Raw genomic sequence first — 55,954 nt, 5'->3', positions numbered from 1 at the left:
TGGGCGTTCAGCGCGTCGGCGTGTGCTGGGTGCAGAAGGTCAGCAATCTGATTCTCAACATCAACTTGCGCATCGAAGACACGGCGAGCGGACAGGTCCTGTTTCAACGCTCGGTCGACATGCGCGGCAATACCGATCAGTCCTGGCGGCGCGGCGCGGATGCCCTCGTCGGTCTGCTCGCCGCCGATCCGGACGCGGCGCATTGAACATCGCACGCACATCGATTTCGGGAAAAACTCCCGGGCGCTCGCGCTGTCATCCGGCCGCGCGATGCGCTAATTTGAGCGTGGGTGAATTCGCCCTTGCGGCAAAACGCAGATGGTCTGGATGATCCGGCCGGGCCAGTCGAACAACCAACCGCAGGAGACATCGATGCATTGCACAAGACGTACACGCATGGCGGCATCCGTCGCGCTCGCCGTATTGTTCGGCGTGAGTGCCGGTCATGCGTTCGCGGCTACCGCGTATGTGACGAGCGAGACCAACGGCGTCGGCGTGATCGACCTCGATCAGATGACGCTGACCAAAACGATCGGCCTGGGCAGCGACGGTCCGCGCGGGCTGAGCCTCACGGCGGATGGCCGCCGGCTGCTGGTGGCAAACAAGACGGGTGACCTGTCGGTGATCGATACGTCGACGGACAAGATCGTCGCGCGAGTGAAGATCGGCAAGAACCCTGAGTTCGTGCGCGTGCGTCGCGGGTACGCCTACGTGACGTACGAGCCAGGAGATAGTGGAGCGCCGCCGCAGGCGCAGGGCGCCGGCAAGCCAGAGGGCAAACCCGAAGGTAAGCCTGAGGGCAAACCTGAAGGCCAGGCGGGCAAAGGCCACGACGACGATGACGACGCGAACAGCCCGCCCGCCGAAGTCGCGATCGTCGATCTGAAGATGATGAAGGTGATCCGCTCGGTGAAGAGCGGGCACGAAACGGAAGGTGTCGAGTTCTCGCCGGACGGGCGCGAACTGCTCGTCACCAACGAGGGCGACGATACGGTGTCGGTGTACCGGACGGGCAGCGGCGCGCCCGTGCGCACCGCGAAGCTGGACAAGGGCTCGCGGCCGCGCGGCATCAAGTCGACGCCGGATGGCAAGCACTACGTCGTCACGCTGGAGAACACCAGCAAGTTCGTCGTGCTCGATGCAGCGACTCTGAAGACCGTGAAAACAGTCGATACGAAGCTCGGACCCTACGGCGTCGCATTCGATCCTTCCGGCAAGCATCTGCTGATCGCCGCCGCGCGCGACAAGACCTTGCAGGTGTTCGATGCGAAGACCTACGAGCACGTGACGGACGCGCCCGTTGGCCAGCGCTGCTGGCACTTCACGTTCACGCCGGATGGCTCCAAGGTGCTGATGGCGTGCGGGCGCTCGAATGCCGTTTATGTGCTCGATGCGAAGAACAATTATCAGACGCTCAGCCAGATCGGCGATTTGCCGCTGGCGTGGGGTATTGTGACCTCGCCGCCGAGTCAGGGGTCGATTGAGTCGAGGTGACGTGACGGATGTATCGGTGAATTGAGTACCGCCGCAGTTTGATTTAGCCCGCCTTCAGAACTGCAGGCGGGCTTTTTCGACTCCTGTCCACAAACCCGCTGCCTTCCCCACCGCACGCATAACAATCGGCGCGCAGGCATCAAGTGGGCAATCCATCGCAGACATCACCGCGGCTGCTAAAGTCCTGCGCATTGCAGCCGTTAACGCAGTCACGCGTTCCCAGCATCTGCGACTCCACCCATGCCTCGCCCCGAAGAACAGCCGGCTCGCCAGGCCGCTCGCATCGACCCACGGACCATCGCCGCCATCGTGATCGGCAACGGCTTCGTCGCCTACGACTTCACGGTCTACAGCTTCTCGGCCGCGTTGATCGGCAGTCTGTTCTTTCCATCGGCGAACCCCGCGTCATCCTTTCTGTTGTCGCTCGCGACGTTCGGCGCGGGCTTCGTCATGCGTCCGCTCGGCGCGCTGATGATCGGCCATATCGCCGATAACCGCGGCCGCCGCGCCGGCATGATCGTGTCGCTGACGTTGATGACCGTCGGCACGTGGATGATCGCCTGTCTGCCGACATACGCAACCATCGGCCCTGTATCGACTGTGCTGATTGTCGCCGCGCGGCTGATGCAGGGGCTCGCCGCGGGCGGCGAAATCGGACCGGCATCGGCGTCGCTGATGGAGTCGGTGGCCTATCGGCATCGCTGCTTCATGGTGAGCTGGCGCGGCGCGAGCCAGGGCGCGGCGGCATTCGCGGCGGCGCTGATCGGCGCGAGCACCACGGCGCTGCTGTCGCACGAGGCGATGCAGGCCTGGGGATGGCGCATCCCGTTCGTGCTGGGCGGCTTCATCGGGCCCGTCGGCTGGTATCTGCGCCGCCGGATGGCTGCCGTCGAGACGCCGGCCGCGCGCGAGCGACTGTCGGCGCGCCTCTTCACCGAGCACGCGCGGCCGCTCTTCTGGGGCGTCCTGATGATGGCCGCGCCCACGGTCAGCATCTACGTGACCGTGTTCTACATGCCGTCGTATCTCGTGCGCACGCTGCATCGGCCCGCCGCGATCAGCCTGCTGACGGGCTGCATCTCCGGACTCGTGATTCTCGTCGTCACGCCGCTCGTCGCGCGCATGGCCGACCGGCTCGCGAGCCGCAAGACGCTGCAATACGTGACGCTCGCGGTGTCGATCGCGGCGGCATGGCCCGTGTTTCGGGCGCTGCTCGACGGTGCAAGCGATATCGCCGCGTTGCTCATCATCACGGCCTTCGTCGCGTTCGCGCTGAACAACGCGGGCGCCGGCTCCGTTCTGATGATGGAGGCCTTTCCGCGCCATCGCCGCGCAGCGGGACTGGCTGTGATCTACAGCATGGGCGTGGTGGTGTTCGGCGGCTTCTCGCCGTTGATCGTCACGTGGCTCATCGACGCGACGGGCAACCCGATGGTGCCCGCGTGGTATCTGATCGCGGCGATGACGCTCTCGCTAGCCGGGCTGACGCGCTTTCCCGAGCACGCGCAAGCTGCTCCGATACGGCGATGACGGCAGCCCCGCCACGCGCGCCGCTCACTCGCGCGCACGTTGCAGCGATCGCGCGCGGGCGCGCAAGTCCTGCGGGCTCATGTCGAATGCGCGGCGAAACGCGCGCGTGAAGTCGGACGCGCTGTTGAAGCCGAGCCCATACGCGATGTCGATCACCTGAAGCTGCGGGAAGCGCACGAGCTCGTTGGCGGCTTCGCGCAGCCTCTGGTTGCGTATGTACGCGCCCAGCCCGCCTTCGTGCTCGAACCAGCGATAGATCGTCGCGCGCTTGAGTTGCAGCGTCTGCACGACGTTCGCAGGCGACAGGTCGGGGCGATGAAGATTCGCGTCGACGAAGCGCCGCACACGCGCGAGCACGGCGGCCTGCAGCGCGGCGCGTCCAGCGCCCGTCAGCGTCGCCTGCTGGCGGAACGCGGCGATCAGCAACTGGGCGCCCGTTTCGAGCGCGTGCGCTGCTTCTTCGGGCTCCGCGTCACGAATCGTCGCCGCGACGCAGGCGAGATGATCGCGCGCCGCGCGGGCAAGCGGCGCGCCGAACGGCAAGGTCCGGCCGTGGATCGACTCGCCGTCCGACAGGCCCGCGCCGATCGCGTGCTGTGGCACGAACAGCGTCAGCACGCGGCACGCGGGGCGTTCGACGCGAAACGGCTGATTCAGGTCCATCGCCACGATGCCATGCACCGACTCGGCCTCGCTTCGTTTGCGGTGCATGCCCGAGATGCGGCCCGTCTCGCCTTCCAGGTACAGATGAAACGCGTAATCGCGGCGCGTGTCCGTGGAGACGCGCGCGATCGAGCGTTCGAGCACCATCGCGTCGGTTTGCGAATCGGTGAAGAGGGCGCCGCCGACTCTGTAGCGGTCGATGTGCGCGCCGAACCCTTGCATCATCTGTTGCCGCGAAGGCGGCACGTCGACCACGTGTCCGACCCGCGTGCGCCAGGCCAGCACCTGCTGGTCGGGCGCGAGCGCGCGCGTGCTGAAGCGGTCGATCAGCAGCGAAGCATGCGGTTCGGCCTCGGGCGGCGGCCGGTGCGGATCGGGGCGCTGGGTCATGGTTCGGTGCGTCGGATGCTGCGTTGCAATCCGGTGCTTGCGACGAGCCGCCGGAATTTCTGTGGATGCTGCGGAGAACTGAGACGCATGGTAAAGCCATTCTTAAAAGTCGCGCTATCGTTGAAAGAAAAAAAGGCCGGACGGGTCGTGCGGCGTTGCCTTGTGTTCTAACGAGGCATCGTGGGCGCGGCTGCGCAGCCCCGCTGTCGCCGAGGACAGCCGAGCGCGGCCCGTCTGACGGCATACAGGGTGATGAGCGGGGGCTCTATGACGGTCACGAAAGCGCAAGCCGCGACAGATGTCGCGACACGAAAGTCGGCCAGCCTGGCGGACGCGGAACTGGATCATCTCGAACGGATGGTGCAGTACGTCGTTCGCCGCACGGCAGAGGATGACACGTCCCGGCTCGACTACGAATACTGGGGCAAGCGCCTGCGCGCGCTGCCGCAGACGCACGATCTGGTGGCGACGCAACGGCAGCGGATCATCGGCTTGCTGGATCTGCTGGAGCGCGAAATGCTGTACCGGTCGCGCCAGACGGCCGCCTGAGCGCATCTTCTTCGCTGCGCGCGATCTACCGCGCCACATGAACCGCAGCGGTTGCCGCCCCGGCGCGCCGGCACCTTTCAATCTCATCACGCCTCGTTTCGCCGCGTCGCCACGAGGCGGCACGAGCGCGTCACCGCTCATCATGCGGGCGCATCGGCCACCCGACTGGCACGTCGAGCCTATCGCCTGATTCCGTTGCCACGCTCGGGAAGAGCGTGCGAGCAACTGTCAAATGATGCGAAATCGCATCACAAATCGGCAACTTGCGGCGTTTCGCGTCCACGCGGCGCGATGACGGACGGCGGGTTGTGTTTTAATCACGCCTGCCGCTGCCGTCTTCAACGTATCCGATTTCCAGCTTCCATCCGATGTCCGCTGTCGTCAAATCCGAATTGCTCGAAAAATTGTGGGTCCGCATGAGCGAGCGCGGCGATTTCCCGCTGCTCTCGCAGGCGCTGCGCTCGACCGTTTCGGCGATGAGCGACGACGACCTCGACTTCACGTCGCTCGTGCAAGTCGTGCTCTCGGACGTCGGTCTCACGCAAAAGGTGCTGCGGCTCGCCAATTCGGCGATGTATGTGGCGTTCGGCGGCAACATCACGACCGTGACCCGCGCGCTGATGGTGCTCGGCATGGATACCGTCGGGCATCTCGTCGTCGGGATGAAGATCGTCGATCACTTTCACCAGAGCGTGCCGCACCGGATCGACGCGAAGCTCGAACTCAACCGCGCGCTGCTGTGCGGAACGGTCGCGCGGTGCATCACGGAGGGCGTCGATCTGCGCATCGCCGAAGAGGCCGTCGTCTGCACGCTGATGCGGCAGATCGGCAGGCTGCTGGTCGCGTTCTATCTGGAGGGCAAGTGGGAGCAACTGCGCCGCACGGCCGAGAGCGAACGGATCGACGACAGCGAAGCGTGCGTGCGCCAACTGGGCGTGAGCTTCGAGGACATCGGCGCCGAGGCCGCGCGCCGCTGGCGGCTGCCGGAAACGATTTTCGCTGGCATGCAGTCGCTCGGCGCGCCGTCCGACGAGCCTGCGTCGGACCATGTGCGCTGGCTGCGGGCCATCAACAGCTATTCGACGGAAGCGGCCAACGCGCTTGCGGCCCACGAGGCGGGCGACGGCCTGGAAGCCTTGCTCACCGAGCTTGCCGTCCGCTATAGCGACGAGCTGAAGGTCGATGCGTCGAGGCTCGAAGCGCTCAGCGCCGCGTTGATCGACGAAGAGAGCAGCGAAGGCCTGATGCAGGAAATCGCCGAGTTGCGCGCGCACGCCGATGCGATCGTGAGCACCGGCAAGTCCGCGCATGCGCGCCTGAGCGCGGGTCTCGAAGACCTGCGCGCGCTGCCGTCCAGCAAGACGCTCGCGCCCGTGCTGACGCTCGCTTCCGAAGCGGTTCTGGCGGGACTCTCGCTGTCGCGCACGCTCGTGTTCGTGCGCCAGGCCGACGCACGGTATCACGCGCGCATCGGCTTCGGGCACGACATGGAGCGCATGCTGCCGACGCTGAACTTCGGCGCAGGGTTCCAGCCCGACGTGTTCCATCTTGCGATCGCGAATCCGGTGGGCATCTTCATCGAAAACGCGCGCGAACCGCGGATGGAGGCACGCTTGCCGGACTGGTTCAAGGCGCATCTCGCCGATGCCCGGGCGTTCGTGCTGCTGCCCGTGAAGGCGAAGGACACGACGGTCGCGCTTCTTTACGGCGACTGGACCCAGACGCAGCCCTTGCACAAGATCACGCAACCCGAGATGGCCATTCTCAACGAGCTGACCCGCGAGTTGAGCCGGTTTTTTTCCGGCGCGAACCTCGAAGCAGTCGAAATGCTTTGATCGCGCTGGCCGCGAATCCAGAGGCCTCACATCCGTTTGCCGATGCACGCACGCTGCGTGCAATGAACCGCTAGCGCAAGTCAGCGGGCCCAGCCTGCGAGCAGCGCCGGCAATTGGGCCATGTCTTCGAATACGTCGGCGACACCGGCTGCGCGCAGCGCTTCCTTCGAGCTATGGCCTTTCTCGCCCGGGCTGTAGCCGAACACGGTCGCGCCCGCCGCGCGGCCTGCCGTGGCGCCCGTCACGGTGTCTTCGATCACCGCGCAGCGCGACGGATCGACACCCAGACCCGCCGCTGCCGCGAGATACACATCCGGGTGCGGCTTGTTGCGCGGCGTTTCGTGGCCGCTGAAGATGCGCCCTTCGAAGTGATCGAGCACGCCGATTTTCGCCAGCTGAAGGCGCACTTTGTGGCGGTCGGCGCCCGATGCGACGGCGACGCGTCCGTCGAGCCGCGCGTGCAGCGCACCGACCGTCGCGGCGATGCCGTCGATTGCCGTGACGTCGCGCTCGAGCGCGGCATTGCGCCGTGCGCGGAAGGATTCGATCCAGGCGGCCGTGATCCTGACGCCCGTTTTCTCTTCGATCAGCGGCGCTTCGTCCATGACCGTCTTGCCGATGAAGATCGCCATCGCTTCGTCGAGGCTCAGATGCCAGCCGAGTTCGCCGAGCATCGTCGCGAGCACGGCGGTGGTAATCGTCTCCGAGTCGACGAGCACGCCGTCGCAGTCGAATAGCACGGCATCAAACGGAAAAGCAGGCATCGTTGTCCCTTGTGGGTCGATCAAAACCCGCAAGCGTACCGCGAGTCGGGACAGTCTGCTCCAAAAGCGGCCGCGCGCCGTGCAGGCGCAGCGGCCGCATCGAACGATCAGAACTTGTGGCGCAGGCCGATGCGCGTCACGAACTGCGTGTTCGCGCCCGCATTGCCGATGAACGACGACGACGAGCCGATCTCGGCCTGCACAGGCACGTTGCGGCCCGCAACGGTGTTGCTGCCCGACGCCTTCTGATAGATCGCGAGCACGTAGACATCGGTGCGCTTGGACAGTGCGTAGTCGACCGCGCTGTTGATCTGATGCCACTTGCCTTCGAAGCGGTCGTCGAGCTTCGAGAAGGTATAGCCGAGGCCCGCCGAGAGCGCCGGCGTGAATGTGTACCGGCCGCCGATTTCATAGTTGTTCAGCTTCGACGATGCGCCCGTGAGCGGCTCGAACTTCGTATGCGTCCAGTTCGCCCACACGAGGGCCGCGGCGATCGTGTAGCGCGCGCCGATGCCGAACGTCTCGAGATCGCGCAGTCCACCCGTGTTGACGTTCGCGATGCTCACGCTGAACGCAGGCGTTGCGCCGTTCGGATAGCGGATGTTCGTGTACGCCGCGCCGATGCCGAACGGTCCCTGCGCGTAGTTGGCGCCGAAGCTGTACGCGCTCGACGAGCCTTGCGTGGTCGTCGTGCCCACGGTCGTGGTCGGCGTGCCGGCGAACAGCGTCGAGTTCGAGAAGCCGTACATTGCGCCGAACGTCAGACCGGCAAAGTTCGCGCTGCTGAACTTGACCGAGTTGTTGATGCGGCTCGACACCAGCTGATCGAGATCGTTGATGTGATACGCGTAGTTGCCGGCGGGCGTCTGGCTGCCCATCGTGTAGTTGCCGCCGACGTATTCCGTCGAGAACGTGTACTGGCGGCCGAACGACAGCGCGCCGATGCCGTCCTTCGAAACCCCAACGAACGCTTGCCGGCCGAACAGCGCGCCGCCCTGGCCCGACGTGCCGTCGCCGGTGCTGAAGCCGCTTTCGAGCACGAACAGCGCCTTCATTCCGCCGCCCAGATCTTCCGCGCCGCGCAGGCCCCAGCGGCTGCCCGAAGCGACACCGTCGCCGTATTTGACGACGCTGTCGTGTCCCGTCGAGGTCGCGACCTTGTTCGCGTACGTGATACCGGCATCGATCAGGCCGTACAGCGTGACGCTGCTTTGCGCGTGCGCCGCCGTGGCGAAACTCCCGAGGGCCGCGACGGCCAGGATAGTCTTCCTCATTCTTCTTCCCTTTTTGTTGTGGGCGCACGCGTCTCGACTGACGAAACACGCGCGACGTCGGTGATGAAAATGTGCTGCCGCTTTTGGTTGTGGCTTTGATTGCGTTATCCGCCTTGAACCGCATCCACCGGATCGAAACGTCGGCCCGTGCGAGGGCCTCGTGCGCGCGCACGATGGTTCGTCCCGATGCCTGTGTGTGTTCCTGCTGGAGCGGCGCGCCGCGAGACAGCCGCTTGTGTTGCCGGTGCTGCACGTCGTTTGGATGCCGAAGCGCAGACGATGACGACGCATTGCTCCATCGACGCAGCCCGGAAGAGGTTTTCCGGCTTTCGTGGAGCGGAGGGATGAATAGAGCGCCGAACCGATTCGGGGATCTGCCCGTATGGCTATAGCGAGGCGAATATATTGGCTTGTTAGCCAGCAGTAAACGTTTACGAGCGAGCTGTAGTCTTTTGTCCACACAGCTCACAACGGTCTACCAAAGCACTATTACCTGTGCCGCGGCAATTCGCTGTGCGCACATTCAGTCGGAATCCTCATATGTGAATCGAAGTTCTATTGCGGCGCAACGAAACGCAAATTTCATACGCGCCTGGTAAATCCGCATCGCTTGGCATAGGCTTAATAGAGCCGGCCCCAGGGGGCGAGAAAAGGCGTCACGCTTCTCCCCGATTTTGCGCAGCCGACCGTACCGACGAAGCAATCAATGCTTTTAATTTTTAAGCTTTTGTTGTTTGAGAGGGGTTGCGCGATTGTGCCTGTCCACGCCGTTTCAGGCGTGGAAGAACGCCGTATTCCAGTGCGCGCGATTCTCAAGCAATAAGAAGCGGAGGAGACGCTCATGCCCACATCCCCCCGGTACTTCGCCGTCTTCGTTCCATTGCTCGTTGCAGCACTTGCGTCGCCTGCCTCGCATGGCGCCGACGAAGTGAAGAATGCCGCGACCACGACATCGGCGCCCGTGCCTTCGACGTTCCAGCCTGTCAGCCAGGCGCAGCTCGACGGCGCGGCCAGCAATTCATCCGACTGGCTGCATTCGAACGGATCGTATGCGCAGACACGCTTCTATCCCGGCACGCAGATCAACAAGTCGAATGTGTCGAAGCTGAGGCCCGTCTTCATCTTCCAGACGGCGGTCAACGAGTCGATGGAAACAGCGCCGATCGTGAAGAACGGCGTCATGTTCATCACGACATCGTTCAATCACGTGTACGCGGTGGATGCCGTAACGGGCAAGGAATTCTGGCACTACAAGCACAAGATGGGACCCGTGACGACATTCTGTTGCGGGCCCAACAATCGCGGCGTGGCGATTTCCGGTGACAGGCTCTACATGGGCACGCTCGATTCCAAGCTGGTCGCGCTCGACGCGAAGACGGGCAACGTGCTGTGGCAAAGCCAGATCGCCGATCCCGATCAGGGCTATTCGGAAACAATGGCGCCCGTCGTCGTCGACGGCAAGGTGCTGATCGGCACGAACGGCGGCGAATACGGCATTCGTGGTTTCGTGAAGGCGTTCGATGCGAACTCCGGTCAACTGCTGTGGACGTTCTACACGATTCCCGATAAGGGCCAGGAAGGCGTGTGGGCGACGAAGGACGCAACGGGGCGCGACGAGCATCGCAATATCGACGCCGAGAAGAAGCAACTTGCGGAAAAGGGCGGCGACTTCTACAAGACGCTGGGCGGCGGTGTCTGGATGGCACCCGCGGTCGACCGCAAGACACATACGGTGTTCTTCGTCGTCGGCAATCCGTCGCCTGACCTGTATGGCGCGATCCGGCCGGGAGACAACCTGTACACGGATTCGCTCGTCGCGATCGATCTGGAAACGGGCAAGTACAAATGGCACTTCCAGTACGTGCCGCACGACGTGTGGGACCTCGACGCCGCGAGTGCGGCGATCCTGATCGACGTGCGCGATACCAACGGCAAGATGATTCCAGGCGTGATCCACGGGGGCAAAACGGGGCACGTGTATGTGCACGATCGCGCGACGGGGCGCCTGATCCGTTATTCGCAGGCCATGATTCCGCAGGAGAACATGTGGACGCTGCCTACGCCGCAAGGCGCGCGGATGCTGCCGGGCGCGAACGGCGGTGTCGAATGGTCGCCGATGGCGTTCGATCCGCAGACGCGTCTGGCGTACGCGGCCAACCTGCATCAGCCGATGACGTATCAGGTCGAGGAAACGCCCTATCCGGGCGGCAGCAAGTTGTGGCTCGGCGGCGCGTTCAAGGTGATTCCGTCCGAAGAGCAATGGGGCAAGCTGTCGGCCGTCAACGTCGACACGGGCAAGGTCGTGTGGGACTTCAAGACGGCGCAACCGCTGATCGGCGGCGTGCTCGCGACGGCGGGCGGCCTCGTGTTCAACGGCGAGGGCAATGGCCTGTTCCGCGCGTTCGACGCATCGACGGGCAAGAAGCTCTGGGAGTTCCAGTGCGGAGCGGGCGTGAATGCGCCAGCCGTGTCGTATAGCGTGCACGGCAAGCAGTACATCGCCGTCGCGGCGGGCGGCAATACGCAACTCGACTTCAAGCGCGGCAACACCGTGCTTGTCTTTGCGCTGCCGTGATGAGGGGTGCGCGAGAGGTTCCATTCGCGCAGCGCGGCGGGCGCTTTGCACGTCGCGCATACACGGCCCTGTTGTGCGCGAGCGGCATGCTGTGGCCGCTCACCTATGCGCATGCGGATGCCGAAGCGGGCAAGACAAAGGCGCAAACGTGCGTGGCGTGTCATGGGCCGATGGGCAATTCGACCGACCCGCAGTATCCGGTTCTCGCGGGGCAGACTGCGCGATACATGTATCTCCAGCTGAAGGACTTCAAGGAAGGACGCCGCAAGGACCCGCGCATGTCGCCGATGGCCGCGAACCTGTCGCGCGACGATATGCAGGATCTCGCCGACTATTTCGCCGCGCAAAAGCCCGCGTCGATCGCGTTCAAGGCGGACGGCGCGGCCGTTGCGGCAGGGCAGAAGAAGTCGGCCGAGGTGCTGTGCACGACGTGCCATCTTGGCGGGTTCTCCGGACAGAACGAGATACCGCGCGTCGCGGGTCAGCAGTATCAGTACATCGTCAAGCAGTTGCAGGACTTTCGCTCTCACACCCGCACCAATGACGCGGGCAATATGGCGAGCGTCACGCGCAATCTGACCGACGACGATATCCGCAACCTCGCCAGTTACATTGCGAATCTCCAGTAGCGCCAGGGAGGCGAAATGAAACAGACGGTCGGACATGTTGCGCGTGCATTGCTGGTGTCGTGCGCGTTGGCATCGGCGCTGCCGTTGCTAGCGCTCGCTCAGGACCAGGGCGAAACGAATCGCCAGTTGCTTGCTGCCGCGAAAGACGGCGACCGCGCGAGCGTCGATGCGGCGCTCGGACGTGGCGCATCCGTGGATGCGGAAAACCGGATCGGCGACACGGCTCTGATCACTGCGAGCAAGAAGGGCGACGTCGCCATCGCGCGTACATTGATCGAGCATGGCGCGAACGTGAAGCATGCCGACGCGCCGGGCATCACGGCTTTGATGGCGGCCGCGTATGGCGGTTATGACGAGATCGTCGCGTTGCTGCTCGCGCGCGGCGCCGATCCGATGGCGACGGACCGCGTCGGCAAGACCGCGATGGAGTACGCAGCCGGCCAGGGGCAGACACAGGTAGTGAAGCAGTTGCTCGACGCCGGCGTCGACGTGAACCGGCAGTACAAGAACGAACTCACTGCGTTGATGTGGGCGGCAGGCTACGACCGCGCCGATACCGTGAAACTGTTGCTCGCGCGCGGCGCGAACGCATCGCTAAAGGACAATCGCGGAATGACGGCGATGGACATTGCCGCGCAGACGAAGTCGAATCAGGTCGCGGGCTTGTTGTCCGTGCACTAGCCGTCGTGTAGTCGTCGTGCCGGCAATGGCGCTCGACAGTTGCTAACCAGCGCCCTTATCCGCTTTCAACGCGCTTCGCACGAAGCCGCGCACCGCGGCCAGAATCTTTCGCGCTTCAGCGGGATCTTCAGTGGCGCGCGCAAGAACCATCCCGCCGATCATCGCCGCTAGCGCGCCCGTCGCCTCACGCGATCGCTCGCCGCGCTGTTCCGCGCGGCTGCGCTGCCCGAGCCAGCGCAGATAGGCTCTCACGTTGTCGCTACACGCGATACGCGCAAGGTCGTCGGCGCGCGCGAGCTCCGTGCCGCACGCGGCAAGCACGCAGCCCCGGTCGGGATGCTCGCAATGGATGTTGCTGAGATAAGCATCCGCAATGTCGGCCAATGCGGGTGTTTGCCCATTCTTCGCGGTGGTTGCCGTCCTGTCGAGCCAGGCGAGTGTTTCTACCGTCGCGTGGGAAAGGGCCTCGGCGATGAGCGCCTCCTTCGATTCGAAATGCGCGTAAAAGCCGCCATGCGTCAAGCCGACGCTCTTCATGATGGCGGCCACGCTGACACCGTCCGGTCCGTGTTCGCGAATTGCGCGCGCGGCGGCTTCGACGATCCGGCCTCGCGTCGCCTGTTTGTGGTCTTCACTCCACGGCATGAATGCCTCCCCGTCTTTCAGGTTGACAAAATATGATGATCGACATATTTTGTCAATATGATGATCGTCATATTGTAGGGGGTTGCGATGATCGACGTGATCGGTGCGGTCGTGCTGGGGACGGTGTCAGCACTCGTGGTATTCGTCTACCTGCATTTTTCTGCGTGGACCGCGAGGCAACGCGCGATCGCGGGCGGCGCGTTCGGCGCATGGTTCGCATTGGTCGTGGCATGCGGCGCGACGGGCTTGCTGAGTGCCGTGCGCGGCATAGGGCCGGCCGGATTGGGCATTGCAGTCATCGTGCCATTCGCGGTGCTTTCATATCTGGGCACGCGGCCCGGCGCCTTGCGCGATGCATTCGGCGCCATTCCGTTGCCTGTGCTGATCGGCGTGCATGCAATGCGATTGCTGGGCGTGTTGTTTGTCTTGCTCTTTTGGGAAGGCAGGTTGCCCGCGCCGTTCGCGCCTGCTGCGGGCTGGGGAGACGTGGCGATCGGTGCGTTGGCGTTGCCTGTCGCTTACATGGCCGCGACGCGGGCACCGGCGTGGCGTGTCGCAACGCTGATCTGGAGTGCGCTCGGACTGTTCGACCTGGCGGACGCCATCTTTCTGGGCGCGGCTTCGTCGTCAGGCATTCCTTTTGGCTTCGCCAACGGGAGCGCGAGCAGCGATCTGATGACGACGTTGCCATGGATTCTTATTCCGTGCTTCAACGTACCGTTGCTCGCGCACCTGCATATTCTGGTCTTTCAACGGCTGCTGCGCTCGCAACGCGCGAGCGGGCACGGACAGCACATTCCGCGTCATTCGGTATGAGCCGATTCGTCGATGCGCGTCAAAGACCCATCAGCGCTCGCACATGCGCGCGCGTGCCGCCCGAAAGCCCCTCCGCGCTGTATCCGCCTTCGAGTATCGACACGATGCGCCCGTCGCATGTTTCGTCGGCAATGCGCGTCAGCTCGCGGGTGATCCAGTGAAAGTCGCTGTCGTCGAGGCGCAATGCGGCAAGCGGATCGAGCCGATGCGCGTCGAAACCGGCGGAGATGATGATCAGCTCGGGCTCGAAGTGGCGTATCGCAGGCAACATCTCGGCTTCGATGCGCGTGCGAAACAATGCCGAATCGCATCCGGGCGGCAGCGGCACATTGACGATGTTGTGGCTCACGCCCGTTTCGGCAGCCGCGCCCGTGCCCGGATAGAGCGGTGATTGATGGCTCGATGCATAGAAGAGTTCTGGCCGGTTGTAGAACGCGGTCTGCGTGCCATTGCCGTGATGAACGTCGAAATCGACAACCGCGACGCGCTCGAGCTTGTGCACGTCATAAGCGTATGCAGCCGCAATTGCAGCCTGATTGAAGATGCAAAAGCCCATGGCCCGTGACGGTTCAGCGTGATGCCCGCAAGGACGCGTCGCGCAGAACACGTTGCGCGCTTCTCCGCCCAGTACGGCATCGACACCCGCGCATGCCGCGCCCACACAGCGCATCACAGCTTCCCACGAGCCCGGCGACATCACGGTGTCGCCGCCATCCAGCGGCATGTAGCCGTGTGTTGGCGCGATGTCCGCAACTTCGTCGATGAAGTTCTGCTCGTGGATGAGTTGCACCTGTTCGAGCGTACCCATCGGCGCGTCGCGCCATTCAAGTGCGGCGAACTCGGGCGCGCGCAGCGTGTTCAGGACCGTCTTCAGACGTTCTGGCGACTCCGGATGATGCGGGCCCGGTTGATGGTTCAGGCAGGCGGAATGCGTGTAGACAAGGGTCGAAGGCATGGGGTGCTGATGCTCGGCAGGACGGGCATCGTCTCCTTGTGATTGGCGTTTTCGCGTGGACAGAGCTGGCGTTTCGAGTCTCGCGGGCTCCTTATGGTTCGCTAAGTGTAAGGTCGCGTCTGTCGAGCGAAACAATAAAACAAACTTTGGCTGGCTATAGGCTTTCGTTTATGCACAAAGCTGCGTAGCCGCGGCTATCACTGGTCCATCATTGAACTGCTTGCCGAAATGGCCCTGTCGCGCCGGACCTCGTTCGGCGTTTTTCCCGTCCAGCGCTTGAACGCGTGGCGAAAGCCCACCGCATCGCTGAAACCGAGTGTGAGCGCAATGTCTTCGATGCTGAGTGAGGTCGTGCTCAGATAGTCGATCGCGAGTGCTTTGCGTACGCCCGTCAACAGTTCGCTGTATGACGCCCCCTCGGCTTCGAGCTTGCGCCGAAGCGTGCGCGAGGTCATGCACAGGCTTTCGGCGATCTGCTCGATATCGGGGAATTTCCCGGGCGTGCGAGTAAGTTCCTGATAGACGCGCCGCGTCACGCCCGCCTGCCAGCGCAATTGTTCGAGCAGGCGAGCGCATTGCGTGGACACTTGCGCCGCAGTAATCGGATTGGCGAGTTGAGGCGCGCGCGACAACCACGCAGCGGGGTAGCTCAACAGGTTCTGCGGCTGCTCGAATGCGAGCGGACATTCCAGCACATCCGACAGCAGCGCCGCGTGCGATGGCTCTGCCTGCGTGAACATTGCGCGAGCCGGTACGCACCAGGCGCCCATCACATCTTTGATAACGGTCACGTGAACCGCGAATTGCAGGTCAATCAGAAAGCGATAAAGCGGCTCGTCGACATCGGGCACGAGTACTTCGTTGTGGTTCGGAAAGATCCACGTTGCGGCATCGTCGTCTTCGACCCAGCGGATATCGAGCGCGCCGTTGGCGAGCTGATGGTATTTGACAGCCGTATCGAATGTGTGCGCCATGGCCTCCGAGCACAGCAGCGCATAGCCATACATGCCATAGCTCGACGCGTGCAGCCTGCACCCGACGCGTACGCCGAGGTCCGACTTTGCATACTGTCGAATCGCATTTCGCGCGGCGGTCAGAAATTGCAGCGACGACGTCAGCGTGAACGGATTGGCGATTGCATCGAGATCGAGATCGGTTCCCGCCAATACCGCACTGGCGTCAAGACCGAGTTCCGACGTCACCTCGATCAGCGCGACGAGCTTGGATGGCGCGAAGCGCTTTTCGCGCAACGCGATGGCCGACGAAGCGTGCGCCAGCCGGTCGATATGAGGGCGCGTTGCCGTCGCGTGCGCAGGCGCGCTGCTCTGCATGGCCAGGTCCTGTGTCCGAAACGATATCCATTGTGTGCACGAGATTCTGCGCCCTAATGCAATCACCTGCCATAGGGTTCACCCTGGCAGTGCCCTTCCTTTGTCCGTTGCGATCACCAATTCGGCCGTGTCGATCATTTGCAATGCGCAGCCTTCGCGCGATAGTTCAACCCGATGCGACTTCGGCCATATCGAATCACGCGGTTTCGTCCTGCATGGGGCCTTCGCACTAGTCGTCAACGGAGTATTGAGGCCCAAATGAGCAACAGACACTGGATTCAGTCATACGATTCGATTCCTGCCGAGATCGACGCGGATCGCTACCCGTGCGTGAATGCGCTGATGGAGAGCGCAATGCGCCAGTTCGCGGCAAAGCCGGCCTTCCGCGCATTCGGCCGGTCATTGACGTATGCGGACGTCGATCGTCTCTCGTCCGCATTCGCTGCGTATTTGCAGAAAGAGGTCGGCGTTCGCAAAGGCGATCGGGTGGCCGTGATGCTGCCGAATGTCGTGTCGTTCCCGATTGCGTTTATTGCTATCGCGAAGATCGGCGGCGTGCAGGTCAACGTGAATCCGCTCTATACCGCGCGAGAACTCGAGCATCAACTCAACGACGCCGGTGTTGAAGTGATCGTCGCGTACAACGGTTCGACATCGGCGCTTGCGCGGGTGATCGACAAGACGCGCGTCAGGACGGTGATCACGGCCGGCCCTGGCGACGGCTGCGGTGCTGGGATTGCAGCGCCCGCTGTCGACGAGTCGTTGCCCGGCGCGACAACGTTGTCAGAAGCAATCGAACAGGGCGCGAAGCTCGAATTGGAACCCGTTGCCGTGAGCGGCGACGATCTGCTTTTTCTCCAATACACGGGCGGCACGACAGGGCTTTCGAAGGGGGCGGCGTTGTCGCACCGCAATCTGGTCGCCAACATCGAGCAGTTCAAGGCCTTCATGCCCGACACGCTGAGTCCCGGCAACGAGGTTATCGTCACGGCGATTCCGCTGTATCACATCTTTGCGCTGACGGTGAACTTCCTCACCTACTTTTCCGTCGGCGCGGAGAACTGGCTCGTCGCCAACCCGCGCGACATCGAGTCGTTTATCGATGTACTCAAGGCCGCGCGGCCGACGATCTTCGTCGGCGTGAATACGCTCTACGCAGCGCTGGCCTCGCATCCGCGCGTGACTGAGGTGGACTGGTCGCGATTGAAGCTCTCCGCGGGCGGCGGGGCGGCAATGATCGACATCGTGTCGGAGCGGTGGAAGTCGGCGACGCGCAGCTTCATCCGCGAAGGCTATGGGCTGTCGGAGACTTCGCCCGTCGTGTCGTTCAACCCGCAGTTCATTAGCCGCTTTACGGGTGATACGGGTCTTCCTGTGCCATCCACCGACGTCAAGCTGCTCGACGAAAACGACAGGGAAGCCGGCATCGGCGAGCCGGGCGAGATCTGCGTGAAGGGGCCGCAAGTGATGGGCGGCTATTGGCAAAAGCCCGAGGCAAACGCGAGGGCGTTCACGGCGGACGGCTACTTTCGCACGGGCGACGTGGGCGTATTCGACGACAAGGGCTTTCTGAAGATCGTCGATCGCAAGAAGGACATGGTGATCGTCTCCGGCTTCAACGTTTACCCGAACGAAGTGGAAGCCGTTGCGACCGCATTCGCCGGCGTCGCGGAATGTGCGTGCATCGGCGTGCCCGACGAGAAGACGGGCGAAGCGGTCAAGCTGTTCGTCATCAAGGCGCAAGGGGCGGACGTGAGCGCCGAAGCACTCATCGCGCACTGCCGCGCGGCGATGGCCGCCTACAAGGTGCCGAAGATCGTCCACTTCGTCGATGCATTGCCCAAATCGGCGGTAGGAAAGATTCTTCGCCGCGAACTTCGTCAAATCAACTGACCTGATCGACGGCCGGATCTTCAATTCGATAACGACACAGCAAAAACACGACGCGTCGCGACGCCGCAAGCACCTTCCATTTGCCGCCGACCCAGGAAACAATTGCACTCGATAACCGTGCTCTATAACGGTTCTATGCGAATGCAACTCAGGAGGTGTCGTGTCGATTGATGTGGGGAGCTTCACTCCATTCTTTTCTCTTGCCGGCGGTATTGTCATCGGCGTCGCTGCCGCCGTGCTGGTGCTTTTCAACGGCCGAATCGCCGGTATCAGCGGCATTCTCGGCGGCCTGCTGGGCACGTCACGCGACGAATCGGGCTGGCGTGCGGCGTTCATAGCGGGACTCATCGGCGCGCCCATTCTGGCGAGCGCGTTGGGCAAGCCGATATCGCCCGACATCCAGGCGGGATGGGGTGAAATCATCGCCGCTGGTTTTCTCGTCGGCGTCGGCACGCGCTACGCGAGCGGCTGCACGAGCGGCCACGGCGTATGCGGCATTTCGCGTGGATCGATCCGTTCGCTGGCCGCGACGGCGACGTTCATGGCGACGGGCTTCGTGACGGTGTTCGTGCTGCGGCATCTGGTGGGAGGCTGAGTTGAACGTGCTGACTGCGTTAGTGGCGGGGCTGCTGTTCGGTGTCGGCCTGATGGTGTCCGGCATGGCCAATCCCGCAAAAGTACTCGGCTTTCTGGACATCGCGGGACGATGGGACCCGTCGCTTGCATTCGTGATGGTCAGTGCAATCGGTATCGCGTCGGTTGCTTTTCTGCTCGCAAAACGCCGCGCAAAATCGCTGCTCGGGCTGCCGATGCAAATACCCGCTGGCTCTGCCGTAACGGCAAGGCTTATTCTCGGAAGCGCGGTCTTTGGGGTGGGCTGGGGCATCGCGGGATTCTGTCCGGGGCCCGCACTGGTCGCGCTCGGCGCCGGATATCCGAAAGCCTGGGGTTTCGTCGCTGCGATGCTGGGCGGAATGGCCGTGTTCGAGTTGATCGCGCGATTGCAACGCCGGCGACAGCATGCGTGAGCGGGTTCACGTGAGACGACAACGGCGCAGAGCCCAGGCGACGAACGGCGGACGATAAAAAAACCCCGGCGCCATAAGGTGCCGAGGCTTAGTGCCTGCCACGCTCGATATGTTACATAGCTGCAAGCTCTGCGGGTTGAAGGCCGTGGGCCTCGGGCACTCGCGCAGTTATCCCGGCGCGCTTCGAACGATAAAAGGAGTAAGGAAGTGTTCGGAGCAGCGTTGACCCCATTATTCGCGTGCGCCGAGGCTTCGTACAGAAGCAGATCGCTTCAAATCGATCGCAGCAGATGTTGTCGACGCTATATCAGCAGCCGATCATCGGCCGTTGGCTTGCGTTCCAGCAGCGCAGCGAGCTTTCTCAATGCCGAAGTCAACTCGCTGCGCCGCGTGCAGCCGCCAAGCGAGATACGGATTGCATTCGGCACATCGCCGCCCTGGCAAAACGCGGAAGCGGGGGCAACGACGAGTCCTTCCGCACGGGCCGCATCGGCGAGACCTTGCGCGGCCCAGTGCCCGGGCAACGCTTGCCACAGGTGAATGCCGCCGCTCGTCTTTGAACCGCTTACGGGCGAAAGGATCTGACTGGCCGCGAGCAGGCGTTCACGCGACTCTTTCACGATGCCTCCCAGTACTTCCGACGCCGTGCCGTCCAGAATCCATTGCGTGACCAGCGACGTGGCAAGCGGCGGCGACATCAACGAAAGGGATCTCAATGCGTTGAGAAACGCATCCTGTCCCTCGGCGGACGGCAACACGAGAAAGGCGGCACGCAAACCCGGCGAAATGCACTTCGAAAGCGTGGACAGGTAGTACACCTGTTGCGGCATGAGCGCGGACAGCGGCGCGGGCGGTTCGTCGGCCAGCAGCCAATACGGATCGTCCTCGATCACCTTGATGTTCCGACGCGCGGCCACTGCGAGGATTTCTTTGCGGCGTTTCAGCGGCATCGTCTGCGCGGTCGGGTTGCGCAAGGTTGGATTCAGATAGATCACGCCGCCGTTCGCGCCGTCGCAGGCTTCGTCGAGTGCGTCCAGCCGCATTCCGTGCGAGTCGCACGCAACAGGCTTCAGATGACGCCCGAGTTGACGCGCGATCAGCGGAAGGCCCGGATAGATCAGTTGCTCGGTGAAGATGGGTTCGCCCGCGTGCGTGAGCGCGAGCATCAGTGCGGCAAGCGTCGAGTGCGCGCCCGGCGTCACGACGACGCGTGACGGGTCCACGCGCCCGAGTATCGGCTCGAGCCATGCGGCGCCCGCCTGTCGATCGGAGTCGCTGCCGCCACCAAGCTGATAGGTCATCAGCAGATCGACATCGCTGCGCACCAGCACCTGCGAAAGCCCGCGCCTGAGAAGCACGGCGAGATCCATGTCGGCTGGAGGAGGGGGGATGTTCATGCTCAGATCGACGCGTTGCATGAACGCAACCTTGGGCGGCGCGATGAACGTGCCCAGCGGACCACGCGATTCGATCAGGTTGCGCCGGTGCGCCTCGGAGAAGCCGCGCGTGACGGTGGTCAGGTCCACGCCGATCAACTCGGCCAGCTTGCGCTGCGGCGGCAGCCGGTCGCCGGGGGCCAGCTTGCCGTCCGCGACAGCGCGCTCGATCAGATCGACGATCTGCAGATAGCGCGCCTTGCCGTTGTCGGCGAAATCGGTGATCCAGTCCGGCCGCTGAGCGGCGCGCTTTCGTGAGGTCATGTGTGGCATCGTGTCGCGCATGTATGGCATATGTCTTACTCTAGCATGCGCCGGCATAGCCTATGTATGTATCCGCCCGGTCATGGCCGATTGGCCAGTATTGGTGCGGATCGCCGTAGTGGGACGCCGCGCGCGAGTGATGGTTGGTGGATACATGTATGGGGCTATGCAACCACGCAACCAACCTGAAAGCATGCGCAACCCACCTACACACGGGGGCCCTCCCCATACAGCGGGACGATGGCCCCGCTTCCATCCATTTCGAAGGCATCTCGTCCGGGCCGGCCGGATCGCCGCCGCGGGCGCGCTCAGCCTGCTCGGCGGATGCAGCATGGTCCTCTTCGACCCGAAGGGTTCGATCGGCGTGCAGGAAAAGAATCTGATCCTGATCGCGCTCGGATTGATGCTGCTCGTCGTGATACCCGTGATCCTGCTCACGCTGTATTTCGCATGGCGTTACCGCGCATCGAACACGAAGGCGACGTATGCGCCGACGTGGGCGCATTCGAACGCGATCGAAGTCGTCGTGTGGACGATTCCCTGCCTCATTGTCGCGACGCTTGCCGTCCTGATCTGGAAGACAACGCACAGCCTCGATCCCTACAAGCCGCTCGAATCCGACGTGAAGCCGGTTCGCGTGGAAGTGGTCGCACTGAACTGGAAGTGGCTGTTCATCTACCCGGACTATGGCGTCGCTTCCGTCAACCAGCTGGCACTGCCCGTCAATACGCCCGTCGATTTCAAATTGACGGCGGAATCGTTGATGAATTCGTTCTTCATTCCGCAATTGGGCAGCCAGGTGTATGCGATGTCGGGCATGCAGACACAGCTTCATCTGATCGCGAATAGCGTCGGTACGTATGCGGGCCGGTCGTCCGCGTTTAGCGGACCGGGCTTCTCCGACATGAACTTCAATGCGGTCGTCACGAATCGCGGCGACTTCGATGCATGGATCGCGCGCGCGCGAGCCTCGCGGCAAGTGCTCGATGTGCCTGCCTACGATGTCCTGCAACAGCCCAGCCGAAAAGTTGCCGCCACGCTTTATAGCAGCGTGGCGCCGGGCCTCTTCGACGGCATCGTCAACCAGTACATGCGAGATGCGTCGGGCAACCCCATCTGCACGACAGGCGCGACGGGCATGACGGGCATGTCCGTGAAGCCTGCCGGCTTGCCTTCACACGCAGCTTTGGTATCGGAGTAGTTCATATGTTTGGAAAACTTACGCTCGATGCGATTCCGTATCACGAGCCCATCATCATGGGCACGCTCGGTGTCGTGATAGTGTTGGGACTCGCGCTGCTCGGCGCCGTCACTTACGCCGGCAAGTGGACATACCTGTGGAAGGAATGGATCACGTCGGTCGATCACAAGCGGATCGGCGTGATGTACATCATTCTCGCGCTCGTGATGCTGCTGCGCGGTTTCGCCGACGCGATCATGATGCGCGCGCAGCAGGCGATTGCATTCAACGATGCCGCGGGTTATCTGCCGCCGCATCACTACGATCAGATCTTCACCGCGCACGGCGTGATCATGATCTTCTTCGTGGCGACGCCGCTCATTCTCGGCTTGATGAATGTCGTCGTGCCGCTGCAGCTCGGCGCGCGCGACGTCGCGTATCCGTTCGTCAATTCGCTGAGCTTCTGGCTGTCCGTGGTCGGCGCGCTGCTCGTGATGATCTCGATGTTCGTCGGCGATTTTGCGGCGACGGGCTGGGTCGCCTATCCGCCGTTGTCGGAGCTTGGCTATAGTCCAACAGCGGGCGTCGACTATTACATATGGTCGCTACAGGTCTCCGGCTTAGGCACGACGCTGAGCGGCATCAACTTCATCGTGACGATTCTGCGCATGCGCGCGCCGGGTCTGAACCTGATGAAGATGCCCGTCTTCTGCTGGACCGCGTTGATCACGAACATCCTGATCGTCGCCGTGTTCCCCGTGCTCACGGGCACACTCGCGCTGCTCACGGCGGACCGCTATCTCGACATGCACTTCTTCACGAACGAGCTCGGCGGCAACGCGATGATGTACATCAACCTCATCTGGGTATGGGGCCACCCCGAGGTGTACATCCTGATCCTGCCGGCATTCGGCGCGTTCTCGGAAATCATCGCGACGTTCTCGGGCAAGCCGCTGTTCGGCTACAAGTCGATGGTGTACGCAACGTCGTCGATTGGCATCCTGTCGTTCTTCGTGTGGCTGCACCACTTCTTCACGATGGGATCGGGCGCGAACGTCAATGCGTTCTTTGGCATCATGACGTCGATCATTTCGATCCCGACGGGCGTGAAGCTGTTCAACTGGCTCTTCACGATGTATCGCGGCCGCATTCGCTATCACTCGTCGACGCTGTGGACGATCGGCTTCATGGTCACCTTCGCGGTGGGCGGCATGACGGGCGTGCTGCTTGCCGTGCCTGGCGCGGACTTCGTGCTGCACAACAGCCTGTTCCTCGTCGCGCACTTTCACAACGTGATCATCGGCGGCGTCGTGTTCGGTTGTCTCGCGGGCATCAGCTACTGGTTCCCGAAAGTATTCGGCTTCACGCTCGACGAGTTCTGGGGCAAGGTCGCTTTCTGGTGCTGGCTCGTCGGCTACTGGCTCGCGTTTACGCCGCTGTATATCCTTGGCTTCGAAGGCATGACGCGCCGGATGAATCACTACTCGGTTCCCGAGTGGCACCCCTGGCTGATCGTCGCGCTCGTCGGCGCTATGATCGTCGGCATGGGCATTCTGGCCTTGCTGATCCAGTTCGCCGTGAGCATCCGCAATCGCGAGCAGAACCGCGATCTCACGGGTGATCCGTGGGACGGCCGCAGCCTCGAATGGTCGACTTCATCGCCCGCGCCGTTCTATAACTTCGCGATCGTTCCCGTCATTACGTCGCTCGAACAGCACTGGGACAACAAGAAGTCGGGACGCGCCCATGCAAGGCCCGCCAAATACGAGGACATCCATATGCCACGCAACACGGGGGCGGGCGTCATCATCTCCGCGTTCAGCATGCTGTTCTGCTTTGCGATGGTGTGGCACATGTGGGTCTTCGCGATCGTCGGGCTGATCGGCATGATCGCGACCTTCATCGCGCGCACCTACGATCAGGACGTCGACTACTACGTTCCCGCTGCGGAAGTGGCGCGGATCGAGAGCGAGCGTTTCGAGAAACTTGCCGAGGCTGCCTGACCATGACCAGTGTTTCAACCTACCGGGCCCGCGATCATCACGACAGTCACGGCCACGACGACGGAACCCGCACCACGCTCGGGTTCTGGATCTACCTGATGAGCGACTGCCTCATCTTCGCGACGCTGTTCGCGACCTTCGGCGTGCTCGCCAATGCAACGGCGGGCGGGCCTTCGGGCAGGCAACTGTTCGAATTGCCCTACGTGCTGGGCGAGACCTTGCTGCTGCTCGCGAGCAGCTTCACGTTCGGCATGGGCATGTTGAGCGCGCACGCGAACCAGCGCGGAAAGGTAATTCGCTGGCTCGCCGTGACTTTCGTTCTGGGCGCGGCATTCATCGGCATGGAGGTTTATGAGTTCGCCAAGCTGGTGAGCGACGGCGCAGGCCCTTCGACGAGTGCGTTCCTGTCGAGCTACTTCGTGCTCGTCGGCACGCATGGATTGCACGTGACGAGCGGTCTGCTGTGGATCGTCGTGATGATGCATCAGATCAGCCGATTCGGGCTCACGCCGGTGACGCGGCGGCGCATTGCGTGTCTGAGTCTCTTTTGGCACTTCCTCGATCTCGTATGGATCTGCGTGTTCAGCCTTGTCTATCTGCGTGAGTTTCTATGAGCAAATCATCTCATTCGAACGTTGCGCATGCGCGCGTTCATCATGCGTCGCACGGCAGCGTGAAGAGCTATGTCGTCGGCATGCTGTTGTCGCTCGTGCTGACCTTTGCTTCGTTTGGCGTCGTCATGACGCATGCCGTTCCAAAGTCGATGGGGCTGACGGCTGTGGTCGTGCTGTGTGTCGTGCAACTCGTCGTGCAGCTGAAGTACTTCCTGCACCTCGGTTCAGCCGACGATCAGCGCGCGAATACGGCGATATTCGTCTGTACCGCGTTGGCGATCGTCATCATCGTCGCGGGTTCGCTTTGGGTCATTCACAACGCGAACATCAATATGATGCCGACGCAGATCACGATCGAGCGTGCGCTTGCGCGTGACTGACGTGTGGCGAAACATGCCGGGCCGGTGAGTTGTATCGGCCCGGCATGCGAAGCCGAAGGAAATAAAAATTGCCGCGATGCGTCGATGCGCATCGCGGCAATATCTATTTGCAGACTGTGCTGTGTGCGCACCTGTCATTGCGCGCGGGATCTTCAGGCGTTCGCTTTCACTTCCTGCTCGTGACGCCGAAACGGCGCATCGCGAACCACATCTCCTTGATAAAAGGACGCGAAGCGATCGAGTTGCCGTTGCGCGTCGCCTGAATCGACGCCTTCTTTGAGCACAGCGCTCGAGAAGCCCGTTCGCTCCATCTGGATCAGCTGATCTGCGAGTACATCGCCCGTTGCGCGCAAATCGCCCGTGAAGCCGAGCCGCCGCCGTATCAGATACGCCTGGCTAAAGGCTCTGCCGTCCGTGAAGCTCGGAAAGTGAAGTTCGACGCGCTGCGCTTGCGCAATCGCGTCGCGGTGATCGAGCGGATCGGCGTCGTTATCGAGCGCGACGATGGGATCGACGACATCCGTGAGATGCGCGGCCGGGTCGAGAAGCCGGATGCGTGCGTTGCCGTTCATGCCGGAACCTCCATCGGTGTGCGCGCCGCATTTGCGGCGGCCTTGAACGGATCGAGGCCCACGCGCCGCACGGTTTCGATGAAGGTCTCACCGTGCAGGCCATTTGCGTGTCTGCGTTCGACATAGGTTCGCAGCACCGCTTCGATCACGTCGGGCACTTCGTGCGCCGAGAACGACGGGCCGATCACCTTGCCCGGCTGCGCATCGCCGCTTGCGTACGATCCATCGGACCCGCCCAGCGTGACCTGATACCACTCGGCGCCGTCCTTATCCACTCCGAGAATGCCGATATGTCCGCTATGGTGATGCCCGCACGAATTGATGCAGCCGCTGATGTGCAGATCGACTTCGCCGATGTCTTCGAGTTCGTCGAGGTCTTGATAGCGCTCCGTGATCGCCTGTGCGATGGGCAGCGAGCGTGCGTTGGCGAGTGCGCAGAAGTCGCCGCCGGGGCACGCGATCATGTCCGTCAGCAGATGCACGTTCGCGCTCGCGAGACCCACGCTGAGTGCGGCTTTCCACAACGCGAGCAGATCGTTTTCATGAACCCACGGAAGCACGATGTTCTGCGTATGCGTCACGCGCGCCTCACCTGCCGAATACTGGTCCACGAGGTCCGCGACGCGATCGAGCTGATCAGCCGATGCGTCGCCCGGTGCCTGAAGCAGACGCTTGAACGACAACGTGACGATCCGCAGCGACGGATCTTTGTGAAGCGCGACGTTGCGCTCCAGCCAGCGCGCGAATTGCGGATTCTGCTGGGCAGTATCGTGCAGTTGCTCGCGCGCATTTGCGTCCGACGTCTCATGGGGCGCAGAAACGGAAGGCGGCACGAAATACGCACTGACGCGCGCCAGTTCTTCTTGCGGAATCGTATGCGGTCCGCCGTCATGCTCGACGATCTGGCGGAACTCTTCTTCCACTTCGTCGATGTACTTCTGGCCTTCCGCCTTCACGAGAATCTTGATGCGCGCCTTGTACTTGTTGTCGCGCCGTCCGTACTGGTTATAGACGCGCACGACGGCCTCGATGTAATTCATGATGTGCTGCCACGGCAAGAACTCGCGCAGCACCGTGCCGATGACGGGCGTGCGTCCCATGCCGCCGCCCACCGTCACGCGAAAGCCCAGGTCGCCGTGTTCGTCGTAGCGAAGGCGAAGCCCGACGTCATGCCAGTCCGTCGCCGCGCGATCGTCGCTTGCGCCCGTAATCGCAATCTTGAACTTGCGAGGCAGAAAAGCGAACTCGGGGTGCAGCGTCGTCCACTGACGCATGATCTCCGCGAAAGGGCGCGGGTCTGCGATTTCATCGGGCGCGACGCCCGCGCGTTCATCGCAGGAGATGTTGCGGATGCAGTTGCCGCTCGTCTGAATGCCGTGCATGTTGACGGTTGCGAGCAGGTCCATCACGTCGGCCGCTTTCGCGAGCGGAATCCAGTTGAACTGTACGTTGGTGCGCGTCGTGAAGTGCGCATGATGCGTTGGAAGACGAACGGTGCCGAGCTTGCGCTGCGTGTCGAGCGCGCGTCGGTAGACGTCTTCTTCCGGCGCGTCGAATTCGCGCGCGACACGGGCGAGCACGCGAAGCTGCGCGCTCGACAGCTCGCCATAAGGAACGGCCACGCGCAACATCGGCGCGTGCCGCTGCACGTACCAGCCGTTTTGCAGGCGCAATGGACGGAATGCGTCTTCACTCAATCGGCCGTCCTGCCAGCGTTCGATCTGGTCGCGGAACTGCGCGGCGCGATTCAGCAGGAAGGCTTTATCAAACTCGTTGTACTGGTACATGGCTGATGTCGAGGGCATGCGCTTCACGCGCAGTGTCCGGCGATGCCGAACACTTCTATCCCAATGTGAAATGTGCTTTCAAATCTACTGGTCGATGCATTGGCCGGCAAGACGCAGATGACGCGAAATCGATAGCAGCAGATGAGAAAGACGACGCGTGCGCTATGTCATGACTTTTCCCGCAGACGACTCGCGTGTCGAAGCGATCGAATAAAAGCGATCGGATAAAATGCGGGCCCACACGTTATATCCCGAACCGACGGAGCGTATTCAGTGATTCAACCGAGCAACGTATTCAAGGACAACCTCGCGCAACTGCCGGGCATCGACGGCATCGAGCGCATCGAACTGGTCGACGGCAAGGGCGCCATCGTGGCAAGCATCGAGAACAAGCCGGGCAAGCAGGGCTCGTTGGCGGTCTATCACTATCTGCGGCAGGCGTTTGGTTCGCTCGATGCGAAGGCCGCGGAACATGGCCTCGCCGTGTTCGCCGAGCATACGGCCGATGCGCGCAATCGGCCGGGCGCGCACCCGAACGTCGATCGTCTGCTGGAAATCGCGGCGGGTGGCGAAGCGCTGCGTATCGACGTCATCGCAGCGGCGTAAGCGCTAGTGGTGTGAAGGAGCACGGGGGCGCGTTTTCAGATTGCGATTCCGTCTGAACTGAAAGGCCGCAAGCCGTTCTTCTACATGAAGACAGGCGGCCCCGATGACGGGGCCGCCTGTCTTTTTTTATTCCGCTGCGTCGCGCGCTCGCGCCTTCTTCCGCTCACCGTCCAAAATGATCGTTTCGATCAAATTGATTGACTGATTTGCGCAATTATTTGAAAGCAACTACACTGCGGACTGATCGTTTCGATCTAATGGTGAGTGTTTCAATCAAAAATCGCGGCTTGGACGCGACTGACGAACAAAACCAGGAAGGAGACTCGCATGGTTCAGATTCCCATCAAGCGCTCGATCGAGCGCGTTCCAGGCGGCATGATGATCGTGCCGTTGCTCATCGGCGCGCTAGTGGCGACGTTCATGCCGGGCATGCCGAAATTCTTCGGTTCGTTCACCAGCGCGCTCTTTACAGGTGCGCTGCCGATCCTCGCTGTGTTCTACGTCTGCATGGGCGCGAGCATCGACGTCAAGGCGACGCCGTATCTGATGAAAAAGGGCGGCGCGCTGCTGGTCACGAAGGTGGGCGCGGCTGTGATCATCGGCGTGATTCTCGGGCACATGATCGGCGAGCAGCCGGTTTCGTCGGGGCTCTTCGCGGGCATCTCGACGCTGGCCGTCGTCGCCGCGATGAACGACACGAACGGCGGCCTCTACATGGCGCTGATGGGCCAATATGGCCGCTCGGAAGACGTCGGCGCCTATACGCTGATGTCGCTCGAATCGGGCCCGTTCCTGACGATGGTGACGCTGGGCGTCGCGGGTCTGTCGGCGTTCCCGTGGCAGACGCTGGTCGGCAGCATTCTGCCGCTTGCGCTCGGCATGCTGCTCGGCAACCTGGACCGCGACATGCGCGACTTCCTCGCGAAGGCCGTCCCCGTGATGATTCCATTCTTCGCGCTTGCGCTCGGCGCCGGTCTCGATCTGCACAAGGTGTGGCAAGCTGGACTGCTGGGCATCGGCCTCGGTATCGCCGTCGTGATCGTGACGGGCATTCCGCTGTATTTCGCCGACCGCCTGACGGGCGGCACGGGCGTCGCCGGCGTGGCGGCGGCCAATACGGCGGGTAATGCAGCCGCCGTGCCGGCGCTCGTCGCCGCGGCGAACCCCGTGTACAACGAAGCGGCGAAAAGCGCGACCTTGCTGGTTGCCGCGTGCGTCGTCGTGACGGCCATCCTGTCGCCGATCCTGACCTCGGCGATCGCGAAGCGCTATCAGCAGCGCAATGAACGCGCTCGCACGGAGAATCGCCAAGGGCTGGCACGATGAAGATTCTGATCATTGCGGACGACCTGTCGGGTGCCGCGGACTGCGCGATCGGATTCGCGAGCGCCGGCCATCGGACGGTCGTCACGCTCGATGCGCAGCGCACGCAGGCGCATGACGGCGCCGACACGATCGCCATCGATACGGACACGCGCCGTCTCGCGCCTCACGATGCGGCGGCGCGCACGTCGGCCGCCTATGCGGAAATGAGCGCGCGCGACCAGCGCCTCTACAAGAAAATCGACTCGACATTGCGCGGCAACTGGGCCGCCGAAGTCGCGGGCCTGCAAGCGCTCGCGGGCATGGCGATCGTCGCGCCCGCGTTCCCCGCGACGGGCCGCACGGTGCGCGGCGGCTGTGTCTACGTGTACGGCGAGCCGCTCGAAGAGACGGCCACGTGGAAGCTGGAACACGCGGGACTGCCTGCCGATATCGCCACGCAACTCGAGTCGGCCGGTCTGAAAACGGACCGGCTCGACGCCGAAGCGTTGCGCGACGAACCTGAGACGCTCGCTGTGTGCATCGGCGCGATGGCCGCGAATGGCGTGCAGGCGCTGATCGTCGATACGCAGAGCGAGCAGTCGCTGCGCGCGCTCGCTCAAGCGACACTGCACGGCGACGCGCCGTTCTTCTGGGTCGGCTCGGGCGGACTTGCGCGCGAGATCGCCGCGCTGAACCCGCGCAACGGCGCAACCGGCCGCAAGCCGGACGTTGCGCCGTTTCCCGGCGGTCCGATCCTGATTCTCGTCGGCAGCCTGTCGGCTGTCAGCGAGCGGCAGTGCGCAATGCTGCGCGAACGTGGCGGCGTCGAAGAACTGGTGGTGCCGCCTGCCGTGTTGCGGGAAGGCAAAAGCCATCGCGACTGGCGCGCATTGCAGGAGCAGATCGGCGTGTCGTTGCAGGCGGGTGTCGATCTGCTGCTGCGAATCGGCCGCGACGATGCATTCGATCCCGCCGAAGGCGCGCAACTTTCGACGGCGCTCGCCGCGCTCGTCGAGCCGCACTTCACGAAGACGGGCGGGCTGATCGCGACGGGCGGCGAGACGGCGCGCGCGATGCTCGCGGCCGCACATATCGGCAGTCTGCAATTGCTGGCCGAAGTCGAAGCGGGCGTCGCCGTCGGCCGGCCGCTTGGCGCAGCGCGCACGCATTGCCCCGGCGTCGTGACGAAGGCGGGTGCATTCGGCACCGATCACGCGTTGTACGCTGCGTGGCTGACGCTGCGTAACGAAATCGAACCGGAAACAGAACCGGACGTCGTCCCGCATTGACGTCCGTGCATGAACAGAATCAAACCTTGAAGCCTGACGAGATCACATCATGAGCAACTACCTTCCTGTAATCGGCATCACGATGGGCGATGCAGCCGGCGTTGGCGCGGAAGTCGTCGTCAAGAGCCTTGCGCATTCGTCCGTCTACGCGCAATGCCGTCCGCTCGTGATCGGCGATGCAAAGCGCCTCGAGCGCGCGAATCGGATCGTCGGCGGCGAGATGAAGATTCGCCGCATCGGCGATGCAGCGGAAGCGCGCTACGAGCAGGGCACGATCGACTGCATCGACCTCGGCCTGATTCCCGACGACCTGCCGTTCGGCAAGCTGTCTGCGCTGGCCGGCGATGCCGCTTACCAATACATCAAGCGCGCCGTCGAACTCGCGCAGGCGGGCAAGATCGACGCGATCTGCACCGCGCCGCTCAACAAGGAAGCGCTGCATGCGGGCGGCCACAAGTACCCGGGCCACACGGAAATGCTCGCGCACCTGACGGGTGTCGAAGAAGTGTCGATGATGCTCGTCGCGCCGCAACTGCGCGTGATTCACGTGACGACGCATATCGGCATCATTGACGCGATCCGCAAGATCGAGCCGGGTCTCGTGCAGCGGACCATCGAACGCGGCCACGCGACGCTCGTGAAGGCGGGCATCGAGAAGCCGCGCATCGGCGTGTGCGGGATCAATCCGCATGCGGGCGAGAACGGCCTGTTCGGCTACGGCGAAGAGGAAGAGAAGATCATTCCCGCCATCAAGGTGCTGCAGGAGCGCGGCCTCGACGTGACGGGCCCGCTGCCCGCCGACACGCTGTTCTTCCGCGCGGGCCGCGGCGACTTCGATCTGGTGGTCGCGATGTATCACGACCAGGGCCACGGCCCCGTGAAGGTGCTCGGCCTCGAAGCGGGCGTGAACGTGACGGTGGGGCTCGAAGTGATCCGCACATCGGTCGATCACGGCACGGCGTTCGATATCGCGGGCAAGGGCATCGTCGATGAAGGCAGCATGCTCGAAGCGCTGCGTCAGGGTGCGGAACTGGCGACGCGCCGTTAATCGAATCGAGGCGCGCTACGCATGGCCTCGATGCCGTGCGCGCGCATCGCTGGTGTAAGATCGAGACCCTTTCTCACGCTGCTGCCGATGTGAAAAAAACGACTGACCGTCATCAGGCGATTCTTGAGCTTGTTCGTACGCGCGATGCCAACGTCGAGGAGTTGTGCGCCGCGCTTGGTGTATCGGAAGCGACGATCCGGCGCGACCTGACCGCGCTCGCAAAACAGCGGAGGCTCGTGCGCACGTATGGCGGCGCGACGGCGCTGGTCGGCGTGCATGAACCGGAAGCGTCGCTCGAAGAACGCAAGGCCGCACAGAGCGAGCAAAAGGAAGCGATTGCGCAGGCGGCTGCCGCGCATGTCCGCGAGGGCGACACGGTGCTGCTCGACGGCGGAACGACGTGTGCCGCGCTCGCGCGCCATCTGTGCGCGCGAGAAAACCTGCATGTGGTGACGAACAACCTGCTCGCGGTGACGTCGCTCGCGAATGCGCCGGGCGTGCGGCTCACGCTGATCGGCGGCGAGTTGCGCGGGTCGAGCATGAGTACGCTCGGGCCGCTTGCCGAACTGATCCTGAGCCGCTTGACCGTCGATCGCGCGTTTCTCGGCGCGGACGGTGTCGTCGCGGGTTTCGGCCTGTGCGAGACGACGGCTCAGCAGGCATATCTGAAAGAATGCATCGTGGCCCGCGCGGCCGAGATCATCGTGCTCGCGGATTCGGCCAAGCTAGGGCGCGCGCGTCAGCAGCATTGGACGCCCATTCAGCGCGACTGGCGGCTCATTACTTCTGCGACGGCGACCGAGGAACTGTTGGCGCCGTTTCGCGCGCTGCCCGAAGTGACGGTAGAAGTCGCGTGAAAGGGATGCCCGCGACGGGCGTCACTGGCGTGAACAAAGCCGTTGCGGACATCAGCCGTTACCTGTCGAACGGATTCCCCGCGTCGCGCAAGCGACGCATTCCGCTGTCCAGATGCGCACGCGCGCTTTCCTTGTCGCCCAGCCTCATCTGCTCGTATGGGCGTTGCGCGACGTCGTGCGGCACGGCCTTGAGCGGACGATTGCTCTGCATCGCCTTGAGCTGCACTTCGGCGGCTCGTTCCAGATAGTACAGATCGTCCCACGCTTCGGCGATGCTCGCGCCCGCGACCATCACGCCGTGATTCTTCAGGAACAGGATGTCCGCTTCGCCCATTGCCTTAGCGATGCGATCGCCTTCCGAATTGTCGAGCGCGAGGCCGTTGTACTGCTCGTCGACGGCGGTGCGGCCATAGAACTTCAGCGCCGTCTGTCCAAGCCATAACAGCGGCGGACCTTCGATCAGGCACAGCGTGGTCGCGTTCGGCATATGCGTGTGAAACGCGGCCTTCACGCGCGGCATCGCGCGATGCAGGCGCGCGTGGATATAAAAGGCGGTCGCTTCGGGCTGGCCGTCGCCGTCGATCACGTTGCCGTCGAAATCGCAGATCAAAAGCCTTGACGCCGTGATCTCCGAAAACGCAAAGCCGTATGGATTGACGAAGAAGAGATCGTCGTGCCCCGGCACGACTGCCGAAAAGTGATTGCACACCCCTTCTTCGAAGCCGTATTGCGCAGCCAGCTGAAAGCAGGCCGCGAGTTCGACGCGAGCGGCGCGCACGGCGTCCGAGTCGAGCGTCGCGCGGCGCGAGACAGCCGTGGTCCTGACGTTGAGCGTATGAGCCATGAAGGGCGATCCTCTTGCCGTTTGATGTTCACCAGCCGATATTCACCAGCCAGGCGATGCGAAGAGCGGCGGCACGCGGTCGAGCGTCGGCACGGTTGCGTCGGGCGTGTAGTCGGACAAGAGCTTGCGCCCCGTGCCGCGATCGATCCACACACATCGAAAGCCGATATCGCGCGCGGCCGCATGATCCAGATGCGGGCTTGCGCAGATATGCACCACGTCGTCGCGCGATACGCCGAGCTGTTCGTGAGCATAGTCGAAAAGCCGGCGGTCCGGCTTGTACGCACCCGCTTGCTGCGCAGTGATCACACGATCGATATGGCCACCGAGTTGCGCGACGTTGCCTGCGATCACGTCATCGTCGGTGTTCGATACGATGCATAGACGATAGCCCTTTTCCTTCAACGCGCGCAACGACTCGACCACTTCGGGAAACGGCGGCATCGCGGAGATGTGGTCGGTGAGCGTGCGGATATCGTTATCGTCCACGCGCAGCCTGAATTCGCCGAGCGCGATACGCAGTGCTTCTCCCGCGACTTCGCGAAAGCTGCGATGAGGCGGCGTCTGTTCGAGCGCATGCTCGTGCCTGTCATAGACGGCGATCAGTTCGCGCGGATCGATCGCCGACGCACCCTTGCTGTCGAGTATTTCCGCGACGGCGCTTTGCAAGCCTTCGTCCCATTGAATCAGCGTGCCGTAGCAGTCGAAGGTCAGCCACGCGGGGCGAGGTGTGTTGTCGAGCGACATGATTCGTTCCTTTGCTGAGGCGTCGAGATGAACAACAGGCTAAGTCCCGCGACCGTTATTGGGAAATTAAATTAAAATGCCACAGTTAGTGGAAATGTAAATATGAGGCGCCAGCCATGCTCGATCTCGATCTGTTGAACACGCTCGTTTGCGTCGTCGACGAGGGCAGTTTCACGCGGGCCGGCGACCGCGTGCATCGCACGCAATCGACCGTCAGCCAGCAGGTGCGGCGTCTCGAAGAGATGGTGGGCCGCACGCTGCTTCTGAGAGACCGCACGGGCAACCAGGTCACGGCAACGGAACACGGCGAACTGCTCGCGCAATACGCGCGGCGGCTGATCGCGCTGTCGCAGGAAGCACAGGACGCGCTCGCGAGCGACGCGTGGCGCACGCCGATCCGCATCGGCGTGCCGGAAGATTTCGACGCGAAGCGTATGGCGTCGATTCTTTCCGGCTTCGTCAGGGAAAGGCCGGAAGCGCGGCTCGAAACCGTCGCGGGCATGAGCGCCGATCTGCACCGCAAGCTGTCGAGCGGCGAGATCGAAATCGCGCTCGTCAAGCGCGAGCCGGGAAGCGGCCAGTGTCTTGCGTCATGGCCCGAGTCGCTGGTGTGGGTGCGCGGCCGCGAGGTCGAAGTGCCCGACGAGGGCGGCGAGCCGATTCCGCTCGCGCTCTTTCCGCAAGGCTGCGTCTATCGGCTGCGCGCAATCCGCTGCCTCGATCAGGCGCAGCGCAGCTGGCGCGTGGCGTTCGGCAGTCACAGCCTGACGGGCATTCAGGCTGCGGTGGCGTCCGGTCTGGGCATTACCGTGCTGCCGACGACAGCCGTTCTTTCCGAGCACAGCGTGTGCTTCGACTTGCCGCGTCTGCCGCCGACGGAGCTTGCGTTGATCAGCGCGGGCGGCACGATGAATGCTACGCAGTCCGCGTTGGTGGACTTCCTGCGCGATGCGGTGACGATCTAGCCGCTTGCGGCGAAACGACCTCGCGAGCGCTTCGCCTATTCTTTCCGTATGGCAGGTCACGCTGCCGACGATTCGAAAGGGGACGCTCATGGCTGTACTGCAAGGTTTCGTCGGATGCATCGGCAATACGCCGCTCATCAGGCTCGCGGCGCTCAGCGAGGAGACCGGCTGCGAAATTCTCGGCAAGGCCGAATTTCTGAATCCGGGCGGTTCCGTGAAAGACCGCGCTGCGCTCTACATCATTCAGGACGCCGAGCGGCGCGGCGCGCTCAAGCCCGGCGGCACGGTCGTCGAAGGGACGGCGGGCAACACGGGCATCGGCCTCGCGCACATTTGCGCGGCGCGGGGCTATCGCAGCGTGATTGTGATTCCCGATACGCAATCGCCCGCGAAAATGGAGCTTTTGCGCGTTCTCGGCGCGGAAGTGCGGCCCGTGCCCGCTGCGCCGTACAAAGACCCGAACAACTATCAGAAGATCGCCGGACGTCTCGCGCAGGAAATGGACAACGCGATCTGGGCCAACCAGTTTGACAATGTGGTGAACCGGCAGGCGCACTACGAGACGACGGGGCCGGAAATCTGGCGCGATACGGCGGGCAAGGTCGATGCGTTCGTATGCTCGACGGGCACGGGCGGCACGCTCGCCGGTGTGAGCCGCTTCCTGAAGGAAAAGAGCCCCGGCGTGCGAATCGTGCTCGCCGATCCGCACGGCAGCGGGCTCTACAGCTTCGTGAAGACGGGGGAAATCAAGGTGGAAGGCAACTCGATCACCGAGGGCATCGGCTCGTCGCGCGTCACGGCAAACCTCGAAGGCACGGCAATCGACGACGCGTGCCGCATCGACGATCAGTCGTGCGTGACGATGGTGTACCGGTTGCTGCGCGAGGAAGGGCTGTATGTCGGCGGATCGACGGGCATCAACGTTGCGGCGGCCGTGTCGCTCGCGCGGCAGATGGGGCCGGGTCATACGATCGTGACGCTGATATGCGACCGCGGCGAGCTGTATCGCAGCCGGCTGTTCAATCTCGAATGGTTGAAGGAAAAGGGGCTGACGCCGGGTTGATGAGCGCCTCGGCGCTACGAGAGGACAAAACGCACCACGACGCGGTGCGGTGCGATGCGACGCGATGCGACGCAATGTGTTTCGGGCGTCGGCTGGCGCCGGGCATGCAGCCCCGCATCATGCTGATGAAGCCAACCTGCTTTTCACCCGCGAGCGAACTATCCTGAAGGATGCAGCCGAACTATTTCCTCTCTCCGTTTGTTCGAAAGGAGGTGCGCCATGTCAATGTCTGCAACGCTCGAGGACTGCCTGCGCAACAAGGGCTCCCAGTACGAAATCCTGCGCCATCCGTACAGCCATTCCAGCATGGAAACGGCGGCGGCCGCTCACATTCCGGGCGATCGTCTCGCGAAGACCGTGCTGTTCGAAGACGAGCAAGGCTATATCGCCGCCGTGCTGCCGTCGACCTATGCGGTGAGGCTATCCGAGCTTTGGTCGAAAACGGGACGCCGCCTTTCGCTCGCCAAAGAAATCGATCTGCGTGAGCTGTTCAAGGACTGCGAATACGGCGCGCTGCCGCCCATATGCGCCGCCTATGGCATGAAAACCTATCTCGACGAAAGCCTGGCCCATCAGCCGGACGTCTACTTCGAGGCGGGCAATCATGAGGAACTGGTGCACATGGACAGCGAGCAGTTCCTCGCGCTGATGGACAGCGCGGAGCGCGCGCATTTCGGACGCCGGATGCACGGGATGACCGTGTGAGCGCGAGCCCCTCGGGGCTGATGTCCGTCCGCCGAACGCGGCTGGCGATGCGGCCAGCCGCGTTCGGCGTCTATCTTTTCATCGCCAGCCATACCCGTAATAGCGCGGCCGATAAACGGGCCACGTAGCCGCGTACTGGGCGGGCACGACCTGCTGCACGACAGGCGGACTTACATAGACGGGCTGATAGACGGGTACGTACTGCACAGGCGGAGGCGGCTGATAAGGCTGAAAGACGACCGTGCCCGGATCTTCGGCGGGTTCGTCGTAGGCGGGCGCCTGGGCATACATGGGCGCGGGCCGATAGCGCGGCCGTGGCGCGGGCGCGTACTGCACGGGCGCTGCTTCGTCCTCATACGCTGGCTGGGTTTGCAGCGCCTGCTGTGCCACGCGCGGCTGACTGACGCGCCTCACCTGGGCGGCGTCGTTACCGGGCGCGCCGGGCGGCAACGGCGGAGGCTGCTGCACCGAGGCTTTCGACGATTGCTTCAGCTGTTCCTTCAGCGACGCATACGTCTCGGCGTCCTCCTTGGCACGGGCGTTGTAGCCGTTGTGATAGGCATCGCTCAGATCCTTCATGCGCGCCTTGTTTTCGTCATCGGCGGTCATCTGCTCTTCGCCCGGATCGAGCGATGCATTGCTGACGCCTCCATTGTCATAGGCCGACTTCGGTCCATCGGCCCACGCGGTAGCGGACAGCAGCGCCGGGACCAGGGTCGCGGTCAAGGCCGCGGACCCCAGCAATGTCCTGATTCTCATGGTTGTTACCTCGCCTGTGGTCGTACACGGCAAACGCAAGTCAATGCCAATGTCCCGTTATGCTCCCCGATCGCATTCCGCCTCCCTGCGGAAACATCCCGAAACGCTTCATGCTGCGCCCTCGTAGTTGCACTATCAGGGCTTCCACCAGGCGTCGCATGGGGCCTGGCTTCATCCAGACGTCAGCATGATGCGATTGAAGTTGCCAGCATTCGCCCGCGCAAGATGCGCTTTAGCACACATAGCGCTTCAGATAATCGGATGTCGAAAGCGAGGCGGACGTGAGCGGGAAATACGGCAGGTGCGCCGCATTGCGCGGCGCCAGGCGCGTAAGGAAGGACGGAGCGCGGGCGAGCGCTTCGATGAGCGCGAGGCTGCTTCCCCCGGCGAGGCGCACGTCCATCACGACGACATGCGTAGAGGAGGTTCGACAGGCCCTCCAGGCCGGATGACGCGCTCGCGCCTCCAGCCCGCGAGTCCATGCCGTCGCGATAAGCGTATGCTGGTCTGGATGGCGTTGGCCTGTATCAATCGGGAGTTCCGTCGCCGAAGGGACACTGTCGTCGCACGTGGGCGACATTGCTCATGTCGGGCAAGGCGTGCGCGTTTCGGGGAGTTCATCATGTATCAACGGATACTGGTTGCGATCGACGGCAGTCCGAGCGCACAACGCGCGCTCGGCGAAGCCGTCAAGCTCGCGCAACTGTCGGGCGGCACGATCGAGGCGCTGTGCGTGCTGGATCGCGGCAAATGGCCCGCTGAAGCGAATCCGCTCAATGCCGAGCCTGGACCCGCCGGACTCGCGAACGACGCGGCTACCGCTGCGCTCGGCGTAGCGGAGCAGATGTTCGCGGAAGCGGGCGTGCGCGGGAGCGTGCGGGCCATCGATGCGTATGCGGAAAACGTGTCCGCCGTGCTCGCGCGGGTCGCTGACGAATACGAAGCCGATCTCATCGTGATGGGCACGCACGGGCGGCGCGGCGTGCAGCGTTTTCTGCTCGGCAGCGTGGCGGAATCGCTGGTCCGGGCGACGGACATACCTGTGCTGATCGTGCGCCACGATTCCTCCGAGCATTCGCCGTCGCCGGCCTGAAGCGGGCGGGTTGGCGGGCCGTGAGCGCATTGCGCGTACGCGATTGATCTGGATCACGAAGGCATCGGGCAAGGCGCCTAAGCTGAATGCAGATGGCGCCGTCGAGGGCGCCTGAATGGAGAACCCGCCATGTCCGCGCAATGCAGGACCCTCGTGGTGTATTACTCGCGCAGCGGCACGACGCGGCGCATCGCGGAGTTGCTTGCATTCGAGCTCGGCGCCGACATCGAAGCGATACGCGAGCCGGGCGCGCATGCGGCGCGTGCGGGGGCGCGCGGCTACGTGCGTTCGCTGATCGATGTGCTGTGCCGCCGGCAAGTCGAGGTGATGCCGCCCATACACGATCTGTCCGTCTACGATGCCGTCGCCGTCGGCTCTCCCGTGTGGGCGAGCCATGCTTGCGCGCCCGCGCTCGCGTGGCTGAAGCAACATGGCGCGACGATCCGGCATCTCGCGCTGTTCTGCTCGCAGGGCGGGAGTGGCAGTGAGTCCGCGCTGGAGCAGATGGCGAAGGCAGCGGGCAAATCACCACTGGCCACGTGCGCGATCACGGCTCGCGATTTGCAGCGGCGCGTCGATGGCACGAAGCGGCAAGGATTCGGGCTCAAGATCAGGCACAAGCTGGCGAAACTGCACGAGGCCGAATGGATGATGTAGGTCGCGCATTTGAACGCGCCGAATGAGTGGTCGGAGCGGTGCGTCACGTCGCTTCAGTTTGATCAACAGGCAGTCACGTTTTCAACGTCCACGAGCACATCAAGGAGGTGCACGATGTACAAGAAGATTCTGGTTGCCGTAGACGGCAGCCACACATCGAAACAGGCGATGCAGGAGGCGGTGAAAATGGCTGCGCTGACGCATGGCACCGTGCATGCCGTCTATGTCGTCGATACGACGCCGCTCTTCAGTTACGCCGGCTATTACGATCCCGTCTCGTTGACGGAGGCGTTGCGCAAGGACGGCGCCACTGCGCTCGAAGGTGCCAGGACGGCGTGCAAGCAGTCGGATGTCGAATGCGCTGTCGAACTCGTCGAGACGGAACGCCTGAGCGACGACGTCGCACAGACGCTGCAACATTGCGCCGAGCGTATCGGCGCCGATGTCGTCGTGCTCGGAACGCACGGCCGCAGAGGCGTCAAGCGGATCGTGCTGGGCAGCGTCGCCGAACGCTTCGTGCGGTTCTCGCAGTGTCCCGTGCTGCTCGTTCGCGGCAGCGAGGAAGAAACTGAAGCCGAAGCGTGAAAGCTCTCGCGACGGATGTGATCGCGCGCGACTGATCACTGAAGATTCGTAAGCCTGCGCGTGTTCGACTCATGGCGCCTGTTCCACCTGGGGCGCGAGCGGAACGGGCGTATCGGCGAGCCGCAGCGTACGCTGAAGCGCACGGCCCGGCATCGAGTTCGAAGCAACCGGGTCGATCATGGCGCTCTCCACGATGGCAAACGCAATACAGGCCGATTGTGCTACCGATCAGCGTTGCCGGTTTGATCAACGCTGTGCCGATTGTTCGGCGATTCCTGCCAGTCAATTCGTCTCGAGCCGCTTTATCGCGGGAGATGGGGTGTTTAGATTTGCTCCATCGCCGGGGCGGACGGTTATGGAAACCGTCTGTCCTGTCGCCAGGTATCGCACAACTTGAAGGAGGACGATATGAGCAGGCTCGCAGGTAAGGTCGCGGTGGTCACGGGCGCATCGAAGGGTATCGGAGCGGGTATCGCGAAAGCGCTGGCGGCAGAGGGCGCTTCCGTGGTCGTGAATTACGCAAGCAGCAAGGCGGCCGCCGATGCCGTCGTCGCCGGCATCACCGCCGCAAACGGCAAGGCGATCGCGGTTCGCGGCGATGTGTCGAAAGCAGCGGACGCGCAAGGCATCGTCGATGCCGCCATCGAAACGTATGGGCGACTCGATATCGTCGTCAACAATTCAGGCATTTACGAGTTCGCGCCGATCGAAGAGATCACGGAAGAGCATTTCCACAAGCAGTTCAATACGAACGTGCTCGGCGTGCTGCTCACGACGCAGGCAGCGGTGAAGCATCTCGGCGAAGGCGCGAGCATCATCAACGTGAGTTCGGTGGCCAGCAGCATCACGCCTCCCGAAACGGCTGTGTATAGCGGCACGAAAGGCGCCGTCGACGCGATCACGGGCGTGCTCGCGCGCGAGTTGGGTCCGAGGAAGATTCGCGTCAATGCGATCAATCCGGGCTTCGTCGTCACGGAAGGGACACACGACGCCGGCATCGTCGGCTCGGATTTCGAAGCGATGGCGCTCAGCCAGACTCCACTTGGCCGTGCGGGCCAGCCGGACGACATCGCATCGATCGCCGTGTTCCTTGCCTCCGACGACGCACGCTGGTTGACGGGCGAACATCTGATAGCAAGCGGCGGCATGCGCTGAGCGCGATTGCCGTGCATGGCACGGCCCGGATCGATCGCGATCCGGGCGGGCTGCGCGCATGACCGGTCATCTCACGCGGATCATCGAACCACTGTCAGGCCAAAGGACACATACGTCCTTTGGCTTTTTACTTTGGGCCCAAACCATCTCGCTGCGACGTCAACGCTTCGTTTTCTGAAGCACCATCGGACCCGCATTCGAACAAGAACCGCAAAAGAACGCAACCGAATGTTGCAGCAAGAATCGGATGGCAGCGGGTTAGGGCGCTCGATATGTTCGTATCCAGGTGAAGCAATCCTGCTTCTCCGTAATCAAGCACAGCAAGGAGTCGAACATGTCGAAGGAAGATGACAACAAGGCGATCGTAGGCCGCTGGTTCACCCGCTTCTGGGGCGAAGAGTGCGATCTGAGCGTCGTCGACGAGATCGCCGCGCCGGACATGCTGCTCAAGTATTCGCTGCACGAGCCGCGTCGTGGCCGCGAAGACATCAAGGCCTTCATGACCGGTTTCCGCAACGCGTTCCCGGACCTCAATTTCTGGGGCGCCGCGGATCTCATCGCTGAGGGCGACTTCGTCGTCGGTCGTTGGGAAGGGGGCGGCACGCATACAGGCCCCGCATTCAGCGACTTTCTCGCGGGAACGTTGCCGCAGGCATCGGGCCGCAAGATGCACTTCACGGGCACCACGGTGCTGCGTCTGAAGGACGGCAGGATCGTCGAAGAAGTCGGCCTCGATGACGGCGTGACGGCGCTCACGCAACTGGGGCTCATCAAGACCGTTTGAACGCGCGTGGCCGGGCGTCGTCGGTGCGGACCGATAGCGCCGCAATAGAGGCCACGCAGTGCGTCGCCGCGGCGCGTTAGCTGCTTCGATGAGACAGCAAGAAGCGGAGTGTGTCTGTCCGTCCGCTGCGGGAAATTTGGCATGCCTTCCTGACAGGAGTTGAACCATGCTGCCATTTCTCGCGCTTCATGCTCTCGCGGCTCAACGTGGTGATGGACTGCGCCCGGAACTGCTTGCCTTGCTCGAACGTCACGCCAGAAGCGAGGCGTCCTTTCGCGCCAGCATCGAATCCGACGCCGCCTCTGTGAGCAGCGAAGAGTCTGTCGATCAAGTCACAAGCGCTTCCGATAGCTGACTAACCAGCGCTCGATCGCTGCATCCGCGAACAGCGGGTGCAGCGACCCACTTCACGACCCAACGCTGATCCCTCGCGCCGTCCACACCGCCATTCGCGACGCAATCCGCACGGTTCGTCGCATGCCTGTCGAAAGCCCTCCGTGCGCCGCGCAGACTGCCGTCATCGAGTTCGCTGATCCTGCCGGGGAGAGCCAGAATGCCTGCCATCATTGCCGTGCATGTCGCCACTGCAATCCTTTCTGTCATACTCGGAACAACCGTGCTTTTCGCCGAAAAGGGGACTGCACGCCACAAGTGGCTCGGCCGCCTGTGGGCGACGGCGATGTTCGCGGCCGCGCTCAGTTCGTTCGACATCCGCGAACTGAACCCCGGACATTTTTCGTGGGTGCACGGGCTGTCGCTGCTGACGTTCGTCAGTGTCGGGCGCGCGATCTGGGCGATACGGCAAGGCAACGTTCGCGGCCATCGACTCGCGATGCGCGGGTCGTTCATCGGTCTCGTCGCGGCGGGACTCGCCGCGGTGGCGACGCCGCATCGTCTGCTGAATATCATCGTGACGGGATGGTTCGCATGATTCCAGGCAGTAACGTCAAATTCCCCGCTGCGTGTGCCGACGCGCCTGCACCCGCGAAACAGCTGCTGGCCGAATATGCGCGCGAATCCGTGATCGTCGTAATCGGCAATGCGATGATCGCGGCCGGCCTGACCGTCGTCGGCATGGGGAAAGGCCTGGCGGAAAACCTCGTCTTCAGCGAGTCGATCGGTCTGTCGATCATGCTGCTGCTCCATGTCGCGCGCTTTCGTCTCCAACGCAGGAACGCGCTCACCGCGCCGAAGCTCGCGGTGGCGATGGTGGTCTCCATCGTGGCGGGCGCCGCAATCGGCCGGGTGATCGCGAGCGCGCTGCTGGGGCACGACATCGGCAAGGCATTTGCGACCAAAGACATCGCGACGACGGGCTGGATCGCGCTCGTCGCGACGCTGCTCGTCACCTGGTATGGCTGGTCGCGTGCCCGCATCGCGGGACTGAGCGAGCAGGTCGCGCGGACCGCGTGGCTTCAGGAGGCCGCTGAAAAGACTGCGCTGCGCGCCCGCTTGCAGGCGTTGCAGGCGCAGATCGAGCCGCATTTCCTCTTCAACACGCTCGCGACGCTCGACAGTCTGATCGTGTCCAATCCGCCGCGCGCACGCGAGCTGCTCGGCAGCCTCAACCGGTTCTTGCGGGCAACGCTGGAAGCATCGCGCACCGAAAGCGAGACGCTTTCCGATCAGTTTGCGGTACTCGAGTCGATGCTTGCCGTGCACGCGATGCGCCTCGGTCCGCGGCTTGCGTATTCGCTCGATCTGCCCGACGATTGCTCGACCCTCTCCGTGCCGCCGATGCTCCTGCAACCGCTCGTCGAAAACGCGTTGAAGCATGGCATTCAGGTTGCGGTCGAGGGCGGCCGGGTCGAAGTGCGGGCGAGGCGCGTCGAACCGCACGTCGAACTCGCCGTGACCGATACGGGGCCGGGCTTCGGCGCGACTCCTGCTACGCAGGGCACGGGCATCGGACTTGCGAACGTGCGCGACCGGCTTGCGGCGCTGTATGGCGAACGCGCTTCGCTGACGCTCATCGAAAACGTGCCGCACGGCATCGTTGCGAGAGTGCTGCTTCCGCTTGACGATGCCGAACGACGCGAGAGGGGTTGAATCGATGAAGACGCGCCAGCCACGCACAGCCGTATCGAACGCAGACATGCGCCATGCGCCGGAGATGTGTAGCGCGCCCACCGCGCTAATCGCCGAAGACGAGCCGCCCATTGCCGCTGCGCTGCAACGGGAACTGGCGGCGGCATGGCCCGCGTTGCAGATCGTCGCGACCGTCGATAACGGCCGCGATGCAATCGAGCGTATCGGCGCATTGCAACCGGACATCGCGTTTCTCGACATTTCGATGCCGGGCGCGACGGGCCTCGACGTCGCGCGTGCATGTGCGGACCTCGCGTCGCCTCCGCAGATCGTGTTCGTGACGGCATACGACCAGTACGCGTTGGACGCGTTCGATGCCGCCGCCATCGACTATCTGCTGAAACCCGTCGATGCGTCGCGTCTCGCGCGCACGGTCGAGCGTCTGCGCGCGCCAATGGACGCGGCGCCCGCCAGCGACGTGCACGCGGATCTGCAACGCGTGCTCGGCCAACTGGAGCAGATCACGCGCAGCGTCCAGCTCGACAGCCGCTCGCAGGACGTCGCGCGAAGCGCGCAAAGCGCGCCGCTGCGCTATCTGCGCGCATCGAGCGGGAGCGACATCAGGATCGTGCCGGTGGAGGAAGTGTTGTACTTCGAAGCCGCCGACAAATACGTCGTCGTCACGACGCGCACGGGCGAACTGCTGATTCGCACGAGCCTCAAGGAACTGTGCGCGCAGCTCGACCCGGCGCGTTTCTGGCAGGTGCATCGAAGCACGGTCGTGAACGTCGATCAGGTGGAAAGCGCCACCGTCGGCACATTGGGAAAAATGTCACTGAAGCTGCGCGGCTACGCTCGCGCAGTGGCGGTGAGCAAACAATACGCGCACCTGTTCCGGCAAATGTGACGCCACTGAAGCCATTAAAGCCACCAAAGCTGCGGCCCGATTCATGCTAAGGATGCGCGATTGCACCTGGAAATCGCGCGTCTTCAAGCACGTCGGATAGTTGCAACGGCACCCGGCGTAAGCTGGTTGCAACGTCTCGTGGGCATCGGTCCGAGGCCCTTCCCCGGCCCGCGCATCGGCGGCGAAAGCGGATCGAAACGCTTCGCGCCGCGCCTCCCGCCATCAAGCTCCGTCGACAGCGCCGCTCATCTGCAGCGCCGCGCCGGAGGCACTACACTTGCTCAATTGACCTGGTTGCCCGCTGCGGCACCTGTCGTGCCACAGCACACTCTGCAAAGGAGTCGTCGCTCATGTCACAAGTCACACCGAAGTCCCCGTCCGATCTCGACCAACTTGCGATCGACACGATCCGCACGCTATCGATGGACGCCGTGCAGAAGGCCAACTCCGGCCACCCCGGCACGCCGATGGCGCTGGCACCCGTCGCATTCCATCTCTGGCAGAACCATCTGCGCTACGACCCCGATGCGCCGTTGTGGCCGAACCGCGACCGCTTCGTGCTGTCGGTGGGGCATGCGTCGATGCTGCTGTATTCGCTGCTGCATCTTGCGGGCGTGAAAGCCATCGATGAAGACGGCAAGCCGCTGGACAAGCCCGCCGTCTCGCTCGACGACATCAGGCAGTTCCGCCAGCTCGACAGCGTGACGCCGGGCCACCCGGAGTACCGGATGACGACGGGCGTCGAGACGACCACGGGCCCGCTCGGCCAGGGGCTCGGCAACAGCGTCGGCATGGCGATGGCCGCGCGCTGGCACGAGGCGCACTTCAACAAGCCGGACGCGTCGCTCTTCGATTACCGTGTCTACGCGCTGTGCGGCGACGGCGACATGATGGAAGGCGTCTCGCATGAAGCCGCTTCGCTGGCGGGGCATCTGCAACTCTCGAACCTGATCTGGATATACGACAGCAACCGCGTGACGATCGAAGGCCACACCGATCTCGCGTACAGCGACGACGTCGAGTCGCGTTTTCGCGGCTATCGCTGGCACACGCTGCACGTCGACGACGCCAACGATGCGAACGCGCTCGAAGCCGCGATCAACGAAGCAAAGGCCGTGACCGACAAGCCGACGCTGATCGTCGTGAAGAGCATCATCGGCTGGGGCGCGCCGAACAAGCAGGACACGGCGTCGGCACACGGCGAGCCGCTCGGCGAAGAGGAAATCAAACTGGCGAAGCGCGCGTACGGCTGGCCCGAGGATGCGCAATTTCTCGTGCCCAATGGCGTGCGCGAACACTTCGCGCAAGGCCTGGGCGTGCGCGGCAAGGCGGCGCACGACGTGTGGAACCAGCGCTTCGACGAGTACGCGAGAAAGTATCCGCAGCTTGCGAAGGAGTTCGACCAGATGCAGGCGTCCGGGTTGCCGGAAGACTGGGACGAGGACATCCCCAAGTTCGATGCGGACGCGAAGGGCATCGCCACGCGCGAGTCGTCGGGCAAGGTGCTCAACGCGATCGCGCAGCGCGTACCGTGGATGATCGGCGGCGCGGCGGACCTCGCGCCGTCGACCAAGACGAACCTGAAGTTCGAAGGCGCGGGCAGCTTCGAGCATGACAATTACGGCGGGCGCAATTTGCACTTCGGCATCCGCGAGCACGGCATGGGTGCCGTGGCGAACGGTCTCGCGCTGTCGGGCTTGAGGCCTTACGCGTCGACGTTCCTGATCTTCAGCGATTACATGAAGCCGCCGATCCGCCTCTCGGCGATCATGGAAGTGCCCGTGATCTATGTGTTCACGCACGATTCGATCGGCGTCGGCGAAGACGGCCCCACGCACCAGCCGATCGAACAGCTTGCGTCGTTGCGCGGCATTCCCGGCTTGACGACGCTGCGTCCCGCCGACGCGAACGAAGTCGCCGAGGCCTGGCGCGTCGCGCTCTCGCATCCGCACGTGCCCGCGTGCATCGTCGTCACGCGCCAGCCGCTGCCCACCTTCGACCGCAAGAAGTACGCGTCCGCTGAAGGTGTGCGCCGTGGCGCCTATGTGCTCGCCGACGTGCCCGCTGGCAAGAAGCCCGACGTGCTTCTGCTCGCGACGGGCAGCGAAGTGTCGCTGTGCGTGGATGCATACGAGGCGCTGAAGGCCGAGGGCATCAACGCGCGCGTCGTGTCGATGCCGTCATGGGACGTGTTCGAGCAGCAGGACCACGCGTACAAGGACTCGGTGCTGCCGCCCGACGTGCACCCGCGCGTGGCCGTCGAGCAGGCCGCGACGATCGGCTGGGATCGCTACGTCGGCCGGCTCGGCTCGCAGATCGTGATGCATACGTTCGGCGCGTCGGCACCCCTCAAGGCGCTGAAGACGAAGTTCGGCTTCACGCCCGAGCGTGTCGTGGACGAAGCGAAGAAGCAGATCGCGCGCTGCAAGTCCGGCAACGTCAAGGAGTGACACATCATGCAGATCGGCATCGTGGGACTGGGCCGCATGGGCGGCAACATCGGCAGGCGGCTGATGCGCGGCGGTCATCAGTGCGTCGTCTACGATCACAATCCGCAAGCGACGGAAGCACTCTCGAAGGAGGGCGCAACAGGCGCAAGCGATCTGGGCGATCTCGTCGCGAAGCTCGATGCGCCGCGTGTCGTGTGGCTGATGCTGCCAGCGGGCAAGATCACCGAGGACACGCTCACAGAATTGCAGCGCGTCCTCACGGCCGACGATGTCGTGATCGACGGCGGCAACAGCTTCTACAAGGACGATATCCGCCGCGCCGCGCGGCTTCGCGAGACGGGGGTGCATTACGTGGATGTGGGCACGTCGGGCGGCGTCTGGGGACTGGAGCGCGGCTATTGCATGATGATCGGCGGCGACGACGCGATCGTGCGGCGCATCGATCCGATCCTCTCGGTGCTCGCGCCGGGGCGCGGCGAGATTCCCGTCACGCCCCATCGCGACGGACGCGATCCGCGCGTCGAGAACGGCTATATGCACACGGGCCCCGTCGGCTCCGGACACTTCGTGAAGATGGTGCACAACGGCATCGAGTACGGGCTGATGCAGGCGTACGCCGAAGGGTTTCACATCCTGAAGCACAAGGATCTGCCCGAGCTTCCGGACAGCGAGCGCTACACGCTCGATCTCGCCGATGTCGCCGAAGTGTGGCGGCGCGGCAGCGTGGTGTCGTCGTGGCTGCTCGATCTCACGGCGGGCGCGCTCGCGCAGGACGGCGAGCTGGACAAATTCTCGACGGAAGTCGCGGACAGCGGAGAAGGGCGCTGGACCATCGAGGCCGCGATCGAGGAAGCGGTGCCCGCGCAGGTGTTGTCGGCGGCGCTCTATACGCGCTTCCGTTCGCGCGACGCCGAATCGTTCCCCGAACGCATGCTGTCCGCGATGCGATTCGGCTTTGGCGGGCACAAGGAGTTTCCCGTCAAATAAGCAGCAGCGGCAGTTGAATGTGAAGCGAAGCCCGCGATATCCGTCGCGGGCTTTTTCTTGGCTTCCTTTCTCTCAATCGCCGATATTGACCGCAATAGCTCCCTGTTTGCATAACTGGAAACGAGCAGCGTCCTCAAGGCCTACGGCGCGATGTACAACCTCGAAAGAGGCGCGGTCGGGTTGTTCGAGTATCGTCGGCAACGGCCAGATCAAGCGGGAGATGACCAGCGCTCCCAGCGCCTGCACGCGCACGACTATCGGCTGCCACGATGGTTTGAATTCGAAATCGCGATTTTTATTTTGCACCAGGCGCTCTTAGCATTGACAGGGTAGTGAATCCGGCAACGGGTACAGCGGCTGTCATTGCGCGTTCGTCTTCGTGTTCGCGCCGTTGCCACCGGGCAATCACAGGGAGGCATCGATGGAGCACAAAGCTCGCACCCAGAACGAAAAGCTCGAAGTCAAGACGACGACCTGCTACATGTGCGCGTGCCGATGCGGCATCCGCGTGCATCTGCGCGATGGCGAGGTGCGCTATATCGACGGCAACCCGGAGCATCCGCTCAACCAGGGCGTGATTTGCGCGAAGGGCTCGTCGGGCATCATGAAGCAGTACTCGCCCGCGCGCCTCACGCAACCGCTGCTGCGCAAACAGGACGCGCCGCGCGGCAGCGCGCAGTTCGAGCCCGTCTCGTGGGACGTGGCATTCGACATGCTCGAAAAGCGTCTCGCCCATCTGCGCGCGACGGACCCCAAAAAATTCGCGCTCTTCACCGGACGCGATCAGATGCAGGCGCTGACGGGCCTGTTCGCGAAGCAGTTCGGCACGCCGAACTATGCGGCGCACGGCGGCTTCTGCTCGGCGAACATGGCCGCGGGCATGATCTATACGATGGGCGGCTCGTTCTGGGAGTTCGGCGGCCCCGACCTCGATCGCGCGAAGCTGTTCTTCATGATCGGCACGGCCGAGGACCATCACTCGAATCCGCTGAAGATCGCGATCTCGAAGTTCAAGCGCGCGGGCGGCCGCTTCATCGCGATCAATCCGATTCGCACCGGCTATGCGGCGATTGCCGACGAATGGGTGCCGATCCGCCCCGGCACTGATGGTGCGCTCTTCATGGCGCTGATGCGCGAGCTGATCGAAAGCAATGCATACGATCGCGAGTTCGTCGAGCGCTATACGAATGCGGGTGAACTGCTGGACATGCGCCCCGATAGCGACACGTATGGCCTTTTCGTGGCCGACGAAGCGGCCGACGTGAGCAATCCTCTCTTTCCGCAGAATCATATGTGGTGGGACCCCGCGAGCCAGCGCGCCGTGCTGCATCACACGCCGGGCGCGCGGCCCGCGCTCGAAGGACGCTATACGCTTGCGGACGGCACGCCCGTCGCGCCGTCGTTCGAACTGCTGCGCGAGCAGGTGGCGGACTGCACGCCGGAATGGGCGTCGCAGATCACGGGCATTCCCGCCGATACGATTCGCCGTCTTGCACGCGAAATGGCCGATGTCGCGCGCGATCACAAGATCACGCTGCCGATCCAATGGACGGACGCGTGGGGCGAAACGCACGAGACCGTGACGGGCGCGCCGATCGCCTTTCATGCGATGCGCGGGCTCGCCGCGCACTCGAACGGCTTTCAGTCGATCCGTGCATTGGCCGTGCTGATGTCGCTGCTCGGCACGATCGACCGGCCGGGCGGCTTCCGGCACAAGTCGCCGTATCCGCGCGCCGTGCCGCCGTCGGCGAAACCGCCGAACAGCCCCGACGACGTGAAGCCCAATACGCCGCTCGCAAACGGTCCGCTCGGCTGGCCCGCCGCGCCCAACGACCTGTTCATCGACGACAGCGGCGAACCCGTGCGTATCGACAAGGCGTTCTCGTGGGAATATCCGCTCGCCGTGCATGGCCTGATGCACAGCGTGATCACGAACGCGTGGCGCGGCGATCCGTATCCGATCGACACGTTGTTGATCTTCATGGCCAACATGGCATGGAACTCGTCGATGAATACCGTCGAAGTCCGCAAGATGCTCGCGGACAGGCACGATAACGGCGAGTACAAGATTCCGTTCATCATCGTGTGCGACGCGTTCCAGTCGGAGATGACCGCATTCGCCGATCTGATCCTGCCCGATACGACATACCTCGAACGCTACGACGCGATGTCGATGCTCGACCGGCCGATCTCCGAATTCGACGGCCCCGTCGATTCCGTGCGCGTGCCCGTCGTGCCGCCGACGGGCGAATGCAAGCCGTTCCAGGAAGTGCTCGTCGAACTGGCGAGCCGCCTGAAGTTCCCCGCATTCACGACGCCGGAAGGCGAGCGCAAGTATCGCGACTACCCGGACTTCATCGTCAATCACCAGACGGCGCCGGGCTCGGGCGTGGGCTTCCTGATCGGCTGGCGCGGCAAGGATGGTGACAAGGCGCTCGTCGGCGAACCGAATCCGCGGCAGTGGGAAGAGTACGCGAAGCACAATTGCGTCTATCACTACACGCTGCCCGAATCGATGCAGTACATGCGCAACTGCAACGGGCCGTATCTGGAGTTCGCGGTCGAGAAGGGCTTTCGCAAGTTCAACGAGCCCATTGTGATCGCGCTCTACTCGGACGTGATGCAGAAGTTCCGGCTCGCCGCGCAGGGCAAGACGAAGGGACGCCAGCCGCCGGATCATCTGCGCGCGCGCATCGAGCAGTATTTCGATCCGCTGCCGTTCTGGTATCCACCGCTCGAACACGATACGACCGATCACGCGGAGTATCCGCTCGCGGCCGTCACGCAGCGGCCGATGGCGATGTATCACTCGTGGGACTCGCAGAACGCGTGGCTGCGTCAGATACATGGCGAGAACTATCTGTACATGAATCCGCGCACGGCAGTGACACAAGGCATCGAAGACGGCGGCTGGATCTACGTCGAATCGCAATGGGGCAAGGTGCGCTGCCTTGCGCGCTATAGCGAAGCCGTCGAGCCGGGCACCGTGTGGACATGGAATGCGATCGGCAAGTCGGCGGGCGCGTGGAATCTCGGGCCCGACGCGAACGAATCGCAGCGCGGCTTTCTGCTGAATCACCTGATCGCGGATGAGATTCCCGTCAACAGCGCGAATCACCCGCGCACATCGAACTCCGATCCCATCACGGGCCAGGCCGCGTGGTACGACGTGCGCGTGCGCATCTATCCGGCCGAAGCGGACGCCGATCATACGCTGCCGCAGTTCGCGCCGATGCCTGCGCTGCCGGGTGTCGTCGGCGGGGCAGCGGGCGGCATGATTCATCGCATCGTGCAGACGTATTTCGCGGGACGTGGCGAGTTCGCCGCGCGTCTGCGTAAGGCTGCCGAGCGTAACTGAGTGCAACTGAAACGGAGAGCATCGATGACACAGATGGCGCTCGTGATCGATCTGAACGTCTGCGTGGGCTGCCACGCATGCGTGACGAGCTGCAAGGAGTGGAACACGTCGGGCGAGGCGGGCAGCCTGGCCGATCATCGTCCGTACGACGCCGATCCGTCGGGCACGTTCTTCAACCGCGTGCAGACGTTCGAAGCGGGTGAGTTTCCGCTCGCCGACACCATTCATTTCCCGAAGTCGTGCCTGCACTGCGAGGACCCGCCGTGCGTGCCCGTCTGTCCGACGGGGGCGAGCTACAAGCGCAAGGAAGACGGCCTCGTGCTGGTCGATTACGACCGCTGCATCGGCTGCAAGTACTGCTCGTGGGCCTGTCCGTACGGCGCGCGCGAAATCGACGAAGAGCGCAAGGAGATGACGAAGTGCACGCTGTGCGCGGACCGCATCTACAACGAAGCACTGCCCGAGCGCGACCGCAAGCCTGCATGCGTGCTCGCGTGCCCGACATCGGCGCGGCTCTTCGGCGACATTCATGATCCCGAGTCGGTCGTATCAAAGGCGATTCGCGAGCGCGGCGGCTATCAGCTGATGCCCGAATGGGGCACGCGGCCGTCAAATCACTATCTGCCGCGTCAGAAAGTGACGTCGTGCGGCAGCGGCGCGTGTTCGTGCAAGACGTCCGATGGCGACGAAGCTGCGTCCGTCGAAACGCAGGCGGAACGCGGCGAGCTTCATCTCGCGTCGATTGCGACGCGCGTGTGAGTGAACAGATCGAAAACGGGAGAACGGAATGAATCCGGCATTTTCAGTGGTGTTCCTCACGACGCTGAGCGGCGCGGGACAGGGGCTGCTGATCGCGCTCGTGGGCGTCGAGGCGGCGTCGCGGCTCGGCTTCGCCGATGTGGCAGCGGTGCCGCAACTGTTCTATGTCGTCGGTGCTCTGCTGTCATGCGTGCTTGGCGCGCTGGGGCTGCTTGCGTCGTTCTTTCATCTGGGCCATCCCGAGCGCGCATGGCGCGCGATCGCAATGTGGCGCACGTCGTGGCTGTCGAGAGAATGTCTGTGCCTGCCCGCGTTCCTTGCGTGCACGTTCGCTTATGGCGTCGCGCATGCGTTCGCATCGCCTTATACGCTTGAGATCGGCTTCGTTGCGGTTGCCGCGAGCGGGTTGCTGTTCATCTGCACGGCGATGATCTACGCGTGCCTGCGCTTCCTGCAGGAATGGGCGACGCCGCTGACGCTCGTCAATTTCGTGCTGTTAGGTTGTGCATCGGGCTTTACGCTCGCGACGGCGTGTGCCGCGTGGTTCGCGCCTGCGCTGATCGGGCCGCTCGCGGTGGGCGCATGCGGGTTGACGGTTGCGGGTTGCGCGTCGCGCGTCGCATCGTTGATGCGAAATGCGCGGCTCAGGCCGAAATCGACGGTGCAAAGCGCGACGGGCATTCGCGGCGCGCGCGTCGAGCAGAAATCGCGGGGCTTCACGGCGGGCGCGTTCAATCTGCGCGAGTTCTTTCATGGCAAGACGCCGCAGACGTTGAAGCGCATCAAGTGGACGTTTCTGATCGCTGCGTTCGTCGTGCCGTTCTGCCTGATCGTGTCGGGCGGAAGCGTGCGTTCGATCGGGCTTTCGTTCGTGCTGCTGTGTGCGGCGTCGGTGATCCAGTACGCGGGGCTCGTGGCCGAGCGCTGGTTCTTCTTCGCGGAAGCGCGGCATCCGCAGAATCTTTATTATCGGCAGGCGTAACGTACGTAGCCGTAACGTACGTAGCCGCGTCTACACGTGGCTTGCCTGCACACGCTCGGCGAGCTTGGCGTCGTAGCTCGAATGAACGTGCACGCGCTTCTTGTCCGGAAACGCGTAGTTGTACGCCTTGCGAAGCGCGAGCGACGCCTCGTGGAATCCGGAGAGGATCAGCTTCTGTTTGTTCGGATAGCCAGCGATATCGCCCGCCGCGAAGATGCCGGGGCACGAGCTTTCATAGTTCGACGTATCGACGACGATGCGCCCCGCCTGTATGTCGATCCCCCACTTCGCAATCGGGCCGAGATCGGCGACGAGACCGTATAGCACGAGCAATTGATCCGCTTCGAGTTGCATCGAGTTGCCGACCTGGCGAATCTCGATCGATTCGAGCGTCCCGTCGGGCGCCTTCAACGCCGCAATCGATCCGACTATGAAGTCCATTTCGCCCGCCTCGACCGACTGGCGCATTTTGGTCACGCTCGAATCCGTCGCGCTGAAGCCATTGCGACGGTGCACGAGCGTCACGCGCTTCGCGACGGAACGCAGCGCGAGCGCCCAGTCGAGCGCCGAGTCGCCTCCGCCTGCAACGACCACTTTCTTGCCCGCAAAATCGTTCTGCTTGCGAACGCTGTAGTGCACGTGACGCTCTTCGAGCGGCACCGCTTCGTCGAGCGTCAGGCGCTGCGGCACGAATGAGCCATTGCCGGCTGCAATCAGAATAGCGGCTGCGTCGAAGGTCAGTCCTTTGTCCGTGCGGGCCCGCCAGTGCCCGTTATCGAGGCGCTCGACCGACTCGATGCATTGGCCGAGATGCATTGGCGGATCGAACGGGCGGCATTGCTCGATGAGCCGATCGACGAGGTCGCGTGCAGTGCAGATCGGTATGGCCGGGATGTCGTAGATCGGCTTGTCGGGATACAGTTCGATGCACTGTCCGCCTATGCGTTCGATGGTGTCCACGATCCGGCACGAGAGGCCGATCACGCCGGCCTCGAATGCAGCGAAGAGGCCCACAGGTCCCGCGCCGACGATCAGTACATCGGTGCTCAAGGGTGCGTCTGTCTGCGATGTCATACGTGCTCCTCATGCGTGTCGGCGGCCATTCATGGTTTCACGATACAGACAGGAGCACGTCCAGGCAACGAAGTCATCACGGCGGGCATGGATAAGCACGTTGTACTGCGTATGCTCTCGATGCCGCTGACCGTGAGAGCCATCTTGCCTTCCATGCGCGCCGCTAATGCAATCGCGCTACTTGATCTTCCACTTGATCGAGCATCCGAACGCCGGATTCTGCGTGTCGGGGCCGACGCCTGTCTGCGCGATCTGCTGCATTGCTTCGAACAGTTCGCGGCGCGCGCCCGCAACGGGCTCCTTGCGCGAAGCATCGAGCCTGCCGCGATAGCGCAATACCAGATTGGCGTCGAAGCCATAGAACTCCGGCGTGCAGACGGCGTCGTAGGCGCGCGCGATCTGCTGCGTCTCGTCGTACAGATACGGGAAAGGCAACTGCAACCGGGACGCGAGTTCGGCCATGCGCTCGAACGAATCTTCCGGATAGGCGATGCCGTCGTTCGAGTTGATACCGACCATGCCGATACCCAGTGCCGCCAGTTCGCGCGCTTCGCTCACGATGCGTGGCAAGACGGCCTTCACGTACGGACAATGGTTGCACATGAAAACCACGACGAGTCCCTTCGGACCGCGCACGTCGTCGAGCGTGCGGGTCTTGCCGTCCGTTGCGGGCAGCGAGAACGCGGGCGCGGCGACGCCGAGTTCGCCTGCGGGAGATTCGGTAGCCATCGGTCACTCCTTGAATGATGAGGTCCAACACATGTTCGTGCATTCTTCGAATCGGCGTGCGGCAGTCGAAACGGGCAGTCGAAACGCTAACGCGCGATCGCGGCCGCTATATCTTCGACGACGCTGGCGGCCACAGGTTCTTCATCGGGTGCCACGTGCGAGAGCTTCATGAGGCGCGGTTGCAGCAGCAGCGCGACGAGTCCGCTCCAGCCGGTCTGATGCGAAGCGCCGACGCCGCGTCCGTTGTCGCCGTGAAAGTATTCATGGAACAGGATGAGATCGCGCGAATGCGGGTCGGCTTGCAGCATCGGATAGGCCGCCATCACGGGCCGCACGCCTTGTGCATCCTTCATGAAGAGCGTGGCGATGCGCCGCGCGAGATCGTCGGCGATCTCGCTCAGCGAAAGGTGGCGGCCCGAGCCCGTCGGATATTCGATTCGAAACTCGTCGCCGTAGTAGCGATGAAACTCGTACAGCGATTCGATCAACAGATAGTTGACGGGCATCCAGACAGGGCCGCGCCAGTTCGAATTGCCGCCGAATACACGCGAATCCGATTCGCCTGGCTGATACTGGATGCAGACGCTCACACCGTCGCGATCGAACAGATACGGCTCGTCGAGATGAAAGCGGGACAGCGCCCGCACGCCGTGATCGGAGAGAAACTCGGCTTCGTCGAGTGCGCGGCGCAGCAGCGCCTTCATTCGATGTCCGCGCAACAGCGACAGCAGCGTCGTGTTGCCCTTGCCGGGCTCCGTCCAGCGCGACACGAGCTTCGCGAGATTCGGCCGGTGATCGAGAAACCATGCGAGCCGTTCGCGCAGTCCGGGCAAATGACCGTACACGCGTTCCTCGAGCACGTGAACGGCAAAGAGGGGAATCAACCCGACGATCGAACGGATGCGCATCGGCACGCGGGTTCCGTCCGTG

At 63.3% G+C, this 55,954-nt stretch carries 55 protein-coding genes (2 of these 55 only partly in view); 38 read left to right on the top strand and 17 right to left on the bottom strand.

All coding sequences use genetic code 11. The features are described 5' to 3' along the window. The 3 genes from BN2476_RS28195 to BN2476_RS28185 form a co-directional block, all read left to right on the top strand. Positions 1-206, top strand: partial view of a DUF3280 domain-containing protein gene (locus tag BN2476_RS28195; RefSeq protein ID WP_087737507.1) — the 3' end only. The gene continues 367 nt to the left of window position 1, outside the view; 206 of the gene's 573 nt are visible here — the last part of the coding sequence; its start codon lies off the left edge, out of view; it ends in the stop codon at positions 204-206. A 190-nt stretch (positions 207-396) separates the two neighbouring features. Continuing rightward, positions 397-1,494, top strand: a complete 1,098-nt coding sequence (locus tag BN2476_RS28190) for a cytochrome D1 domain-containing protein (protein ID WP_235850995.1) — start codon at positions 397-399, stop codon at positions 1,492-1,494. A gap of 240 nt (positions 1,495-1,734) precedes the next feature. Continuing rightward, complete coding sequence (locus tag BN2476_RS28185; protein WP_087737506.1) at positions 1,735-3,024, top strand: MFS transporter; 1,290 nt, start codon at positions 1,735-1,737, stop codon at positions 3,022-3,024. A gap of 24 nt (positions 3,025-3,048) precedes the next feature. On the opposite strand, the gene BN2476_RS28180 is transcribed toward BN2476_RS28185, so the two are convergent. Then, entirely contained in the window at positions 3,049-4,077 is a 1,029-nt protein-coding gene (locus tag BN2476_RS28180) for a helix-turn-helix transcriptional regulator (RefSeq protein ID WP_087737505.1), read from the bottom strand. 267 nt (positions 4,078-4,344) lie between these two features. On the opposite strand from BN2476_RS28180, the gene BN2476_RS28175 reads away from it, so the two are divergent. Both BN2476_RS28175 and BN2476_RS28170 read left to right on the top strand, forming a co-directional pair. Further along, on the top strand, positions 4,345-4,626 hold the full coding sequence (locus tag BN2476_RS28175) for a hypothetical protein (RefSeq protein WP_087737504.1): 282 nt from the start codon (positions 4,345-4,347) through the stop codon (positions 4,624-4,626). A gap of 368 nt (positions 4,627-4,994) precedes the next feature. Then, complete coding sequence (locus BN2476_RS28170; RefSeq protein ID WP_087737503.1) at positions 4,995-6,461, top strand: HDOD domain-containing protein; 1,467 nt, start codon at positions 4,995-4,997, stop codon at positions 6,459-6,461. 80 nt (positions 6,462-6,541) lie between these two features. On the opposite strand, the gene BN2476_RS28165 is transcribed toward BN2476_RS28170, so the two are convergent. Both BN2476_RS28165 and BN2476_RS28160 read right to left on the bottom strand, forming a co-directional pair. Further along, positions 6,542-7,225 carry an HAD family hydrolase gene (locus BN2476_RS28165; RefSeq protein WP_087737502.1) on the bottom strand — a complete coding sequence of 228 codons (684 nt, stop codon included), beginning with the start codon at positions 7,223-7,225 and terminating at the stop codon, positions 6,542-6,544. A gap of 107 nt (positions 7,226-7,332) precedes the next feature. Then, positions 7,333-8,499: a porin gene (locus BN2476_RS28160; RefSeq protein ID WP_087737501.1), complete on the bottom strand. Its 1,167-nt coding sequence runs from the start codon at positions 8,497-8,499 to the stop codon at positions 7,333-7,335. 841 nt (positions 8,500-9,340) lie between these two features. Here BN2476_RS28160 and BN2476_RS28155 point away from each other — a divergent pair. From BN2476_RS28155 to BN2476_RS28145, 3 genes are read left to right on the top strand one after another with little or no spacing between them, the layout of a single operon-like run. Beyond that, positions 9,341-11,074: a pyrroloquinoline quinone-dependent dehydrogenase gene (locus BN2476_RS28155; protein WP_087737500.1), complete on the top strand. Its 1,734-nt coding sequence runs from the start codon at positions 9,341-9,343 to the stop codon at positions 11,072-11,074. Beyond that, a complete protein-coding gene (locus BN2476_RS28150; RefSeq protein WP_087737534.1) occupies positions 11,074-11,703 on the top strand; it encodes a c-type cytochrome in 630 nt (209 codons plus the stop codon). Before BN2476_RS28155 ends, BN2476_RS28150 begins: the two co-directional genes overlap by 1 nt. A gap of 15 nt (positions 11,704-11,718) precedes the next feature. Then, positions 11,719-12,384, top strand: a complete 666-nt coding sequence (locus BN2476_RS28145; protein WP_087737499.1) for an ankyrin repeat domain-containing protein — start codon at positions 11,719-11,721, stop codon at positions 12,382-12,384. Positions 12,385-12,426: 42 nt separating this feature from the next. On the opposite strand, the gene BN2476_RS28140 is transcribed toward BN2476_RS28145, so the two are convergent. Beyond that, the gene (locus tag BN2476_RS28140; RefSeq protein WP_087737498.1) at positions 12,427-13,029 is read right to left on the bottom strand and encodes a TetR/AcrR family transcriptional regulator; all 603 of its coding nucleotides are present in this window, start codon (positions 13,027-13,029) and stop codon (positions 12,427-12,429) included. An 87-nt stretch (positions 13,030-13,116) separates the two neighbouring features. Here BN2476_RS28140 and BN2476_RS28135 point away from each other — a divergent pair, with 87 nt between their 5' ends. Further along, complete coding sequence (locus BN2476_RS28135) at positions 13,117-13,845, top strand: DUF8737 domain-containing protein (RefSeq protein ID WP_087737497.1); 729 nt, start codon at positions 13,117-13,119, stop codon at positions 13,843-13,845. Between the two features lie 19 nt (positions 13,846-13,864). On the opposite strand, the gene BN2476_RS28130 is transcribed toward BN2476_RS28135, so the two are convergent. Continuing rightward, positions 13,865-14,800 carry a histone deacetylase family protein gene (locus BN2476_RS28130; RefSeq protein ID WP_087737496.1) on the bottom strand — a complete coding sequence of 312 codons (936 nt, stop codon included), beginning with the start codon at positions 14,798-14,800 and terminating at the stop codon, positions 13,865-13,867. A gap of 197 nt (positions 14,801-14,997) precedes the next feature. Further along, complete coding sequence (locus tag BN2476_RS28125) at positions 14,998-16,131, bottom strand: AraC family transcriptional regulator (protein ID WP_087737495.1); 1,134 nt, start codon at positions 16,129-16,131, stop codon at positions 14,998-15,000. A gap of 258 nt (positions 16,132-16,389) precedes the next feature. Here BN2476_RS28125 and BN2476_RS28120 point away from each other — a divergent pair, with 258 nt between their 5' ends. From BN2476_RS28120 to BN2476_RS28110, 3 genes are all read left to right on the top strand, one after another. Continuing rightward, on the top strand, positions 16,390-18,024 hold the full coding sequence (locus BN2476_RS28120; protein WP_087737494.1) for an AMP-binding protein: 1,635 nt from the start codon (positions 16,390-16,392) through the stop codon (positions 18,022-18,024). 160 nt (positions 18,025-18,184) lie between these two features. Next, complete coding sequence (locus tag BN2476_RS28115; RefSeq protein WP_087737493.1) at positions 18,185-18,619, top strand: YeeE/YedE family protein; 435 nt, start codon at positions 18,185-18,187, stop codon at positions 18,617-18,619. Position 18,620: 1 nt separating this feature from the next. Next, positions 18,621-19,052, top strand: a complete 432-nt coding sequence (locus BN2476_RS28110) for a YeeE/YedE family protein (RefSeq protein WP_087737492.1) — start codon at positions 18,621-18,623, stop codon at positions 19,050-19,052. A gap of 302 nt (positions 19,053-19,354) precedes the next feature. Here BN2476_RS28110 and BN2476_RS28105 read toward each other — a convergent pair whose 3' ends face one another. Further along, positions 19,355-20,752 carry an aminotransferase-like domain-containing protein gene (locus BN2476_RS28105; protein ID WP_235850993.1) on the bottom strand — a complete coding sequence of 466 codons (1,398 nt, stop codon included), beginning with the start codon at positions 20,750-20,752 and terminating at the stop codon, positions 19,355-19,357. A gap of 331 nt (positions 20,753-21,083) precedes the next feature. On the opposite strand from BN2476_RS28105, the gene cyoA reads away from it, so the two are divergent. The 4 genes from cyoA to cyoD are packed head-to-tail and all read left to right on the top strand — an operon-like array spanning position 21,084 to position 24,929. After that, positions 21,084-21,953: a ubiquinol oxidase subunit II gene (gene cyoA / locus BN2476_RS28100; RefSeq protein ID WP_235850992.1), complete on the top strand. Its 870-nt coding sequence runs from the start codon at positions 21,084-21,086 to the stop codon at positions 21,951-21,953. A gap of 5 nt (positions 21,954-21,958) precedes the next feature. Further along, a complete protein-coding gene (gene cyoB / locus BN2476_RS28095) occupies positions 21,959-23,935 on the top strand; it encodes a cytochrome o ubiquinol oxidase subunit I (protein ID WP_087737490.1) in 1,977 nt (658 codons plus the stop codon). Positions 23,936-23,937: 2 nt separating this feature from the next. Beyond that, positions 23,938-24,549, top strand: a complete 612-nt coding sequence (gene cyoC / locus BN2476_RS28090; protein ID WP_087737489.1) for a cytochrome o ubiquinol oxidase subunit III — start codon at positions 23,938-23,940, stop codon at positions 24,547-24,549. Further along, a complete protein-coding gene (gene cyoD / locus BN2476_RS28085) occupies positions 24,546-24,929 on the top strand; it encodes a cytochrome o ubiquinol oxidase subunit IV (protein ID WP_087737488.1) in 384 nt (127 codons plus the stop codon). The genes cyoC and cyoD overlap by 4 nt, the downstream gene beginning before the upstream one ends. Positions 24,930-25,081: 152 nt before the next feature. Here the strand turns inward: cyoD and BN2476_RS28080 are convergent, their stop codons facing one another. Next, on the bottom strand, positions 25,082-25,501 hold the full coding sequence (locus BN2476_RS28080; protein ID WP_087737487.1) for a DUF934 domain-containing protein: 420 nt from the start codon (positions 25,499-25,501) through the stop codon (positions 25,082-25,084). Beyond that, positions 25,498-27,288, bottom strand: a complete 1,791-nt coding sequence (locus tag BN2476_RS28075; RefSeq protein ID WP_087737486.1) for a nitrite/sulfite reductase — start codon at positions 27,286-27,288, stop codon at positions 25,498-25,500. The genes BN2476_RS28080 and BN2476_RS28075 overlap by 4 nt, the downstream gene beginning before the upstream one ends. A gap of 273 nt (positions 27,289-27,561) precedes the next feature. Here BN2476_RS28075 and BN2476_RS28070 point away from each other — a divergent pair, with 273 nt between their 5' ends. The 5 genes from BN2476_RS28070 (at position 27,562) to BN2476_RS28050 (ending at position 32,393) form a co-directional block, all read left to right on the top strand. Beyond that, a complete protein-coding gene (locus tag BN2476_RS28070; RefSeq protein WP_087737485.1) occupies positions 27,562-27,894 on the top strand; it encodes a DUF2322 family protein in 333 nt (110 codons plus the stop codon). A 327-nt stretch (positions 27,895-28,221) separates the two neighbouring features. Continuing rightward, positions 28,222-29,220 (top strand): 2-keto-3-deoxygluconate permease, encoded by a 999-nt coding sequence (locus BN2476_RS28065; RefSeq protein ID WP_087737484.1) that lies wholly within the window; start codon positions 28,222-28,224, stop codon positions 29,218-29,220. Then, positions 29,217-30,488 (top strand): four-carbon acid sugar kinase family protein, encoded by a 1,272-nt coding sequence (locus BN2476_RS28060; protein WP_087737483.1) that lies wholly within the window; start codon positions 29,217-29,219, stop codon positions 30,486-30,488. The genes BN2476_RS28065 and BN2476_RS28060 overlap by 4 nt, the downstream gene beginning before the upstream one ends. 49 nt (positions 30,489-30,537) lie before the next feature. Then, positions 30,538-31,536 (top strand): 4-hydroxythreonine-4-phosphate dehydrogenase PdxA, encoded by a 999-nt coding sequence (gene pdxA / locus BN2476_RS28055; RefSeq protein WP_087737482.1) that lies wholly within the window; start codon positions 30,538-30,540, stop codon positions 31,534-31,536. Positions 31,537-31,625: 89 nt separating this feature from the next. Then, on the top strand, positions 31,626-32,393 hold the full coding sequence (locus BN2476_RS28050; protein ID WP_087737481.1) for a DeoR/GlpR family DNA-binding transcription regulator: 768 nt from the start codon (positions 31,626-31,628) through the stop codon (positions 32,391-32,393). A 58-nt stretch (positions 32,394-32,451) separates the two neighbouring features. On the opposite strand, the gene BN2476_RS28045 is transcribed toward BN2476_RS28050, so the two are convergent. Beyond that, positions 32,452-33,237: an aldolase gene (locus BN2476_RS28045; protein WP_087737480.1), complete on the bottom strand. Its 786-nt coding sequence runs from the start codon at positions 33,235-33,237 to the stop codon at positions 32,452-32,454. Between the two features lie 42 nt (positions 33,238-33,279). Then, positions 33,280-33,984 (bottom strand): haloacid dehalogenase type II, encoded by a 705-nt coding sequence (locus BN2476_RS28040; protein ID WP_087737479.1) that lies wholly within the window; start codon positions 33,982-33,984, stop codon positions 33,280-33,282. Between the two features lie 116 nt (positions 33,985-34,100). Here BN2476_RS28040 and BN2476_RS28035 point away from each other — a divergent pair, with 116 nt between their 5' ends. From BN2476_RS28035 to BN2476_RS28025, 3 genes are all read left to right on the top strand, one after another. Beyond that, the gene (locus BN2476_RS28035) at positions 34,101-34,949 is read left to right on the top strand and encodes a LysR family transcriptional regulator (RefSeq protein ID WP_087737478.1); all 849 of its coding nucleotides are present in this window, start codon (positions 34,101-34,103) and stop codon (positions 34,947-34,949) included. An 88-nt stretch (positions 34,950-35,037) separates the two neighbouring features. Then, positions 35,038-36,012 carry a cysteine synthase A gene (locus tag BN2476_RS28030; protein WP_087737477.1) on the top strand — a complete coding sequence of 325 codons (975 nt, stop codon included), beginning with the start codon at positions 35,038-35,040 and terminating at the stop codon, positions 36,010-36,012. A gap of 219 nt (positions 36,013-36,231) precedes the next feature. Further along, positions 36,232-36,717 (top strand): aminoacyl-tRNA deacylase, encoded by a 486-nt coding sequence (locus BN2476_RS28025; RefSeq protein WP_087737476.1) that lies wholly within the window; start codon positions 36,232-36,234, stop codon positions 36,715-36,717. Between the two features lie 78 nt (positions 36,718-36,795). On the opposite strand, the gene BN2476_RS28020 is transcribed toward BN2476_RS28025, so the two are convergent. Beyond that, entirely contained in the window at positions 36,796-37,476 is a 681-nt protein-coding gene (locus BN2476_RS28020) for a hypothetical protein (protein ID WP_087737475.1), read from the bottom strand. Positions 37,477-37,708: 232 nt separating this feature from the next. Then, positions 37,709-37,879 carry a hypothetical protein gene (locus BN2476_RS46615; RefSeq protein ID WP_160111764.1) on the bottom strand — a complete coding sequence of 57 codons (171 nt, stop codon included), beginning with the start codon at positions 37,877-37,879 and terminating at the stop codon, positions 37,709-37,711. Positions 37,880-38,098: 219 nt separating this feature from the next. On the opposite strand from BN2476_RS46615, the gene BN2476_RS28015 reads away from it, so the two are divergent. The 11 genes from BN2476_RS28015 (at position 38,099) to gnd (ending at position 48,122) form a co-directional block, all read left to right on the top strand. Beyond that, positions 38,099-38,569 carry a universal stress protein gene (locus BN2476_RS28015; protein WP_087737474.1) on the top strand — a complete coding sequence of 157 codons (471 nt, stop codon included), beginning with the start codon at positions 38,099-38,101 and terminating at the stop codon, positions 38,567-38,569. 129 nt (positions 38,570-38,698) lie between these two features. Next, positions 38,699-39,226: a flavodoxin family protein gene (locus BN2476_RS28010; protein ID WP_087737473.1), complete on the top strand. Its 528-nt coding sequence runs from the start codon at positions 38,699-38,701 to the stop codon at positions 39,224-39,226. A gap of 114 nt (positions 39,227-39,340) precedes the next feature. Then, positions 39,341-39,811, top strand: a complete 471-nt coding sequence (locus BN2476_RS28005) for a universal stress protein (protein WP_087737472.1) — start codon at positions 39,341-39,343, stop codon at positions 39,809-39,811. Positions 39,812-40,219: 408 nt separating this feature from the next. Continuing rightward, complete coding sequence (locus BN2476_RS28000) at positions 40,220-40,966, top strand: glucose 1-dehydrogenase (RefSeq protein WP_087737471.1); 747 nt, start codon at positions 40,220-40,222, stop codon at positions 40,964-40,966. A gap of 334 nt (positions 40,967-41,300) precedes the next feature. Next, entirely contained in the window at positions 41,301-41,750 is a 450-nt protein-coding gene (locus BN2476_RS27995) for an ester cyclase (protein ID WP_087737470.1), read from the top strand. 166 nt (positions 41,751-41,916) lie between these two features. Then, a complete protein-coding gene (locus BN2476_RS27990; RefSeq protein ID WP_087737469.1) occupies positions 41,917-42,105 on the top strand; it encodes a hypothetical protein in 189 nt (62 codons plus the stop codon). A gap of 198 nt (positions 42,106-42,303) precedes the next feature. Next, positions 42,304-42,681, top strand: a complete 378-nt coding sequence (locus tag BN2476_RS27985) for a DUF2306 domain-containing protein (protein ID WP_087737468.1) — start codon at positions 42,304-42,306, stop codon at positions 42,679-42,681. Next, positions 42,678-43,799 carry a sensor histidine kinase gene (locus BN2476_RS27980; RefSeq protein WP_160111763.1) on the top strand — a complete coding sequence of 374 codons (1,122 nt, stop codon included), beginning with the start codon at positions 42,678-42,680 and terminating at the stop codon, positions 43,797-43,799. Before BN2476_RS27985 ends, BN2476_RS27980 begins: the two co-directional genes overlap by 4 nt. Positions 43,800-43,863: 64 nt before the next feature. Further along, positions 43,864-44,685 carry a LytR/AlgR family response regulator transcription factor gene (locus tag BN2476_RS27975; protein ID WP_087737532.1) on the top strand — a complete coding sequence of 274 codons (822 nt, stop codon included), beginning with the start codon at positions 43,864-43,866 and terminating at the stop codon, positions 44,683-44,685. Between the two features lie 350 nt (positions 44,686-45,035). After that, positions 45,036-47,135: a transketolase gene (gene tkt / locus BN2476_RS27970; RefSeq protein WP_087737466.1), complete on the top strand. Its 2,100-nt coding sequence runs from the start codon at positions 45,036-45,038 to the stop codon at positions 47,133-47,135. Positions 47,136-47,141: 6 nt separating this feature from the next. After that, on the top strand, positions 47,142-48,122 hold the full coding sequence (gene gnd / locus BN2476_RS27965; protein WP_087737465.1) for a phosphogluconate dehydrogenase (NAD(+)-dependent, decarboxylating): 981 nt from the start codon (positions 47,142-47,144) through the stop codon (positions 48,120-48,122). Positions 48,123-48,194: 72 nt separating this feature from the next. Here the strand turns inward: gnd and BN2476_RS27960 are convergent, their stop codons facing one another. Next, on the bottom strand, positions 48,195-48,428 hold the full coding sequence (locus tag BN2476_RS27960; protein WP_087737464.1) for a hypothetical protein: 234 nt from the start codon (positions 48,426-48,428) through the stop codon (positions 48,195-48,197). A gap of 115 nt (positions 48,429-48,543) precedes the next feature. Between BN2476_RS27960 and BN2476_RS27955 the strand changes: the two genes are divergently transcribed. From BN2476_RS27955 to BN2476_RS27945, 3 genes are read left to right on the top strand one after another with little or no spacing between them, the layout of a single operon-like run. After that, positions 48,544-51,480, top strand: a complete 2,937-nt coding sequence (locus BN2476_RS27955) for a molybdopterin oxidoreductase family protein (RefSeq protein ID WP_087737463.1) — start codon at positions 48,544-48,546, stop codon at positions 51,478-51,480. A gap of 24 nt (positions 51,481-51,504) precedes the next feature. Beyond that, entirely contained in the window at positions 51,505-52,239 is a 735-nt protein-coding gene (locus BN2476_RS27950; RefSeq protein ID WP_087737462.1) for a 4Fe-4S dicluster domain-containing protein, read from the top strand. A 28-nt stretch (positions 52,240-52,267) separates the two neighbouring features. After that, a complete protein-coding gene (locus tag BN2476_RS27945) occupies positions 52,268-53,221 on the top strand; it encodes a dimethyl sulfoxide reductase anchor subunit family protein (protein ID WP_087737461.1) in 954 nt (317 codons plus the stop codon). A gap of 30 nt (positions 53,222-53,251) precedes the next feature. Here the strand turns inward: BN2476_RS27945 and BN2476_RS27940 are convergent, their stop codons facing one another. The 3 genes from BN2476_RS27940 to BN2476_RS27930 form a co-directional block, all read right to left on the bottom strand. After that, a complete protein-coding gene (locus BN2476_RS27940) occupies positions 53,252-54,295 on the bottom strand; it encodes an NAD(P)/FAD-dependent oxidoreductase (protein WP_087737460.1) in 1,044 nt (347 codons plus the stop codon). A 177-nt stretch (positions 54,296-54,472) separates the two neighbouring features. Beyond that, positions 54,473-55,024, bottom strand: a complete 552-nt coding sequence (locus BN2476_RS27935; RefSeq protein ID WP_087737459.1) for a thioredoxin family protein — start codon at positions 55,022-55,024, stop codon at positions 54,473-54,475. An 86-nt stretch (positions 55,025-55,110) separates the two neighbouring features. After that, on the bottom strand, positions 55,111-55,954 hold the 3' end of the coding sequence (locus tag BN2476_RS27930; protein WP_087737458.1) for an MGH1-like glycoside hydrolase domain-containing protein. The gene runs 1,898 nt beyond the window's last position; the window shows 844 of its 2,742 coding nt (coding positions 1,899-2,742); its start codon lies off the right edge, out of view; its stop codon occupies positions 55,111-55,113.

Origin of the sequence: Paraburkholderia piptadeniae (assembly GCF_900007165.1) — a bacterium.
In the GTDB taxonomy this organism is placed as follows: Bacteria; Pseudomonadota; Gammaproteobacteria; order Burkholderiales; family Burkholderiaceae; genus Paraburkholderia; species Paraburkholderia piptadeniae.
This window is presented reverse-complemented; position numbering and strand designations above follow the sequence as displayed.

What these genes read in the sequence shown, in the direction of transcription:
- BN2476_RS28190 (WP_235850995.1), top strand. Translation starts at nt 397, where the DNA reads ATGGCGGCATCCGTCGCGCTCGCCGTATTGTTCGGCGTGAGTGCCGGT.
- BN2476_RS28185 (WP_087737506.1), top strand. Translation starts at nt 1,735, where the DNA reads ATGCCTCGCCCCGAAGAACAGCCGGCTCGCCAGGCCGCTCGCATCGAC.
- BN2476_RS28180 (WP_087737505.1), bottom strand. Translation starts at nt 4,077, where the DNA reads ATGACCCAGCGCCCCGATCCGCACCGGCCGCCGCCCGAGGCCGAACCG.
- BN2476_RS28175 (WP_087737504.1), top strand. Translation starts at nt 4,345, where the DNA reads ATGACGGTCACGAAAGCGCAAGCCGCGACAGATGTCGCGACACGAAAG.
- BN2476_RS28170 (WP_087737503.1), top strand. Translation starts at nt 4,995, where the DNA reads ATGTCCGCTGTCGTCAAATCCGAATTGCTCGAAAAATTGTGGGTCCGC.
- BN2476_RS28165 (WP_087737502.1), bottom strand. Translation starts at nt 7,225, where the DNA reads ATGCCTGCTTTTCCGTTTGATGCCGTGCTATTCGACTGCGACGGCGTG.
- BN2476_RS28160 (WP_087737501.1), bottom strand. Translation starts at nt 8,499, where the DNA reads ATGAGGAAGACTATCCTGGCCGTCGCGGCCCTCGGGAGTTTCGCCACG.
- BN2476_RS28155 (WP_087737500.1), top strand. Translation starts at nt 9,341, where the DNA reads ATGCCCACATCCCCCCGGTACTTCGCCGTCTTCGTTCCATTGCTCGTT.
- BN2476_RS28150 (WP_087737534.1), top strand. Translation starts at nt 11,074, where the DNA reads ATGAGGGGTGCGCGAGAGGTTCCATTCGCGCAGCGCGGCGGGCGCTTT.
- BN2476_RS28145 (WP_087737499.1), top strand. Translation starts at nt 11,719, where the DNA reads ATGAAACAGACGGTCGGACATGTTGCGCGTGCATTGCTGGTGTCGTGC.
- BN2476_RS28140 (WP_087737498.1), bottom strand. Translation starts at nt 13,029, where the DNA reads ATGCCGTGGAGTGAAGACCACAAACAGGCGACGCGAGGCCGGATCGTC.
- BN2476_RS28135 (WP_087737497.1), top strand. Translation starts at nt 13,117, where the DNA reads ATGATCGACGTGATCGGTGCGGTCGTGCTGGGGACGGTGTCAGCACTC.
- BN2476_RS28130 (WP_087737496.1), bottom strand. Translation starts at nt 14,800, where the DNA reads ATGCCTTCGACCCTTGTCTACACGCATTCCGCCTGCCTGAACCATCAA.
- BN2476_RS28125 (WP_087737495.1), bottom strand. Translation starts at nt 16,131, where the DNA reads ATGCAGAGCAGCGCGCCTGCGCACGCGACGGCAACGCGCCCTCATATC.
- BN2476_RS28120 (WP_087737494.1), top strand. Translation starts at nt 16,390, where the DNA reads ATGAGCAACAGACACTGGATTCAGTCATACGATTCGATTCCTGCCGAG.
- BN2476_RS28105 (WP_235850993.1), bottom strand. Translation starts at nt 20,752, where the DNA reads ATGACCTCACGAAAGCGCGCCGCTCAGCGGCCGGACTGGATCACCGAT.
- cyoA (WP_235850992.1), top strand. Translation starts at nt 21,084, where the DNA reads ATGGTCCTCTTCGACCCGAAGGGTTCGATCGGCGTGCAGGAAAAGAAT.
- cyoB (WP_087737490.1), top strand. Translation starts at nt 21,959, where the DNA reads ATGTTTGGAAAACTTACGCTCGATGCGATTCCGTATCACGAGCCCATC.
- cyoC (WP_087737489.1), top strand. Translation starts at nt 23,938, where the DNA reads ATGACCAGTGTTTCAACCTACCGGGCCCGCGATCATCACGACAGTCAC.
- cyoD (WP_087737488.1), top strand. Translation starts at nt 24,546, where the DNA reads ATGAGCAAATCATCTCATTCGAACGTTGCGCATGCGCGCGTTCATCAT.
- BN2476_RS28080 (WP_087737487.1), bottom strand. Translation starts at nt 25,501, where the DNA reads ATGAACGGCAACGCACGCATCCGGCTTCTCGACCCGGCCGCGCATCTC.
- BN2476_RS28075 (WP_087737486.1), bottom strand. Translation starts at nt 27,288, where the DNA reads ATGTACCAGTACAACGAGTTTGATAAAGCCTTCCTGCTGAATCGCGCC.
- BN2476_RS28065 (WP_087737484.1), top strand. Translation starts at nt 28,222, where the DNA reads ATGGTTCAGATTCCCATCAAGCGCTCGATCGAGCGCGTTCCAGGCGGC.
- BN2476_RS28060 (WP_087737483.1), top strand. Translation starts at nt 29,217, where the DNA reads ATGAAGATTCTGATCATTGCGGACGACCTGTCGGGTGCCGCGGACTGC.
- pdxA (WP_087737482.1), top strand. Translation starts at nt 30,538, where the DNA reads ATGAGCAACTACCTTCCTGTAATCGGCATCACGATGGGCGATGCAGCC.
- BN2476_RS28045 (WP_087737480.1), bottom strand. Translation starts at nt 33,237, where the DNA reads ATGGCTCATACGCTCAACGTCAGGACCACGGCTGTCTCGCGCCGCGCG.
- BN2476_RS28040 (WP_087737479.1), bottom strand. Translation starts at nt 33,984, where the DNA reads ATGTCGCTCGACAACACACCTCGCCCCGCGTGGCTGACCTTCGACTGC.
- BN2476_RS28035 (WP_087737478.1), top strand. Translation starts at nt 34,101, where the DNA reads ATGCTCGATCTCGATCTGTTGAACACGCTCGTTTGCGTCGTCGACGAG.
- BN2476_RS28030 (WP_087737477.1), top strand. Translation starts at nt 35,038, where the DNA reads ATGGCTGTACTGCAAGGTTTCGTCGGATGCATCGGCAATACGCCGCTC.
- BN2476_RS28025 (WP_087737476.1), top strand. Translation starts at nt 36,232, where the DNA reads ATGTCAATGTCTGCAACGCTCGAGGACTGCCTGCGCAACAAGGGCTCC.
- BN2476_RS28020 (WP_087737475.1), bottom strand. Translation starts at nt 37,476, where the DNA reads ATGAGAATCAGGACATTGCTGGGGTCCGCGGCCTTGACCGCGACCCTG.
- BN2476_RS46615 (WP_160111764.1), bottom strand. Translation starts at nt 37,879, where the DNA reads ATGGACGTGCGCCTCGCCGGGGGAAGCAGCCTCGCGCTCATCGAAGCG.
- BN2476_RS28015 (WP_087737474.1), top strand. Translation starts at nt 38,099, where the DNA reads ATGTATCAACGGATACTGGTTGCGATCGACGGCAGTCCGAGCGCACAA.
- BN2476_RS28010 (WP_087737473.1), top strand. Translation starts at nt 38,699, where the DNA reads ATGTCCGCGCAATGCAGGACCCTCGTGGTGTATTACTCGCGCAGCGGC.
- BN2476_RS28005 (WP_087737472.1), top strand. Translation starts at nt 39,341, where the DNA reads ATGTACAAGAAGATTCTGGTTGCCGTAGACGGCAGCCACACATCGAAA.
- BN2476_RS28000 (WP_087737471.1), top strand. Translation starts at nt 40,220, where the DNA reads ATGAGCAGGCTCGCAGGTAAGGTCGCGGTGGTCACGGGCGCATCGAAG.
- BN2476_RS27995 (WP_087737470.1), top strand. Translation starts at nt 41,301, where the DNA reads ATGTCGAAGGAAGATGACAACAAGGCGATCGTAGGCCGCTGGTTCACC.
- BN2476_RS27990 (WP_087737469.1), top strand. Translation starts at nt 41,917, where the DNA reads ATGCTGCCATTTCTCGCGCTTCATGCTCTCGCGGCTCAACGTGGTGAT.
- BN2476_RS27985 (WP_087737468.1), top strand. Translation starts at nt 42,304, where the DNA reads ATGCCTGCCATCATTGCCGTGCATGTCGCCACTGCAATCCTTTCTGTC.
- BN2476_RS27980 (WP_160111763.1), top strand. Translation starts at nt 42,678, where the DNA reads ATGATTCCAGGCAGTAACGTCAAATTCCCCGCTGCGTGTGCCGACGCG.
- BN2476_RS27975 (WP_087737532.1), top strand. Translation starts at nt 43,864, where the DNA reads ATGTGTAGCGCGCCCACCGCGCTAATCGCCGAAGACGAGCCGCCCATT.
- tkt (WP_087737466.1), top strand. Translation starts at nt 45,036, where the DNA reads ATGTCACAAGTCACACCGAAGTCCCCGTCCGATCTCGACCAACTTGCG.
- gnd (WP_087737465.1), top strand. Translation starts at nt 47,142, where the DNA reads ATGCAGATCGGCATCGTGGGACTGGGCCGCATGGGCGGCAACATCGGC.
- BN2476_RS27955 (WP_087737463.1), top strand. Translation starts at nt 48,544, where the DNA reads ATGGAGCACAAAGCTCGCACCCAGAACGAAAAGCTCGAAGTCAAGACG.
- BN2476_RS27950 (WP_087737462.1), top strand. Translation starts at nt 51,505, where the DNA reads ATGACACAGATGGCGCTCGTGATCGATCTGAACGTCTGCGTGGGCTGC.
- BN2476_RS27945 (WP_087737461.1), top strand. Translation starts at nt 52,268, where the DNA reads ATGAATCCGGCATTTTCAGTGGTGTTCCTCACGACGCTGAGCGGCGCG.
- BN2476_RS27940 (WP_087737460.1), bottom strand. Translation starts at nt 54,295, where the DNA reads ATGACATCGCAGACAGACGCACCCTTGAGCACCGATGTACTGATCGTC.
- BN2476_RS27935 (WP_087737459.1), bottom strand. Translation starts at nt 55,024, where the DNA reads ATGGCTACCGAATCTCCCGCAGGCGAACTCGGCGTCGCCGCGCCCGCG.